The 40906-nt window shown below is 65.7% G+C and carries 40 protein-coding genes and 2 pseudogenes (1 of these 42 only partly in view); 10 read left to right on the forward strand and 32 right to left on the reverse strand.

Features of this window, described 5'->3' with window-relative positions:
- Positions 1-134, reverse strand: partial view of a hypothetical protein gene (locus IPF36_RS11325; RefSeq protein WP_135703503.1) — the beginning only. Its footprint begins 184 nt before the window's first position; only the first 134 of its 318 coding nucleotides appear in the window; its start codon is at positions 132-134; its stop codon lies off the left edge, out of view.
- Positions 135-1165: 1031 nt separating this feature from the next.
- Between IPF36_RS11325 and IPF36_RS11330 the strand changes: the two genes are divergently transcribed.
- Positions 1166-1801 (forward strand): hypothetical protein, encoded by a 636-nt coding sequence (locus tag IPF36_RS11330; RefSeq protein WP_195427983.1) that lies wholly within the window; start codon positions 1166-1168, stop codon positions 1799-1801.
- 57 nt (positions 1802-1858) lie between these two features.
- The gene (locus tag IPF36_RS11335; RefSeq protein WP_368671141.1) at positions 1859-2104 is read left to right on the forward strand and encodes a DUF3916 domain-containing protein; all 246 of its coding nucleotides are present in this window, start codon (positions 1859-1861) and stop codon (positions 2102-2104) included.
- A gap of 719 nt (positions 2105-2823) precedes the next feature.
- Here IPF36_RS11335 and IPF36_RS11340 read toward each other — a convergent pair.
- From IPF36_RS11340 to flgB, 12 genes are all read right to left on the reverse strand, one after another.
- The gene (locus tag IPF36_RS11340; RefSeq protein ID WP_195427984.1) at positions 2824-2964 is read right to left on the reverse strand and encodes a hypothetical protein; all 141 of its coding nucleotides are present in this window, start codon (positions 2962-2964) and stop codon (positions 2824-2826) included.
- A 1254-nt stretch (positions 2965-4218) separates the two neighbouring features.
- Positions 4219-5442, reverse strand: coding sequence for a flagellar hook-associated protein FlgL (gene flgL / locus IPF36_RS11345; RefSeq protein ID WP_133093401.1), 1224 nt, complete (start codon positions 5440-5442; stop codon positions 4219-4221).
- A 41-nt stretch (positions 5443-5483) separates the two neighbouring features.
- The gene (flgK, locus tag IPF36_RS11350) at positions 5484-7406 is read right to left on the reverse strand and encodes a flagellar hook-associated protein FlgK (protein WP_195427985.1); all 1923 of its coding nucleotides are present in this window, start codon (positions 7404-7406) and stop codon (positions 5484-5486) included.
- A 219-nt stretch (positions 7407-7625) separates the two neighbouring features.
- A complete protein-coding gene (gene flgJ / locus IPF36_RS11355; protein ID WP_195427986.1) occupies positions 7626-8681 on the reverse strand; it encodes a flagellar assembly peptidoglycan hydrolase FlgJ in 1056 nt (351 codons plus the stop codon).
- Between the two features lie 2 nt (positions 8682-8683).
- Positions 8684-9853 (reverse strand): flagellar basal body P-ring protein FlgI, encoded by a 1170-nt coding sequence (locus tag IPF36_RS11360; protein WP_133093404.1) that lies wholly within the window; start codon positions 9851-9853, stop codon positions 8684-8686.
- A complete protein-coding gene (gene flgH / locus IPF36_RS11365; protein WP_133093405.1) occupies positions 9837-10535 on the reverse strand; it encodes a flagellar basal body L-ring protein FlgH in 699 nt (232 codons plus the stop codon). Before flgH ends, IPF36_RS11360 begins: the two co-directional genes overlap by 17 nt.
- Positions 10536-10546: 11 nt before the next feature.
- Positions 10547-11332 carry a flagellar basal-body rod protein FlgG gene (gene flgG, locus IPF36_RS11370; RefSeq protein WP_063240993.1) on the reverse strand — a complete coding sequence of 262 codons (786 nt, stop codon included), beginning with the start codon at positions 11330-11332 and terminating at the stop codon, positions 10547-10549.
- Positions 11333-11421: 89 nt separating this feature from the next.
- On the reverse strand, positions 11422-12165 hold the full coding sequence (gene flgF, locus IPF36_RS11375) for a flagellar basal-body rod protein FlgF (RefSeq protein ID WP_195427987.1): 744 nt from the start codon (positions 12163-12165) through the stop codon (positions 11422-11424).
- Between the two features lie 44 nt (positions 12166-12209).
- Positions 12210-13472, reverse strand: coding sequence for a flagellar hook protein FlgE (flgE, locus tag IPF36_RS11380; protein ID WP_195427988.1), 1263 nt, complete (start codon positions 13470-13472; stop codon positions 12210-12212).
- 66 nt (positions 13473-13538) lie between these two features.
- Positions 13539-14210, reverse strand: a complete 672-nt coding sequence (gene flgD, locus IPF36_RS11385; protein WP_135703497.1) for a flagellar hook assembly protein FlgD — start codon at positions 14208-14210, stop codon at positions 13539-13541.
- A gap of 38 nt (positions 14211-14248) precedes the next feature.
- On the reverse strand, positions 14249-14656 hold the full coding sequence (flgC, locus tag IPF36_RS11390; RefSeq protein ID WP_029048751.1) for a flagellar basal body rod protein FlgC: 408 nt from the start codon (positions 14654-14656) through the stop codon (positions 14249-14251).
- 34 nt (positions 14657-14690) lie between these two features.
- Entirely contained in the window at positions 14691-15098 is a 408-nt protein-coding gene (flgB, locus tag IPF36_RS11395; RefSeq protein WP_135703496.1) for a flagellar basal body rod protein FlgB, read from the reverse strand.
- 230 nt (positions 15099-15328) lie between these two features.
- On the opposite strand from flgB, the gene flgA reads away from it, so the two are divergent.
- From flgA to IPF36_RS11410, 3 genes are all read left to right on the forward strand, one after another.
- The gene (gene flgA, locus IPF36_RS11400; protein WP_135703495.1) at positions 15329-16138 is read left to right on the forward strand and encodes a flagellar basal body P-ring formation chaperone FlgA; all 810 of its coding nucleotides are present in this window, start codon (positions 15329-15331) and stop codon (positions 16136-16138) included.
- Positions 16139-16310: 172 nt separating this feature from the next.
- A complete protein-coding gene (gene flgM / locus IPF36_RS11405) occupies positions 16311-16619 on the forward strand; it encodes a flagellar biosynthesis anti-sigma factor FlgM (RefSeq protein ID WP_133093411.1) in 309 nt (102 codons plus the stop codon).
- A 7-nt stretch (positions 16620-16626) separates the two neighbouring features.
- Positions 16627-17085, forward strand: coding sequence for a flagellar protein FlgN (locus tag IPF36_RS11410; RefSeq protein WP_135703494.1), 459 nt, complete (start codon positions 16627-16629; stop codon positions 17083-17085).
- Between the two features lie 96 nt (positions 17086-17181).
- Here the strand turns inward: IPF36_RS11410 and IPF36_RS11415 are convergent, their stop codons facing one another.
- From IPF36_RS11415 to flhB, 6 genes are all read right to left on the reverse strand, one after another.
- Positions 17182-17619: a flagellar protein FlhE gene (locus IPF36_RS11415; protein WP_195427989.1), complete on the reverse strand. Its 438-nt coding sequence runs from the start codon at positions 17617-17619 to the stop codon at positions 17182-17184.
- A complete protein-coding gene (locus IPF36_RS11420; RefSeq protein WP_195427990.1) occupies positions 17619-18335 on the reverse strand; it encodes an RNA polymerase sigma factor FliA in 717 nt (238 codons plus the stop codon). Before IPF36_RS11420 ends, IPF36_RS11415 begins: the two co-directional genes overlap by 1 nt.
- Before the next feature lie 102 nt (positions 18336-18437).
- Positions 18438-19232 (reverse strand): flagellar synthesis regulator MotR, encoded by a 795-nt coding sequence (locus IPF36_RS11425; protein ID WP_195428004.1) that lies wholly within the window; start codon positions 19230-19232, stop codon positions 18438-18440.
- Positions 19233-19243: 11 nt separating this feature from the next.
- Positions 19244-21583, reverse strand: a complete 2340-nt coding sequence (flhF, locus tag IPF36_RS11430) for a flagellar biosynthesis protein FlhF (RefSeq protein ID WP_195427991.1) — start codon at positions 21581-21583, stop codon at positions 19244-19246.
- 23 nt (positions 21584-21606) lie between these two features.
- Positions 21607-23688, reverse strand: a complete 2082-nt coding sequence (flhA, locus tag IPF36_RS11435; protein WP_135703491.1) for a flagellar biosynthesis protein FlhA — start codon at positions 23686-23688, stop codon at positions 21607-21609.
- Entirely contained in the window at positions 23685-24827 is a 1143-nt protein-coding gene (gene flhB, locus IPF36_RS11440) for a flagellar biosynthesis protein FlhB (protein WP_135703490.1), read from the reverse strand. Before flhB ends, flhA begins: the two co-directional genes overlap by 4 nt.
- 376 nt (positions 24828-25203) lie before the next feature.
- On the opposite strand from flhB, the gene IPF36_RS11445 reads away from it, so the two are divergent.
- The 5 genes from IPF36_RS11445 to IPF36_RS11465 all read left to right on the forward strand — a co-directional run bounded on the left by IPF36_RS11445 (position 25204) and on the right by IPF36_RS11465 (position 29321).
- Complete coding sequence (locus IPF36_RS11445; RefSeq protein ID WP_135703489.1) at positions 25204-25659, forward strand: DUF1772 domain-containing protein; 456 nt, start codon at positions 25204-25206, stop codon at positions 25657-25659.
- Between the two features lie 371 nt (positions 25660-26030).
- On the forward strand, positions 26031-26747 hold the full coding sequence (locus IPF36_RS11450) for a hypothetical protein (protein ID WP_135703488.1): 717 nt from the start codon (positions 26031-26033) through the stop codon (positions 26745-26747).
- Between the two features lie 327 nt (positions 26748-27074).
- Positions 27075-28088: a 1-aminocyclopropane-1-carboxylate deaminase gene (locus IPF36_RS11455; protein ID WP_195427992.1), complete on the forward strand. Its 1014-nt coding sequence runs from the start codon at positions 27075-27077 to the stop codon at positions 28086-28088.
- Between the two features lie 275 nt (positions 28089-28363).
- Positions 28364-28843, forward strand: coding sequence for a YbhB/YbcL family Raf kinase inhibitor-like protein (locus IPF36_RS11460; protein WP_135703486.1), 480 nt, complete (start codon positions 28364-28366; stop codon positions 28841-28843).
- Positions 28844-28931: 88 nt separating this feature from the next.
- Positions 28932-29321 carry a cupin domain-containing protein gene (locus tag IPF36_RS11465; RefSeq protein ID WP_135703485.1) on the forward strand — a complete coding sequence of 130 codons (390 nt, stop codon included), beginning with the start codon at positions 28932-28934 and terminating at the stop codon, positions 29319-29321.
- Positions 29322-29774: 453 nt separating this feature from the next.
- Here IPF36_RS11465 and cheZ read toward each other — a convergent pair whose 3' ends face one another.
- The 13 genes and pseudogenes from cheZ to IPF36_RS11530 all read right to left on the reverse strand — a co-directional run.
- Complete coding sequence (cheZ, locus tag IPF36_RS11470; protein WP_135703484.1) at positions 29775-30410, reverse strand: protein phosphatase CheZ; 636 nt, start codon at positions 30408-30410, stop codon at positions 29775-29777.
- An 18-nt stretch (positions 30411-30428) separates the two neighbouring features.
- Positions 30429-30815, reverse strand: coding sequence for a chemotaxis response regulator CheY (gene cheY, locus IPF36_RS11475; RefSeq protein WP_133095417.1), 387 nt, complete (start codon positions 30813-30815; stop codon positions 30429-30431).
- A 68-nt stretch (positions 30816-30883) separates the two neighbouring features.
- Complete coding sequence (locus IPF36_RS11480; RefSeq protein WP_135703483.1) at positions 30884-31957, reverse strand: chemotaxis response regulator protein-glutamate methylesterase; 1074 nt, start codon at positions 31955-31957, stop codon at positions 30884-30886.
- Positions 31958-31978: 21 nt separating this feature from the next.
- The gene (gene cheD / locus IPF36_RS11485) at positions 31979-32650 is read right to left on the reverse strand and encodes a chemoreceptor glutamine deamidase CheD (protein WP_133095419.1); all 672 of its coding nucleotides are present in this window, start codon (positions 32648-32650) and stop codon (positions 31979-31981) included.
- A complete protein-coding gene (locus tag IPF36_RS11490) occupies positions 32650-33573 on the reverse strand; it encodes a CheR family methyltransferase (RefSeq protein ID WP_195427993.1) in 924 nt (307 codons plus the stop codon). Before IPF36_RS11490 ends, cheD begins: the two co-directional genes overlap by 1 nt.
- A gap of 37 nt (positions 33574-33610) precedes the next feature.
- Positions 33611-34105 (reverse strand): chemotaxis protein CheW, encoded by a 495-nt coding sequence (locus tag IPF36_RS11495; protein ID WP_133095420.1) that lies wholly within the window; start codon positions 34103-34105, stop codon positions 33611-33613.
- 35 nt (positions 34106-34140) lie between these two features.
- Positions 34141-36168, reverse strand: a complete 2028-nt coding sequence (cheA, locus tag IPF36_RS11500) for a chemotaxis protein CheA (protein WP_195427994.1) — start codon at positions 36166-36168, stop codon at positions 34141-34143.
- Positions 36169-36242: 74 nt separating this feature from the next.
- On the reverse strand, positions 36243-37220 hold the full coding sequence (gene motB / locus IPF36_RS11505) for a flagellar motor protein MotB (protein WP_133095422.1): 978 nt from the start codon (positions 37218-37220) through the stop codon (positions 36243-36245).
- A 24-nt stretch (positions 37221-37244) separates the two neighbouring features.
- The gene (motA, locus tag IPF36_RS11510; protein WP_063241017.1) at positions 37245-38108 is read right to left on the reverse strand and encodes a flagellar motor stator protein MotA; all 864 of its coding nucleotides are present in this window, start codon (positions 38106-38108) and stop codon (positions 37245-37247) included.
- Between the two features lie 119 nt (positions 38109-38227).
- Positions 38228-38833 carry a flagellar transcriptional regulator FlhC gene (flhC, locus tag IPF36_RS11515; RefSeq protein WP_133095423.1) on the reverse strand — a complete coding sequence of 202 codons (606 nt, stop codon included), beginning with the start codon at positions 38831-38833 and terminating at the stop codon, positions 38228-38230.
- Positions 38830-39147 (reverse strand): flagellar transcriptional regulator FlhD, encoded by a 318-nt coding sequence (gene flhD / locus IPF36_RS11520; RefSeq protein ID WP_022537455.1) that lies wholly within the window; start codon positions 39145-39147, stop codon positions 38830-38832. The genes flhC and flhD overlap by 4 nt, the downstream gene beginning before the upstream one ends.
- A 482-nt stretch (positions 39148-39629) precedes the next feature.
- Positions 39630-40363: pseudogene (locus IPF36_RS11525) on the reverse strand (DUF4088 family protein).
- A gap of 58 nt (positions 40364-40421) precedes the next feature.
- Positions 40422-40906: pseudogene (locus IPF36_RS11530) on the reverse strand (methyl-accepting chemotaxis protein); the annotation flags it as partial.

Here is a 40906-nt window from a genome sequence, read left to right on the forward strand (position 1 = left end):
ATCCCGCGTAGTTCCGGGGTATCCCATGGCTTGCCAAGCCTCGTTTTTCTGTTCTGATAGTGGCGAACCTCCGAGTCTTGCTCGGCGGTAAGTGGCAGGCCTCGGAACGTCGGGCCTGTGTCAGGGTGGATCATGGTGCGCCTCCCTATCGGTCGGCTTACGTTGAATGAAGAGGTATCACCTTGCGGTGATATCGCGACTTGCCAGGCACTTGCCCGGCTTACGACTTCCTCTTGGCGAGACCGTCGGTCCGGACCCGCGACTGAACCGTGCTGAACGGAGTTGTCGGTGCGAAAGGCTTCTTGGGTTGCTTTAGCTTTTTCGCTTCGCGGTTGCCGCGTAGTGGGCTTTTTGCCATGAGAACTCCTATTGTGTTGCTTGCCGGTTGGCAATCCCAGCATACGCGCTTAATGTTTGGCAAAGGGAATTATTTCGTCCAACTTCGTATGGCTCCAAGGCGTGAGAGTCCCTGTCCCTCGCATCGCGACTGAACCCTTCCGCCTCGCGCCCCAGCGCGGACGCGAGCGATACGCAGCCCATTTTCCCGTGATTGGAACAAGCGTGCGTGCCGCCCAATTTCCTGACGCCGCTGTATCCACCAGCACCGGCGGCGCCACGTAGATGAAGTCTGCCTTGCCAAGACGTCCGTCGGCCCTGGCGCTTGACGTCATTGGCTTCGGTACGATGGGGCGTAACGCCTGCGTCTCCGCACTCGCTGATCTCCGGCCCATTGAAGTACCCACGATCGGCAGAGGTTTGCAGTTTGTTCCAGCCCGAGGCCTCACCCACGACCTTCGCCACCGTGCCCAGTGACGCATGGTCGCTGCCGATGTTCATGACCTCGTGCGCGACAATCGGGAGACGCTAGGCATCAACGCCCCACTGAACGTTGTATCCAACGATAGCAGTTCCCTTGACTTGTGAGCTCATCGAGCGCGCCTGGGAACCCGTGAGTGATAGCTGCGAGAACATGCGGTTAGTGGACAGGGCTACGCCACATCCGCGGCGCGGCTTTCGGAGCTCGCCCATAGGAAATCCGCGTCGCCACCGTGACCATTGTACCGATCCGAGTATTGCCAACGATGTCGGCAACGTGCCGTCGATCCGAGTGTCGCTGCAGCGCTGGGGTATACCAGCCGACGCACTTCGCGCGATGGTGGCTACGTTGAATGCCGCCGACCAGCGTATCGTCTGGTCGGACCACGAGGATGGAGCGCCCGCCGACATGATCGTGCATATGGTCAACGTCGAGGGCCTTGCCGGACCGTCGTTGCAGGCCTCGTGGAATCTTATGGGCCCCGTCGATGCATTGCGCACCGCTCGCGAACAAGGCGTCCCGGCGATCGCACTGGCCACGGGCGAAGCTCGACACCTGCCAATGATCCGCGCGGGACACTGGATCACGTCGGGTTCGCGCAATCTCGTGGCAGCGGCGCGCGTCCTTGCAGGCGCGGCCATCCTGGATGCAAGCGAGACTGATGCAAACGCCATATCGAAACGGCTTTCAGCGCTGGCGTCACAGAACGCTCTAGCACGTCTGCATCGCGTCGTTGCCGCATCTCCCGAGATTCGGGCGTCCAGTGTCCGGATGATGATGGACGACGCGTGGCGTGCTTATGCAGCCCCGTCAATTGTCAGGATCGGCGTCGCGCCGGGTGTCGAGCTGGAGCTTCCGCCAGGCAGTACGAGAACGCGAATACTGCGTTCCCAGCCCGCTGAGACCGAAGCCGACGTGCTGCTCGCCTACCCCTGGCCAAATCTATCCAATTCGTTGGAACCGGACGTACTCGCGTCGTCATAGGCGACCAGCGCGCGTCGCAGACGTCCAGCAATATCGGCACGCAGGGCGGCGGGCGAAATCACCTCGACGGCAGCGACAACACTCTTGGCCCTTAAGCCCGCTAGCAGCAGCTTGGCCCGCGTGACCTGTGCCATTTGCCTTCCAGACATGTTCGCGAGCGAGGTATGCATCCATCTCGACGAGGACTTCTTCCACGCTCACGTTGGGGAGAGCACCAGCATTTTTGGCGAACGGAAGTCTATAAGCTTCATCTTGAGGCATCTTGCGATACCTCCCCCTTTCTCTCGCCACAATACTGAATGACCACTGGTGAGACACGCCCGCTCTTGCCTAGGGATCGGTCATTCGTAGCCTCGTGTCTGGATGACCGAGAAGGGTCGGCACCTGCCTTTGGCACGAAGAAGAAAGGCAACGCATTCAGACGCCGGCTATCATCTCTTGCTCGCAGACTGGCGACACCATCAGGCGCTGGTCCGGCCATGGGCCCGCCTCTGTCGAGTGCCGAGCGCCCGGGAGCCGATCAGCGACAAGCGCAGTTCTGGCGATAGGTATCCGTCCGAGCCCGGCCATTCTCGGCCGTCCACCCTTGCAGCAACCACCGGTTGAATCCGCAGTCGATCAGAGACAGCCGTGGCCGGCGCTCGGGTAGCCGGCAGAAACCAACTTCTGCCATTTCCGCTAGCGCTTCGATGGCGGAAGCATTGGCCAATACAGCCCCTTGCAGGGGATCCTGAGGGGAGGATCGGACTACAAGCGATGCCTGCTCATCGATTGTCTGCAGCGAAGCCTGTAGGTATCGCTTCACAACCGACAGCCTCAGGCCAGCATCAAGGCATAACATCCGTTCCGTCAAACGTCCGAAGTTGTGACGAATATCGACGGAAGAGGCGTTATGACCGAGTTTCCTCTGCACGCCGAGCTTGATGCGGACGAAGCAAGCAATGCGGCAGGGCCGGTCAGATTGACCGGTTAAGGCCTCACATGGTGACGGAGCGGCGCCAAGGCTAATTGTAGAGCGTCAACTACTTTGCCCGATCAAGCGCTGGCAGCAGATCTTTTCGGCCTCGCAACTTGGCCAAGTCCTTCATTCTTTGTTCGTTCTCGAACATCGCATCCAACAAGATAGCGTTTGCCTCAGATTTCGTTTCGAGAAAGTCGATCATCGCGTGCTCCTGATTCATTTTGCGCATCTCCCTAAACTTCATTGAACGGATCTCTTGCCCACTATCGAACCGACCAAGCTGGTTACCTTCCCCCTTTCGCGGCTATCTCTTTGCCGAGCGCGACGGCGCCCTCCGCGCTCAAGGCGCGGGTCGCTCGGCGAGACCCACGCGCCAGCACAGATGGGATAAGGCGCTAGGGCAGCGTTATCGCTTTCTCCGGCGACGGCCAAGGCCGGATCTGAAATCAGACCTGCGGGCAGCCGACCGGCGTTCGCAAGCGTGGCCGCGATCCAAATCTCAATCACATCGTCGCGATCATCGACGATCGATTGCTGAATGTACTCGACGCGCTGATGCAAGCGCCTCGCGCGTCTGCGCCAGGTGCGTCGTCGATTGTGTGTGGAGGCTAGGCTGATCGCGGGAGCTTCCATGCATAACTGATTGAGCGCCCTTTTGACGGTTCTTCTGACCGCTGAATCATCGGCTACCTCCGTGTCCGCGTTATGCACTCGCGAAAGGCTGGTAGTGGAATTTCTCAGCATTAGTCAAGACAAGCGTTATCCTGATCGCTGACAACTTGGTCTTCTCGGACCGGTGTTGATGCCGTTGCCGCTGCTACAGCAGCCCCGCCACTGCTACCCAAGTACCCGTTCAAGACGAACTTGCGCTTCAGTCTCGTCATAGTTGGCGGTTGCGCCGGATGGCACGGCTCCATGGTGCCATCCCGACTCACAAAGGCATAATGAAGCGCATTGTCGCCACTATGCTCGTAGGACCACAGCTCACTCACAGGCTGGCTCCCACGCGGTAGCACAATCTCAATGGCAAGTCGCTCTAGCGTCTGAATCGGTAGCTGGTCGAGCTCTTCAAGCAGGGCACCGACCGAACGTATCAGCACCGAAGTGGGAATTCCGTCCAACGTATCGCTTGCGTTGTGCATCAGGAACGATGCGGTTTCATGCGTAATGCCTACAGCCCCCCATGCACCCTCGCGCAAGTAGCCTATATTTGGGGGCGGACGCTGGCGAACTGCCTGAAGAATGGTTACTTGGGTCTTTGCGCGAGGTCTGGAGCCAAATGGACGGACAGATCTCTCGCACGCGGGTACCTCGCGCTCGGCCAAAGTCTGGAAAATCCTTGTCTGGCGCAGCTTCCAGGGTAGCGACGCCAAATTTTCCAAACTTCAGTGAAGGTCTTTCCAGACTTTGTTTCCGTCGCACACTGGCTTTGCTTATTCTGCGCGGATTTCTTGCATCACAAATATTTAAACAAATTCATTCCTTGAATCTGCATAAACGATTGCTGCGCCCCCTGCAGCGCAGTCTGCCGCTGGTAGTACTCGGTAATCGCCGCCGCATAATCCAGGTCCTGCAGCCCCGACAGCGTCTGCGAGTACGTCAGGTCGCGGTTCGTGCCGACATCGTCCAGCGCATCCAGTTCCTGCATCCGCGAACCCACCGAGGCGCGCACCGTCAGCACGTTATCCAGCGAGTTGGAAAACTGGCGCGTCGCCGTGGACAGCACGTTGCTCAGGTTGGCCTGATCGCCCGGAGTGGTAGTCGGCTTGCGCAGCGTGTCGATCACGTTCTGCAGATTGGCGAACATGTCAGTGCCGGCTTCCCTGGCAGGTTGCATGGTCAGGGTATCGCCGTCCTTCGGCTCGCCGCTGACGTTGAAGGTCACGCCGCCGATCTCGATGCGCGCCGGTGCGTTGTAGGCAGTCGGGCCGGCCAGCGCGGGCGCGGCGGGATCGGCCATGTCGGTGATGGTGTATTCCATCTGGCCGCCGGCGTTGGCCTGGAACGTAACCTGCAGCGACTTGCCATACAGCGGGTCGCTGGGATCGGTGATCGAGACCGTGCCGAAGGTGGCGCTGCCGGTGTTGGCGCTATTGCCCTTGACGACATAACCGGCACCGCCGGTGACGCTCATGAACACGTCGCGGCCGTTGTCGCCCGCGGGCATCTGGCGCGCGACGTCGACCTGCAGCAGTTGCTGGCCGGTGTCGCCGATGTAGACGCCGGCGCCGCTGGCTTGCGAAAACGGCGCCGTACCGGAGCGGGTGCCGCCGAACAGGTACTGGCCGTTGCCGTCATCGGAGTTGGCCAGGCCGACCAGCTGGTTGTACAGGCCTTCCAGCGCGGTGGCGAGCGAGCCGCGGTCGGCGTCGCTCATGGTGCCGTTGCCGGCCTGCACCAGCAGCGTCTGGATGTTCTGCGTGACGGTAGTCAACGATTGCAGCGCGTTTTCTTCCGCGGCCAGCGCGATATTCGCCTGGCTGCGCGACGTCGCGTACTGGCCGTTGACCGCCTGGGCCTGGCTGACGCCAAGGGCGCGGGTGGCCGCGACCGGGTCATCCGACGGCGTGAGAATACGGCGGCCGGTGCCGAGCTGCTGCTGGATATGCAGCAGCGAGCCCTGCTGCAGGTTCATCGACGCCAGGCCTTGCTGATACAGGGTAGAGCTTGCAACACGCATGATGGATTGCCTATTCGGATACGTTGACTTGCCGGCTGGCCTTACCGGATGCCGATGAGGGTGTCGAACAGCGAGCCGGCCGTCTGGATCACGCGGGCGTTGGCCTGGTATAGCTGCTGGAAGCGCAGCATCGACACGGTTTCCTCGTCCATGTTGACGCCCGACACCGACTGCTGGGCGGCCTTGATCTGCGTGGTGATGCTGTCCTGCGATGCCGAGGCGATCTTGACTGACTTGGCGCGCGTGCCGACGTCGTTGACCAGCTGCGCGTAGGCATCGCTGAAGCTGGATACGCCGCCGATGGTCTTGGCGTTCTGCAGCTTGGCCAGGTTCAGCATGTTGCCGTTGTCCTTGACGCCACCGGCGTTGCCGCCGAGCGTGAAGGAATCGTCTACCTTGGGCGTGCCGCCAAAGCTGAAGGTCAGGCCGCCGATGTTGTAGTCGGTATTGCTGCCATTAGGCACGCCCGTGGGCTGCGGCGTCAGGTTCGTGCCTGCCGCATCCTTGAACACGTAACCGGCCGCGGTATAGACGGCGGTGATCTTGCCCGCCAGCGGCGTGAAGCCCGGCGCAACGTTGCTCAGGCTGGCAGTGGCGCTGCCCTTGTTGCCGGGAGCGGCATCGGCCCGCGCCGGCGAGGCTGCGGCGATCCTGGCGGGATCGCTGATCGCCATGTCGAAGCCGGCCGCGGCATTGCGCGTCGGCTGGATCACGAACGAATCGTTGGTGCCCATTGCCGCATCGATCGTCACGCTGAAGCCATCGGCACTGAAGGTCAGCGGATAGGTGGGCGCGGGCGTGCCCGGCACTGGCGTGGCCACCTGCGCGTTGTCGGACAGGCGCGTCAGCGTGTAGCTGGTGCCGTCGAACTGCAGCTTGTAGTCGCTGGTGGTCAGTGCCGAGGCGTCGTCGATGGTGGCCGTGGCCACGGTGCTGATGGCAGTGTTCCTGTCGTTGGGCAGCACCGTGGCATTGCCCAGCTTGAACATGTCGGTGCCGATGTCGCCGTTCAGGTCCATGCCCAGCTTGTGCTGTTCGTTGAAGCTCTGGCCGATCGCCAGCGACAGCCGGCCGATCGCGCTTTGCGCGGCATCGAGGGTCTCGGTGCGGAACTGCAGCAGGCCGCCCAGGGAGCCGCCGGTGATCGCGCCCGGCTGGCTTTCATAGACGCTGCCGTTCGGCAGGGAATAGGCGACCACGGTACGGCCCGGGTCGGCAGCGGAAGTCACTGCCTTCAGGTCGTACGACTCGTTGCCCATCACCAGCGGCTGGCCGTTGCCGACGAAGACGTTGTAGGTGCCACCGTCCTGCACCACTACCTTGGCGCCGACGAGCTTGTTCAGCTCGGCCACCGCCTGGTCGCGCTGGTCGAGCAGGTCGTTGGGCGGCTGGCCGCCGGACGCGGCCTTCATCCGCGTGATTTCCTGGTTCAGGTTGGCGATCTGCGTGGTGTAGGCATTGACGTGCGTGACCGCGGTGCCGATCTGCTCGTTGACGCCCGACTGCAGTTGCTTGAAGTAGTTGCTGGCGGAGCGGACCTGGCCGACCAGGGCCTGGCCGGCGGAGAGCATGCCCTGGCGCGCGGCGGGGTCGGCCGGCGTGTCGGCCACTGCCTGCACCGCGGCAAAGAATTTCTGCATCAGCGGCGCCAGGCCGCCCTTCTGGTCGGCGAGCAGGTTGTCGATCTGGGCGATCTGGTCGGAATAGGTCGCCAGCGAGGCGCTGGCCGAGGTGGCGCCACGCAGCTGGCCGGTCAGGAACTCGTCATAGACGCGGATCACGGTGGTGGTGTTGGAGCCATAGCCGTAGAAGCCCTGGCTGGTGTACTGGCCGCCGGCCGATGCCACGATGGTGTTCTGGCGCGAATAGCCTTCGGTCGCCGAGTTGGCAAAGTTGTGGCTGGTCGTCGTCAGCGCGTTCTGCGCGGTGTTCAGGCCGGAAAGACCAATACTGAAGAGAGACATTGTGCTCTGACCCCGGATTCGTTGGGCTGCCCGCGGCGTGGCGCGGCGGTGGTGGATGGGGGTGTTATCGGCCGATTTGAGGTAGGACTTTAGGCTGACGTGCGGGGATAGCGCGCGACCTTGAGGTCCATATGCCGCGCAACTTGCGGCGGTTTGCTCCCCTCTCCCACTTCGCGGGAGAGGGAAGCCTCGTTCCGGCGGTCAGCCACGGCCTGCGCGTTAAACCGCCACCTTTTTCATGATCTTCACCAGCTTGTGCCCGTACGCAGGATCCGTCGCATACCCCGCACGCTGCAACCCATGCGCCGCCTCCTCCGCCGACCCCGCGCTCACCACGCCGGCATAGCGCGGATTATTGGTCAGCAGCCGCGCGTAGTCCGCGCAGGCCTCGTCATACGATCCATACGCGCGGAACTTCGCCTTTACCTTCTGCGGCTGGCCGTCGACGTACTCGGTGGTGGTGATCTCGGCCACGCGGCCCTTCCAGCTCGATCCGGCCTTGATACCGAACACGTTGAAGGTGGTCGAGCCATCGGCATGCAGGATTTCGCGCTGGCCCCAGCCCGACTCGAGCGCCGCCTGGCCGACGATCAGCCGTGCCGGCACGCCCGAGGCACGGGATGCGGCTTCGGCCGGCGCCGCCATGCGCGCGACAAAGGCGCTGACGTGGGCGGGCGCATCGGCAGGCAGCGGGCCGAGCACTTCGCCGCCCTGGCCGTCCTGCCCGTCCTGGCTTCGGTCGCCGTAGAACTGCGACTGGTACTGGCGCAAGCCCGCGGTTGGGTTCCAGTTCTGTCCCAGCACCACCGTGCCGACAGCAGGCAGGTCCGCGGCTTCATTGCCGCCGGCGGAGGCCGCGCCGCGGCTGTCGAGCAATCGAGCCATCTCGGCATCGGCGGCACGGCCGGACTCGGCCGCCGTCATCGCATTCATGCCCGCGGGCATCGGCGTGCCCGCGGCGCGCGCCAGCTGGCGCACCATCACTTCGGCCAGCCCGATGCCGCGCGACGACATCTGCTGCGCGAGCTGCTGGTCCATCATCGACATATAGAGCTTGCTCTGCTCGTTGTCGAAGAGTCCATCCTGCGGCGTGGCATTGCGCATGCTCTTGAGCACCATCTGCGTGAACACCGCCTCGAACTGTTTGGCGGCCGCCTGCAGGGTGGCCGCGTCGGCACCGTTGCGCGCGCTGTGCTTGAGCGCCTCGAAGCCCTGCGTGTCGAGCGCGAAGCGCTGCGTCAGGTCCGCGGCCTGCGGTGGCATGGACGCGCTCATGATCAGATCACTTCCAGTTCCGCACGCAGCGCACCGGCGGCGCGCATCGCTTCCAGGATGGTCTGCAGGTCGGCCGGGGTCGCGCCCAGCGCGTTCAGGCCCTTGACCACGGCCGCCAGCGAGGCGCCCGCCCTGACCACCTGCAGCGAGCCGCCCTGCTGCCTCATGTCGATCTGGGACACCGGCGCCACCACGGTCCGGCCCTCGCTGAATGGCGCGGGCTGGCTGATCACCGGCTGCGTGTTGATCACCACCGACAGGTTGCCGTGCGCGACCGCGCAGTCTTCCACCGTCACCGCCTGGTTCATCACGATCGAACCGGTGCGGGCGTTCAGGATGACCTTGGCCGCGGCCTTGGCGGGGGTCACGTCGATATTCTCGATGCGGGCCAGGAAGCCCACGCGCGCGCTCGGCGCGGCGGGAGCGCGCACCTGCACGGTGCGGCCGTCGAGCGCCGCGGCGACGCCGCCGCCCATGGAACGGTTGATGGCTTCGACCACGCGCTCGGCGGTGCCGAAATCGGTTTCCTTCAGCTCCAGGTTGAGCACGCCGCCGTCCGGCTGGAACGGCGCGACCGCGCGCTCGACGATAGCGCCGTTGGCGATACGGCCCACCGCAAGCTGGTTGATTTGCACCTTGCTGCCGTTGGCCGACGCGCCCGCGCCGCCCACCAGCATGTTGCCCTGCGCGATGGCGTAGACCTGCCCGTCGGCGCCCTTGAGCGGCGTCATCAGCAGCGTGCCGCCGCGCAGGCTCTTGGCATTGCCCATCGACGACACCACCACGTCAAGCTGGCTGCCCGGCTGCGCAAACGCGGGCAACGTGGCCGTGACCATCACCGCGGCCACGTTCTTGAGCTGCATGTTCTTGCCGGCCGGCAGCGTGATCCCCAGCTGCGAGAGCATGTTGGTCAGGCTCTGCGTGGTGAACGGCGTCTGCATGGTCTGGTCGCCGGTGTTGTCCAGGCCGACCACCAGGCCGTAGCCCACCAGCGGGTTGTCGCGCACGCCCTGGAAAGTGGCCAGGTTCTTCAGGCGCTCGGCCTTGGCAGCGGTGGCGAAGGCGCCGAAGGCCACGCCCAGCGCCAGGCTGATCACGCTCACGCGCAGCAGGCGTGACAGGAAATAGGCGAGCATGGAAGCGGACATGGCGCGGTCAGAACGGTAAGACATTGAGGAAGAAGCGCTGCAGCCAGCCCATGTTCTGCGCTTCGTCGATCACGCCCTTGGCGGTGTACTCGATGCGCGCGTCGGCCACCTGCGTGGACAGCACGGCGTTGTCGCCGGTGACGGTGCGCGGGTTGACCACGCCCGAGAAGCGGATGAACTCGGCGCCCTGGTTGATCGCCATCTGTTTTTCGCCGGAGACCACCAGGTTGCCGTTCTGCAAGACTTCCAGCACGGTGACGGTGATAGTGCCGTTGAAGGTGTTGGCCGCGCTGGCGCCGCCGCTGGCCTTCATGTTGTTGCCGCCATTGATGTCGGCGTTCTGGCTGGCGCCGAACAGCCCGCCCAGTGCGCGCGGCACGGCATCGAACGTCAGCGTGGTGCTGCCGCTACGGCTGGTATTGGTGCCGGAGTTCTTGCTGGCGTTGACGTTCTCGGTGATGACGATGGTCAGGATGTCGCCCACGTTGCGCGGGCGGCGGTCCTCGAACAGCGGGTTGCCGGCATACGACGACTGGTAGATCGATCCGGAAGCCGGCCCGACCGGGCGCGGCTCGGCGCGCGCGGTGGTGGGCAGTTGCACCAGCGGCTCGCGCGGCACCAGCGCACAGCCGCTCGTGGCCAGCATTGCCACGCCGGCCAGGCAAACCAGCGCATGCGCGCCCAGGCGGGAAAGCAAGGTGGCCATGTCCACAACTCTCAACCCATCTGCGCCAGGCGCTGCAGCATCTGGTCTGAAGTCTGCACTGCCTTGCTGTTGATCTCGTACGCGCGCTGGGTCTGGATCATGCTGACCAGCTCTTCCACCACGTTGACGTTGGACGCTTCCACGTAGTTCTGCTGCAGCACGCCGGCGCCGTTCAGGCCCGGCACGGTGGTATTGGGCGCGCCCGAAGCATCGGTCTGCACATACAGGTTTTCGCCCATGCTTTCCAGGCCGGCCGGGTTCATGAAGGTGGCCAGCTGCAGCTGGCCGACCTGCACATTGGCGCTCGAGCCCGGCTGCGTCACCGACACCGTGCCGTCGCGCGCCACCGTCAGCGACAGCGTGTTGGCCGGGATGGTGATGGCGGGCTGGATCACGAAGCCGCTGGACGTCACCAGCTGGCCGTTCTGGTCCACCTGGAACGAGCCGTCGCGGGTGTAGGCAGTGGTGCCGTCGGGCAGCGCTACCTGGAAGAAGCCCTGGCCGATGATGGCCACGTCCTTGTTGTTGCCGGTCTGCTGCGGATTGCCCTGTGTGTGAATGCGCTCGGTCGCGACCGGGCGCACGCCGGTGCCCAGCTGCATGCCCGAGGGCAGCGTGGTCTGGTCCGACGACAGCGCGCCGGGCTGGCGGATGGTCTGGTACATCAGTTCCTCGAACACCGCGCGGCCGCGCTTGAAGCCGTTGGTCGACACGTTGGCCAGGTTGTTCGAGATCACGTCCATCTGCGTCTGCTGCGCATCGAGGCCGGTCTTGGCAATCCAGAGAGAGCGGATCATGGTGGTCCTTGCTGGGAGTCTTGTAGCTGGTAGCTGGAGCGAGGGGCGTGCAATCGGCGCGCCGCGCTCGGTTCTGTTTTGCCGCCGCGTCAGTTGGTCGACAGCAGCTGGTTGGCGCGCTGCTCGTTGCCGTCCGCGCCCTGGATCATCTTCATCTGCATCTCGAAGCGGCGCGCATTGGCGATCATCTCGACCATGGCTTCGGTCGGGTTGACGTTGCTGCCCTCGAGCGCGCCGGAAATCACGCGCACGGTGGGGTCGGCTTCCAGCGGCTGCGCGCCGGGGCGCAGGCGGAACAGGCCATCGTCGCCGCGCGCGATGGCGTCGTTGGGCGGGTTGACCACGCGCAGCTTGCCTACCTGGGCCAGGCCAGCCGATGCTTCGCCCGGGCCGCGCGCGGTGATGGTGCCATCCGTGCCGATGGTGACCTGCGAGCCCGGCGGCACCGCCAGCGGGCCGCCGTCGCCCATCACCGGCAGGCCGGACAGGGTCTGCACCTGGCCGTCCTGCGCGACCTGCAGCGCGCCGGCACGGGTATAGGCCTCGGAGCCATCAGGCGCCTGCACCACCAGCCAGCCGTTGCCCTGCAGCGCCACGTCGAGATTGCGGCCGGTGTAGGTCAACGGACCGGCGCGCATGTCGGCGCCGGGCGTCGAGGCCAGCGTGAAGGCGCGCGTGCCGGCCTCGGCACCGACCACGGGCACCGCGCGGTACAGGTTGACCTGCGCGCGGAACCCGGGCGTCGACACGTTGGCCAGATTGTTCGATACCGCCGCCTGCTGGTCGAGTATCTGCTTGGCGCCCGACAGGGCGGTATAGATCATACGGTCCATCGACTTGCCTCAGCTGGTTTGCTCTTCACGCGACGCGTCGTGCCTTACATGTTCACCAGCGACTGCATGACCTGGTTCTGCGTCTCGATGGTCTTGGCGTTGGCCTGGTAGTTGCGCTGGGCGATGATCAGGTTGACCAACTCGGCGGAGAGGTCGACGTTGGACGCTTCATTGGCGTTCGACATCAGCTGGCCGCGCGCGCCGCCCGGCGTGCCGATGACCGGCTGGCCGGAGGCGCCGGTGGCTGCCCACGTATTGCCGCCCTCGGCGCGCAGGCCTTCGGCGTTGCCGAAGCTGGCCAGCACCACGGTGCCGAGTTCCTGGGTCTGCTCGTTCGAGTAGCTGCCGCGGATGGTGCCGTCGGCTTCGATCGAGAAGCCGAGCAGGCTGCCCGAGGCATAGCCATTCTGTTGGGGCGGCTTGGCGTCGTGGTCGGAGCCAAATTGCGTCGTGCCGGCCAGGTCTACCTTCATCGACATGGCGCCGGCGCCGTTTGCCGCCGGCGAGGTCAATGCGAACGAGGCGGGGTTGGTGGAGACCAGTTTGCCGGCACTGTCGAACGCCAGCGTGACCGTCTGGCCGGCGGGGGTGGGCGGCGTCGTGGCGGCATCGCCGATTCCAAGCCGGTTGCCGGCCTCGTCGGTCACGTTCAGCACCCAATCGGTGCCGCCGGGCACCGTCGGCGCCCCTCCCATCTCCTTGCCGAAATAGGCAACCACCTGCCTGGCATTGCCGAGCGAGTCGTACACCGTCATGCTGGTGCTGTAGTTGTACATCGACGAGTCAGGCAGGTTGCCGGGCGTGCTGGCGAACGCGGTCGTCGGCACGGTGCTGCGCGAATCGAGGTTGTACTGCGCCGTGATGTCGGTGGTTTCCTGGGGCGGCATCTGCGCATTGGATACCACCAGCGGCTGCGGCGTGGCGCCGCCGCCGGCCGCGGCTGCCGGATAGCCGGTCAGCTGCAGGCCCTGCGCGTTGACGATGCGGCCGTCATCCGTGCGCAGGAACTGCCCATTGCGCGAGAAATGCACCGATCCATCCGTCCCGACCAGCCGGTAGAAGCCGCTGCCATTGGTGATGGCCACATCCAGCGATCGCCCGGAGGCCTCGATATTGCCCTGCTTGAACGACTGGACCACCGAGTTCACCGTGGTGCCCAGGCCGATCTTGCTGCCGGCGTAGACATCGGCGAACTGCGTGCTCGATTGCTTGTAGCCGACCGTGTTGGCATTGGCAATGTTGTTGCCGATTACATCCAGATTGGCTGCCGCGGCGTTGATGCCGCTTACCCCTTGACCGAAACCCATGGATATCTTCCTTTTGACTTGGCTGTCGTTGATGCCGGTGCGCGCAGCATGCGCCAGCGCCTGCGATTAGAGAATGCGCCGCACCTCGTCGACGTTCGCTGCCTGGCCGTCGGCCAGGTTGACCAGCACGCCGGACGCGTCACCGCTGATGCTCTGTACCTTGCCGTAGACCAGCGCCACCGGCTGCACCGAGGTGCCGTTGGCTGTGGCGTTGACGCGGAAGGTGTATTCGCCGTCCGCGACCGCGACACCGGCATCGTTCTTCCCGTCCCACGCCACGTCGTGCACGCCCGAGGTCTGGCCCTTCATGTCGATGGTGCGCACCACGTTGCCCTTGTCGTCGAGCACGTCGACCGTGACGGCGTCCGCCGTGGACGGCAGGTCGACGCCGAACCTGGAGGGCACACCGCCTTCGACCGACACCTGCTTGCCCGGCACCATCACCGTGCGGCCGATCAGCGCGGCGGAGTCCATCGCGCGGCTGGCGCTGACCTGGTTCAGCAGCTGCGACAGGGTCGCATTCATGGTCTGCATGCCGCTGACGGTGGAGATCTGCGCCAGCTGCGAGGTCAGCTGCGAGTTGTCCAGCGGCTTGAGCGGGTCCTGGTTGTTGAGCTGGGTCACCAGCATCTTCAGGAAGTTGTTCTGCAGGTCGGCGGCGCTGGCGCTGCTGTTCTTCAGAGCATCGTTGATGTTGGTGGTACTGCTGTTGCTGTTGACCGAAGAAGTGGTTGTCATGTCGCGCGGTTCCTCTTTCCTTAGCTCGTCGAGGGCCGTTACTGGCCGATCGTCAGCGTCTTGAGCATCATGTTCTTGGCGGAGTTGAGCACCTCGACATTGGCCTGGTACGAGCGCGAGGCCGAGATCATGTTGACCATCTCTTCCACCGGGTTGACGTTGGGCATGACCACGTAGCCCTGCGCGTTCGCCATCGGATGCGTGGGGTTGTGGACCATGCGCGGCGGCGAAGGGTCTTCGCTGATGCCGGCCACCTGTACCCCGCCGACGTCGCTCTGGCCGGGCGTGGGCGCCATGCCGAACACGACCTGCTTGGCACGGTAGGCCTGCCCGTCCGGGCTGACCACGCTGTCGGCGTTGGCCAGGTTGGACGCGGTCACGTTCATGCGCTGCGACTGCGCCGCCATGGCCGAGCCCGCGACGTCGAAGATGTTCATTGCCGGCATGCGCTCCCTCCTTGCTGCTGGATCTGTTGCTCGCTTATTGCTGGATCGCCGCCAGCATGGTCTTGATCTTCGAGTTCATCACCGTCAGGCCCGACTCGAAATGCACCGCGTTGTCGGCGAAGGCCACGCGCTCGGCATCCATTTCAACGGTGTTGCCGTCGACGCTGGACTGCAGCGGAATGCGGTAGGCCAGATCGAACGCCTCGCGGGTCGGCGCCTGCGCGGGCAGGTGGCGGACCTGGGTGGTCGACAGCGACATGCCTTCGTTGCGATGGCCGCGTTCCACGGACTGCGCCAGCGTGCTGGCGAAATCGAAGTCGCGGGCCTTGTAGCCCGGGGTATCGGCGTGCGCGATGTTGGAGGCAATCACCGATTGCCGCTGGTTGCGCAGGCTCAGCGCTTCCTGCTGGAAGCGTAGCGACGCGTCGAGTCTGTCGATCATGCTGGCATCTCCCTGGACGACCTTCTTCAGGGGTGCCATCTTAGGCGGGGGCCGGTGGCGCCAATCGGATGAATAAGGACGGGAAATCCTTGCATTTCGGCACGCCCTCGCGCGAGGCGCTGCCTACAATCGGAACCCGATGACTGATGTAGACGGGGCGCGCCGCCGGTCACGGGGCAGCGCGCCGGGCATGCCAGCGCAGGCCCCGCCGTCCTTGCCGGGAAGACCAGATGAACCCCAATCGCCGCTCCCTCCGACGCACCCTCGGCCGCTATTCCCGCCGCAACGGCCCGCGCAAGGCGCAGACCCTGCTGGCGGCAGGCCTGCTGTGCCTTGCCGGGGCCGCCGGCGCTGCGCCGGCGCAGGTCACTCCGGTCGCCATGCAGGCACCGGCGGCCGGCCAGCACGCGGCCGCTGCAAGCCCCTTCACCGAGGATCCCGCACGCGCTGCCGTGGAGCGCTTCCTGCTGCAGCAGACCGCCGGCCTGCCCGGCAAGGTCAGCGTGCAGGTGGCTCCGCCGTCGGGCGGCCGCGCGCCGGAGTGCGCATCGCCCGACCCATTTCTGCCCGCCGGCGCCTCGCCGTGGGGGCGGGTCTCGGTCGGCGTGCGCTGTGGCGGCGAGCGGCCGTGGGTGCGCTATATGCAGGCGCGCGTATCGGTGCTGACCGACTATTACGTCGCGTCGCGCGCCCTGGGTCCGGGCGAACCGGTCAGCCAGGCCGATATCGAAGTGCGCCAGGGCGACCTTGCCACCTTGCCGCGCGCGGTCATCACCGACCCGGCCCAGCTCGCCGGCGCCGTCGCCGCCAACCGCATCGCCGCCGGCTCGCCCATGCGCAGCGACCTGCTGCGCAAGGCCATCGCGGTGCGCCAGGGACAGACCGTCACGGTGTCGGTCGAGGGTGAGGCGTTCCAGATCTCCAGCGAGGGCAAGGTGCTGGCCGACGCCGCCACCGGCAATACCGTGCAGGTCCGCCTGCGCAACGGCCAGGTGGTCAACGGGTTGGTGCGCAGCGGTGATACCGTCGTGCTGCAATAAGCACTTCGAGTCTGCCGATCGTGGCTGGCAGCCGGATTCCGATGGCACCGCGGCATGCGAAAATGCCGCCGGTCCAGCCTTGCGGGCGATATGGGACGCACCCCTGGGGCACGTTCCCTAAAGATTTCCCCGCCACGGCCGTAATGCCATAGGAAACCAGCAAGGAACGCCCGTGAAGATCAACCATTCCACCTCGTCCCGGCCCGCCGACGCGCCCGCAGGCGACGCCGCCGCCCGGCCCCAGGCCGCACCGGCCAGCGCCGCCCCGCCGTCCTCCGGGCTGAGCGTCAGTCCGCTGGCCGCACAGGTGCGCGAGATCAGCAGCCGCCTGGCGCAGGAAACCGACGACGATATCGATACCGCCAAGGTCGAAGAAATCCGCCAGGCCATCGCCGAAGGCCGGATCAAGATCGACCCGGGCAAGATTGCCGATGGCCTGCTCGCCAGCTTGCGCGAGCTAGGCCAGGCCGACCCTCAATAGCCAAATCATGAGCCAAAGCCTGATCCAGTCCCTGCAGCGTGAAACCGAAGGTGTTGAAGCTTTCGGGCAACTTCTTGCGCAAGAGCGAGATGCCATCAAGCGCGGGGATTTCACTGCGCTCAGCGAGTTGCTGACGCGCAAGGTGGAAGTGGGTCAGGGGCTGTCGCGGCAGGTCCGGGCGCGGGAAGCGCAGATGCAGGCGCTGGGCCTGCGTGCTGGCGCGGACGGGCAATTGCTTGGCCGGCTCGATGCCGGCGTGGCGGAGGCCTGGCGCAAGCTGATCTTTGCTGCGCGGGTGACGCGGGATGGCAATGCGCTGAATGGCGCGGTCATCAAGGCACATCTCGATTTCACGCAGCAGGCGATTCAGGCGCTGCGGCAGCATAGTGGCGGGGATGCCGGGTTGTATGGGAAGGATGGGAAGGCGGCGACCGGGGTTGGGGGGGTGAGCCTGGCGGCAGGCTGATTTGGGTTTTGCGTTGCGGACCGGCATCGGCTTTTTGTTGCGTGCCTTGCGGATAGGTCCCCATCTGGTGGCCAGCCAGGCACCTAGAACAGATGCCTACCGAAAGCCCACAACCACCTCATTACTCCGCCCCTGCAAAACCGGCACCAGACTCCCCTGCCCCGGCACCCGAAACGCAAACACAAACCCCTTGGTAGCATCATCGCCGGAGAACGCGGACGTTAGCCCCTCGGCCTGGGGCAACATCACACACCGCTGCGCATTGCACAAATATGCCTGCAACTCGGCCGGCGGCGTCTGCGCAAAGCTGTAACGCCACCGCACCGTCGTAATCACCCCTTCAGCCTGCGGCAACACCCCCACAGGCTGAATCGGCGCCGACACCGCCCGCTGCCCCCGCCCATGCAACGCCGGCCCATTGACCGACCCGGTCCACGCATGCCGTGTCCCACCTTCGATCGCCGCCCAGGCACAAGCCGACGCAGCGAGCAGCACGACGCCGGCGCCGCGGGCAAGCAGGCCACCAACACCCATCACAACAACCCACGCAACTGGTTCCGCAACCGCGTAATCGCCTGCCCCCGGATCTGGCACACGCGCGACTCGGTCACATCCAGCACCGCCCCGATCTCCCGCAGGTTCAGCTCCTGGTCATAGCACAGCGACAGCACCAGCTTCTCGCGCTCGGGCAGCCGGTCGATGGCGCGGATCAGCGCTTGGCGCATGCCGCTTTCCATCAGCACCGTCAGCGGATTGCCGTCGTCGCTGCCGCCAAGATGGCGGTCGAGGAAATCCTCTTCCCCGGAGCGCTCGAAATCCTCGTAATGCAGCAGCTGGCAGCCATAGACCTCGTTGAGCAGGACCTGGTATTCGCCCAGCGGCATCTCCATCGCCTCGGCCACCTCGGAATCGAGCGGCGTGCGTCCGAGCTTCTGCTCGAGCGAGCGCTGGGTGCGTTCGATGCGCCGCGTGAACTGGCGCAGGCTGCGCGACTGCCAGTCGTTAGCGCGCACCTCGTCGAGCATGGCGCCGCGGATGCGCTGGCTGGCGTAGGTCTCGAAGCGCGCGCCGTGGGTGTCTTCATAGCGCTTGGCGGCGTCGAGCAGGCCGATCATGCCGGCCTGGATCAGGTCGTCGATCTGCACGCTGGCAGGCAGCTTGGCGGCCAGCTGCAAGGCGATGCGACGCACCAGCTGTGCGTGCGCCTTGACCACATCGGCCTGGTCGAGCTTTCCCTGGATCGTATACATGGTGCAATTCTCGTGAATGCTGGATTGCTGGACGGGCACGCCACGCGGCGCGCCGGCTGGCTCAGGGTCTGGTTCGTTGGTAAGGCATGGCTCGGGTGGCGCTCACGCCGGCACCGGCGTCGCGGCAGGGGCCGGCGCCTCGGCGCGCAGCGGCCAGCCGCCGATGCTGCCGGCGGTGCGTCGCAGCGCGCTGGTCGCGGGTGCTGCCGGGAAGGCCTCGACCACGCAGCGGCCAAGCTGCACGCCGCGCGCCACCAGCGGGTCGGCCGGCAGCCAGCCGGCGCGCAGCACTTCCACGCCGAGGTACTGGCTGGCGGTACGCGCCAGGTTGCGCAGGATCGCCTGCACGGCGGCTTCGGTGGCGGCCATGTTGACCACCAGGTAGAAGCGGCGCCAGGCATACAGGTGATGCAGGCGCTTGATGCAGGCATAGGCGGCGGTGATCGACGCCAGCTCCGGGCGCATCACGATCACCACGTTGTGCGCGCCGCCGGCAAAGGGCGACAGCGCGCCGTCGGCATCGGCGGTGGCATCGACCAGCACGCTGCGAAAGGCCGACAGCGCCGCGGCGGGCACGTCGAGCCCCGCGCGTTGGCGGCCGGCCGGCAGCACCGATACCGCGCCGCCGGTGCCGACGCCCGCCGCGGCTTCCAGCGGCAGGCGTCCTTCCTGCACGTCGGCGAGCGTGCCGGCCGGGGTCGCGCCGGCGAGCCTGGTCGCGCGCGCCGTGGCCGGGTCTTCGTCGAGCAGCAGTACGCGCTCGCCCTGCATCGCAAGCGCGTGCGAAAGGCCCAGCGCCACCGTGGTGGCGCCGGCACCGCGTTCGCTGGCGACCACGGCGATGCGGCGCGTGGTGCGCGGCGCCAGCATGCGCCGCAGGCTTTCCGCCTGGTCCATGGCGAGCGTGCTCACTGCAGGGCTCCCATGACATCGGCCGCTTCCGCGACAGCGGGTGCCGCCGCGGCGCGGCCGGAGTAATTCTCCAGCACGTCGAGCAGCGCCAGCATGCGGCCCATGCCTTCATTGAGCACGGTGCCCGGCACCGCCGTGCCGGCTCGCACGGTGCGCCCGGCCAGGCGTGCCAGGAACGCCGGCGCGGTCGCGGTTGGCGCGTGTTCGAGGCACAGCACCGACAGGCCAAGCTGCAGCGCCGCGAGCGCGGCACTGGCGGCGTGGCCGGCTTCGGCATCCTGCGCGAAGTGGTCGATGGCATGGCGCAGCGTGCGCAGGCGCGTTTCGGCCGTATCCGACCATGGCGCCCAGTGCGCCACCTGTGCTGCATCCGGCGCCAGCGCCGGGTCGCACAGCAGATAACGGGTATCGAGCAGCTCGCCGCTGGCGCGGTCGACCAGGCGCACCACCACCAGGCAGGCATCGATGCCGCCTTCGGGAGCGCCCTTGCCACGCGCGGGGCTGTCGGGCACGCGCACGTCGGCGGTGGCCAGCCAGCGCACCGCGTCGCGCTCGCGCACGATGGCGTCGCCGATGGCGTGGAAGGTCAGCGTATCGGCGAGTGCATCGAGCTTCCAGGCGGCGCCTGCGCCCACCACGCGCACGGTCTTGCGCGCGCCCGCGATCCAGCGTTCGCCGGCCTGCTGCCAGCGCGCCAGCGTGGCGGCGGACGGCATCGCGTCGACCACGTTGACCACCCTGCGCGCAGCGCTCATGGCGGCGCGCAGGTTGGCGGCCTCGGCGTCGGCCTCGCCCAGCGGCTGGCCGGCGCGGCCAGCGGCGGTGACGGTGGCGGCCAGCGGCGTGCCGTCGCGGTCGCCCAGCCACAGCGTGTGCTGCAGCGGCTGCGGCGTGCGGCGGCCGGGCACGCTGACCGGCAGCGTGGCCGCCAGCGCCAGCACGTACTGGTCGCAGGCACGGTTGACGTCGCGGCAGACCGCTTCGCGCACCTGCTGCGCCATCGCGCGCAGCGCGGTATCGCCCGCGGTGCGCTGCTGCCACAGCGAGCGCGCCAGGTCGAAGCCCAGGCCCGCGCCGTTGAGTTCCGCGACACACTGGCCCAGCGCATCGGCGCTGTCGGTGAGCGAGCGCAGCACGTCTTCGGCGCCGCCCTTCCCGCCCTTCCCGGACTGATCGTCCGCTGCCGCGTGGCGGCGGCGCGCGACGTCGGCATCGTTAAAGACCGAGCCGCGGCGCGGTGTCAGGAAAGCGCGTTCGACCAGCGCGGCGCTGCTGGCCAGCTCCAGGTGCTCGGGCACGCGCTGGCCGGTCGAGGCGTAGAACACCGGCAGCCGATGGCGGATCACCACATCGAGCACCGAGCCCAGGTGGGTAGCTTCATCCAGCTTGCTGATGATGCAGCCGTCGATGCCGCCATCGTCGGGCGCGGCGTCGTGTCGGTAGGCATGCACGACTTCATTGAGCGTGTCGCCGTGGCTGGCGCCGTTGAGCAGCAGCACGCGCTGCACCGGCGCGGGCACGCCGGCGAGCATGGCGATCTGCTCCGACAGGCTGCGGTCGCGCTGGCTCATGCCGACGGTGTCGATGATGACCAGGTGCTTGTCCTTCATTGCCGCCAGCGCGAAGCGCAGGTCGGCGGCGTCCTTCACCGCATGCACCGGCACGCCGAGGATGTCGCCATAGATGCGCAGCTGTTCATGCGCGCCGATACGGAAGCTGTCGGTGGTCAGCAACGCCAGCTTGTCGGCGCCGTGGCGCAGCACGAACCGCGCCGCCAGCTTGGCGGTGGTGGTGGTCTTGCCCACGCCGGTGGGCCCGATCAGCGCCAGCACGCCGCCCTGTGCGAACAGCTGGTCTTCGTCGCCCAGCACCGGCACCTTGCTGGCCAGCTCCTTGCGGATCCAGGTCATCGCGGCCGGACGGTCGTAGCCCAGCGGCAGGCGTGCCAGCAGCGTGCGCGCCAGCTGGCCGGAGAAGCCGGCCCCCACCATCCATTCGAACAGCGATTCGCGCAGCGGGTCGCTGGCGGCAACGCCGTGGCCCGCCGCGGTGGGCGCATTGCCGATGCCGGCAAGCTGGCGCTCCAGCATCGCGCGCATCGACTGCAGCTCGCCGCGCAGGTCGCCAATGGCTGCAGGCTCCGCCGCCGGCGCGGGCGGCACATAGGCCTGCGCGCTGGCCGATACGCTGCCCAGGTCGGCATCGCGCATCGCGACGATCTCGACACCGCCCTCTACGGTACGGTTGGACAGCACCACGGCATCGGGGCCCATGGCTTCGCGCACCTGGCGCATGGCTTCACGGCCGTTGGCGGCGACAAATTTAGCTACGCTCATCGTTGGCTCTGTCGGGTGATCGCTCACGCGCCGATCATGGCGGTGATGCGGATATTGCGGTTGTCAGGCACTTCGGCATGCGACAGCACCCGCAGCTGCGGCAGCGTGCGGCGCAGGAAGCGCGCCATCAGCGGGCGCAGCTGCGACGGCACCAGCAGCACCGGGTCCAGCCCCATCTGCTCCTGGCGCGTGACCGCGCCCTGGGTCTGCTGCAGCAGCGCATCGGCCAGGCCTGGCTCGATGCCGCCGCCGTTGGTCAGCGCCTGCGACAGCACCCGCTCGAGGCCGGCGTCGAGGCCGATCACCTGCAGGTCGGCGTTGTTGGGGAACAGCTGCTGCGTGATGGCGCGGCCCATGGCCACGCGCACCATCGCGGTCAGTTCGTTCGGATCGCTGATCTTGGGCGCATGCTCGGCCACCACGTCGAGGATGGTGCGCATGTCGCGGATCGCCACGCCTTCGTCGAGCAGGTTCTGCAGGATCTTCTGCAGCGCCGTCAGCGAGATGGTCTTGGGCACCAGGTCTTCGGTCAGCTTGGGCGCGTCCCTGGCGATGCGGTCCAGCAGCGCCTGCACTTCCTGGCGGCCGAGCAGCTCGGCCGCATGCATGTGGATCAGGTGATTCAGGTGCGTGGCGACCACGGTGCTGGCATCGACCACGGTGTAGCCGTAGGACTGCGCCTGCTCCTTGATGCCCGCGTCGATCCATACCGCCGGCAGGCCGAAGGCGGGATCGCGCGTGGCCGCGCCCGGCAGCGTGCCGCTGACCTGGCCCGGGTTGATCGCCATCCATTGCCCCGGCATGGCTTCGCCGCGGCCGATCTCGACGCCCTTGAGCGTGATGCGGTAGGCGTTGGGCTTGAGTTCCAGGTTGTCGCGGATATGCACCACCGGCACCAGGAAGCCGATTTCCTGCGCCACCTTCTTGCGGATGCTCTTGATGCGGCCGAGCAGTTCGCCGTCCTGCGCGCGGTCGACCAGCGTGATCAGGCGATAGCCCACTTCCATGCCAAGCGGGTCGACCAGCGAGACGTCGTCCCAGCTGGCTTCGGTCGACTCCTGCGCGACAGCGGGCGCGCGTTCCTCGCGCTGCCTGACCTGCTGCTGCGTCGCCGCCTTGCGCGACAGGTAGCGGCCCATCCAGACCAGCGCGCCGGACAGCAGCAGGAAGGCGAAATGCGGCATGCCCGGGATGATGCCCATCAGCCCCATGATGCCGGCGGTCAGGTACAACACGCGCGGGTTGGAGAACAGCTGCCCGGTCAGCTGTTCGCCGACATCCTGCTCATTGGCCACGCGCGACACGATCACGCCGGCCGCGGTGGAGATCACCAGCGCCGGGATCTGCGCGACCAGGCCGTCGCCGATGGTCAGCAGCGTGTAGTTGTGCACTGCGGTGCCGAAGTCCAGGTCGTGCTGCACCATGCCCACCACCATGCCCGCGGCGACGTTGATGAACATGATGATCAGGCCCGCCACGGCGTCACCGCGCACGAACTTGCTGGCACCGTCCATGGCGCCGTAGAAGTCGGATTCCTGCGCCACTTCGGCGCGGCGCTTCTTGGCCGCCGCTTCGTCGATCAGGCCGGCGTTGAGGTCGGCATCGATCGACATCTGCTTGCCGGGCATCGAGTCCAGCATGAAGCGCGCGCCCACCTCGGCAATCCGGCCCGCGCCCTTGGTGATGACCATGAAGTTGATCACAACCAGGATTGCGAACACCACGATGCCGACCGCGAAGTTGCCGCCCACCAGGAAGTGGCCGAACGCTTCCACCACTTTGCCGGCGGCGTCCGGGCCGGTATGGCCTTCGAGCAGCACCACGCGGGTGGAGGCGACATTCAGCGACAGGCGCAGCAGCGTGGTAAACAGCAGCACCGCGGGGAACGCGGCAAAGTCCAGCGGCTTCTGCGTGTACATGCTGACCAGCAGCACCATGATCGCCAGCGCGATATTGAAGGTGAACAGCAGATCCAGCACGAAGGCCGGCAGCGGCAGGATCATCATCCCCAGGATCATGATGATCAGCAGCGGCCCAGTGAAGGCCTTCATCTGGCCGGCCGAGCGCAGGCCAGGCAGGTTCAGCAATGAGCTCAGAGCATTCATTCGCGGCTTTCCGGTACGGCGAGTTCATCAGGCACCAGCAGGTCCGACGGCGCCTGCGGCTGCGGGCCCTGCGAGTAGTGCCAGTGCTTCAGTTGGTAGACCCAGGCCAGCACTTCGGCCACGGCGGTATAGAGTCCGGCGGGAATCTCGTGGCCCAGCTCCACGTGGCGGTGCAGCGCGCGCGCCAGCGGCGGCGCCGACATCAGCGGCACGCGGTGCTCGGCGGCCAGCGCGCGGATGCGCGCGGCGACTTCGCCGGTGCCCTTGGCCACCACGCGCGGCGCGCCCATGCGGCCCTCTTCATAGCGCAGCGCCACGGCGAAGTGCGTGGGGTTGGTCACCACCACGTCGGCCTTGGGCACCTCGGTCATCATGCGGCGGCGGGCCATGGCGCGCTGCTGCTGGCGGATGCGGTTCTTGATATGCGGATCGCCCTCGCTCTCCTTGAATTCCTGCTTGACCTCTTCCTTGGTCATGCGCAGCTTCTTGAAGAACTCCCAGTACTGCCAGGGCACGTCGATGGCCGCCACCACCAGCAGCGACAGCGACACCACCAGGCAGCAGTACAGCACCAGGTCGACCATGTGCAGCAGCGCTTCCTGGACCGGTGCGTTCATCAGCGCGATCGCCTCAGGCAGGCGCTGCCACAGCACCCAGGCGCCGACCGCGCCGACCAGCAGCGACTTGGCCACCGCCTTGAGCAACTCCACCAGGGAATGCGCGGAGAACAGGCGGCCCAATCCGGCCATCGGCGACATGCGCGAGAACTGCGGCGCGAACGACTTGGCCGAGAACACCCAGCCGCCCAGCATCAGCGGCGCGGCCAGTGCGGCAACGCCGAACAGCAGCAGCAGCGGCAGGAAGGCGAGCAGGCTGTCCCACACCATCAGCACGAAGCGCGACAGCATGCGCGAGGTATCAAAGGCGGTTTCCCGCTCGAAGCGCAGCGCGCCCTGCATGACCTGGTTGAGGCTGCGGCCCATGTGGCCGCCCAGCGTCCACAGGCCGAGGACGCCGGCGATCAGCATGATGAACGTGGCCAGCTCGCGCGAACGCACCACCTGCCCCTCCTCGCGCGCCTTTTCCAGGCGCCGGGGTGAGGCGGGTTCGGTTTTCTCGAGATCGCTTTCTTCGGACATCCACGCTCCGTGCGAAGCGGCAGGCCGCTATTCGTCAGCACGGATTATCGAAGCGTGGGGGGCTTCCCATTCATGGGAAAAGGCGGGGGATTTGGGTGTTGTTTGGGAAATCGGGGGACTTGGGGGATTAACGGCGGGGGGTTGGGAGACTTTAGGGAAATCTGGAGTGGCCGTCGACCGGCGAGTGCCTTGAAACAAGCCACCGCCCGTCGTGGACGCACTCCTGTGGGTGAGCGCTGTGCTTGTCCATCAGGCATCGTCAGCGAACCTGCCAGTCGCGCGCAAAACGCCGGAAGCCTTCCAATGCCTTACGAACTCCCTGTGGGGCCTCTCGGGTTCTTCACCATAATTGGAGGTAGGCTTCACGGAGGGTGTGATGAACCACGCACTGCAAATGATTGCCGCGTTCGCTGCGATGCTCTTCGCCGGGGCCGCCTTGTATATCAACGTGGTTGAGCATCCCGCAAGAATGGTGCTTGAGACAAGGTCCGCGGCACAGCAGTGGGCGCCCAGCTATAAGCGCGCCACGCTCATGCAGGCTCCATTGGCGCTGGTCAGCTTACTGAGCGGAGTGATGGCATGGCTTTTGGGCGCCAGTATCTGGTGGTTTGCTGCCGCGCTACTGATCGGATCTGTCGTGCCGTACACCTTGCTCGTCGTAATGCCCATCAACCACAAGATTCTCGAGCCGGATCGCGATCTATCGTCGGTGGAGACCCGGGAACTCTTGCAGAAATGGGCCAGGCTGCATGGAGTGCGCACAGCATTGAGTCTTGTCGCGTCCGCCATCGATGTGTGGCAGTTGGGTGGAGTTGGAAATGGAGTCACTTGAACTGAAGATCCCGCCAGCCGGTGAATGACATGACGACCCTGAGTTCGCCCATCGCGGCGTCCGGATGAGGGCATACGCCTGACAGCTTCCGGCTTGTATCTCGAACGAAACAGATTGCACCGATTTCACCAGCGCCTCGAATCTATATGTCTGCCATAACATAATAAAAACAACACATCCGGCAGTGTTGGCATCTTTGTTGCGGCTTATTTGGGGTGACGGGCTCGCGCGCCAAGCCTGCCGAACAGCAGGGCATTTTGCATGGGTTGCGGGTATGGAAAGATTGCGGTTTGCGCCATGCCCTACCCGTTCCGCCGGGTCGCATGCCAAGACAGGTTTCGAATCCGGGGCACTTCGGCCAGGAGACTGCGATGTCCGGGAGATTCCTTCTTGTGCTTGCAATTTCATTCTTTCTCGGCGGCTGCGGCGGCGACGACAACGACAGCAACGAAGCAGCCACCACGCCGGTGCAGCCTCTGACGGTGCCGCTCAGCACAGCCATGGCAAGTCTGGCGGCGAATGGACTGACCGCAAGTTTCTCGATTTCCGGCACGGTAGAGAATGTGCCGGTATCAGGCTCCGGAACCCTGACCGCAACCCCTTTCGTTGCGACCTCTCTGAATAACACTTCGGTATTGAGGACCACTGAAACCGTCAGCGGCACGGTTGTCGCAAATGGTAATTCGATGCCGTTCTCGAACACCAGGACCATCTCCCGCAATACCGTTACCTATGCCGTGATGGTGATCGACGAGGGGGATGCCTTTGTGGTGTTCGCCGACTATACGATTCCACCGACAGTGAAGGCCGGCGACTCGGGACCTCTGGCAAGCGCCACGATTTACTCGGACAGCACACAGGCCACGAAGGTGGGAACACTTACCGAGTCCTATAGCGTTGCCGCCGATACCGGAAGCAGCCTGCTCTTGACCTTGCTCGACAAGGTGTTCGACAACAGCAATGCCCGCATCGCCGAGGATGAGACCATATTCCGCATCGACACCAGCGGCAACATCAGCTTTGTTTCGTCCAGATCCACGATGTTCAATATCAATGGGCAATCGCTGGGCACGCTGGTGTTCCAGTAGGGTAGTCAGGAGCAGGCCTATAGGCCAATCATGCGAGGCCACTGATACCTGGCCTTCTAGAATCTAACGACTCGAACGACAAAAGCGCCGGCGATCGCCTTCTCGTCCGACCGGAATCGGGCCATAAGGCGCCGTTCGACGGCGCCGAAGCAGCTCGTTCGAATGTGATGTTTGCACCTCAACATTCCGTCCAGAGCGAGGGCGCATTTGAATACCGATTCGACCCTGGCGAGGCGCCCAGGTGAATGCGCGCCACGCTCCAATGTCTCGGCCTTTTGGACCTAATCTAGAGTCAATCTTTCCCCGTTCCTCGACAGGGAGCCCGCCATGGCACTTGATCTCGAGCATCGCTTCGGCCACATCTCGCTTGGCTTCTTCCCATCGCCGATTCATCGGCTCAATCGCCTGTCCGATGTGCTCGGCATTTCGGTGTGGGCAAAGCGCGACGATGTGTCGTCCGGGCTCGCGTTTGGCGGCAACAAGATTCGCAAGCTCGAGTGGCTCGCCGCTGACGCAGTGAAGAAAGGCGCCGACACGCTCGTTTCCATCGGAAACATTCAGTCGAATCACACGCGCCAGGTTGCGGCCGTCGCGGCGGTGCTCGGCATGCGCTGCCGGCTGGTGCAGGAGGAGTGGACACACTGGGACGATCCGGTCTACGACAAGGTCGGCAATATCCTGCTGTCGCGGCTGATGGGCGCCGAGACGCTGCTGGAGGGCGAGGGCTACTCGACCGAGGTGAAGGAGACCTGGTCGCGCGCCCTCGAGCAGGTGCGCCGGGAAGGCGGCAAGCCTTATGCGATTCCGGCGGGTGCATCCGACCATCCCCTTGGTGGCCTTGGCTATGCGAACTTCACCGAGGAACTTGCGCGCCAGGAACAGGAAATGGGCATGTTCTTCGACACCGTGATTACCGCGACCTGCACCGGCTCGACACAGGGCGGCATGGTCGCTGGGTTCAAGGCGCAGGACAGGCCGCGCCGCCTGATTGGCATCGATACCGCTTGCAACGAGGCGATGACCCGCCGCGCCGTGACAAAGAGCGCGCGGCAGACTGCGGAACTGATCGGCATCCGCAAGCCGATCGACGACGCCGACGTGATCGTCGATCCGCGTTTCGCGGGCCCGGACTATGGCCTGCCCGACGATCGGACGATCGATGCGATCCGCACGGCAGCGCGGCTTGAGGCGATGCTCACCGATCCGGTGTACGAGGGCAAATCCATGGCGGGCCTGATCGCGATGGCGCAGGCGGGTGAGATTCCGAAGGGAACGAACGTGCTGTACGTGCATCTGGGCGGCGCGCCCGCACTCAACGCGTATCACAAGGCGTTCGCATGATCGGCTTGCACAAGATCGTGTGAGTCTGATAGCAAGCGCTTGCCAGGCCTGCACGTATCAGATGTCCCAAGACAGGGGAATCCGCGCGCGAATGTCAGCCGCCGGCTTCGGAAAGCTGCACGGTCCCTTGTACAGGGATTGAATCCGGGCTAAGTTGGAACAGCCGTCATGCGCCGGCGGAGGCAGATATGGTGCGATTGGCACTTCTACCGAGGTGGCTGGCCTTAGCGGCCATGCTGTTCGGACCAACGCTACTTGCCCAGCAGAGGCCATCGATGCCGCTCATACTGACATCCCCCGCGTTTGCCCAAGGCGGGGAGATCCCCACCGTGCACACGTGCGAAGGCACCGATGTGTCACCGCCACTGGCTTGGTCTGGGTTGCCACCCTCCACTGCCAGCCTGGTCCTGATTGTCGACGACCCGGATGCCCCGGACCCGGCGTCACCGCAAATGACATGGGTCCATTGGGTCGTGTACAACCTGCCGCCGAAGGCCGGCTCGCTTGCGCAGGGCATGAGCCGGCATAGCTTGCCGCCGGGCGCTCGCGAAGGTTTGAACGACTGGCACCGTGCCGATTACGGCGGGCCGTGTCCTCCAATTGGCCGGCACCGGTATTTCCACAAGCTATATGCCCTGGACGTCGTGCTGCCGGATCTCGGCAAGCCCGACAAGGCGGCGCTGGAACAGGCGATGCGGGGGCACATACTGGCCCATGCCGAACTGATCGGGACCTACCAGAAGCAGGGGCGCTGACGTAGTAACAGCCTGCCAGCATGAATGTCGGCGGGGACCAGACGGGGCAGTCATCTATGGAAAAGATAAATAATTTCGAGGAGAAATCATGCACTACAAGAATCTGGTCATTTTGAGCATCGTGGCGCTGATGACAGGTAGCGCGCTGGCGCAGGGTTCGGGACTGACTCGCACCGTGGTCGGCCGGGCCGATGTATCCGTACCGGGTCGCGAAGCCGTGGTCGCGCGCGTGGAGGTGGCGCCAGGCACCTATGCGGGGCGGCATACGCATCCTGGAGACGAGATCAGCTACGTCATGGACGGCGAGGTGCAACTCCTGATCGACGGCCAGTCGCCGCGCACCATTAAGGCCGGAGAGTCGTTCGTGGTGCCGGCCGGCGTGGTGCATGACGCCCACAACAATGGTGGCACGGCGGCGCGGGTGGTGGGCGTGTACGTGGTCGAGAAAGGGAAGCCGCTGGCATCGCCGGCGCCGTGAGTGATGTGTCGGTCGGTGCGGGTTGGCACATCAGAAGAGGGCGCCAAGGCCTTTGACTTCCCTCAGAGGAACCATAAAGCCGCGGGAGTTCTCGTACTGATCGGCAAGAAAGGAAGGTTGGCACCGCGGGCATTCGTTCGGGGCCCCAAACAGCACCGACCTACAGGTTGAGTCCCGCTACCCCGCTGCTAATCGGGGTGGGCAGGCGCAAGGCAGGGTTAGCAGACCGGTGAGGAGGAGCCGGCGAGCCCGAGGGCTCCCCCGCCATGGCCCGCGCATGGAAGAGGCGTGCGCAGACACGGCGGATGTAAGGATACCGCCAGAAGGCGGTCGGCCAACTTTCTCACTCAGGCTGCTAAACCCGGTCGCCACGGCGCAACGACGAACCCAACGGGAACTGGGGCAGCAAGCGCGGGTATGGGCAAACTCTTAAAGGCGCGCCCAAACGAAACGTCAGAAGCCCAAACTAGCCAGCAGATCATCCACCTGCGACTGGTCCGACACCACATCGGCCTTGCCCTCCGGATTCACCTGCGGTCCGTTGAGCAGCGTCGACGGCGCCTGCGCTTCCACGCGGCGCTCGGACGGGACATTGTCGATCAGCACCTGCAGCAGTTCCTGCTCCAGCGTTCGGATCATGTCCATCATCTTCTTGATCACCTGCCCGGTCAGGTCCTGGAAGTCCTGCGCCATCATGATGTCGAGCAGGTGGCTGTTGGTGGCGCGGGCCTGGCCCGGCACCTCGGACAGGAAGGCGCGCGTGTCGAGCACCAGCGAGCGGGCGTCGGCCAACTCCACCGGCTTCTCGAACCACGCCTCCCAGCGCTTGTCCAGGGTCTCGGCCTGCTGCTCGATGCCGGACTGGATCGGCTGCGCCAGTTCGACCGCGTTCAGCGTGCGCTCGGCGGCCTGCTCGGTCATCGCCGCGATGTAGTTGAGCCGGTCGCGCGCGTCGGGAATGGCCTGCGCGGCGCGCTCGATCTCCTTGTCCAGGCCGAGCTCGCGCATATTGTCGCGCAGCATCCGCGTCAGGTTGCCGATGCGCAGGATCAGTTGCTCGGCCGAATCGTTGCTCAGCGTCGGAGTCATGGCAAAGGCTCCTCTTGATCAACCGGCGAGCTTCTCGAAGATCTTGGTGATCTTCTCGTCCAGCGTGGCGGCCGTGAACGGCTTGACCACATAGCCGTTGGCGCCGGCCTGGGCCGCGGCGATGATGTTTTCCTTCTTGGCCTCGGCCGTCACCATCAGCACCGGCATCTTGCCGATGTTCGCGTCGGCGCGGATCGCCTGCAGCATCGACAGGCCGTCCATGTTGGGCATGTTCCAGTCCGAGATCACGAACTGGAAGCTGCCGTCCCGGGCCTTCTCCAGGCCGGCGGCGCCGTCCTCGGCTTCCTCGACGTTGACGAATCCCAGCTCCTTGAGCAGGTTGCGGATGATCCGGCGCATGGTCGGGAAATCGTCCACGACCAGGATCTTGATGTTCTTGTCCACTTTGAGGGCTCCAGGTAAATGCAGTTATGGCTTGTTGGTCCGGCTTTGTTGTCGGCTTGCCGGCTCGACTAGACCCGTTGCGCGCGCGTGCCGTACGTGGCCAGGCGCGCCATCACGCGCTGGGTCATCGCCGGCAAGGGCACGATTTCATGCACGCCGCCGGTGGCGATCGCCTCCTTCGGCATGCCAAACACGATGCAGGTGTGCTCGTCCTGCGCCAGGTTATAGGCGCCGGCCTCGCGCATGCGCAGCATGCCGCGCGCGCCGTCCTTGCCCATGCCGGTCAGGATCACGCCGATCACGTTCTTGCCGCCATGCTCGGCGGCGGAATCGAACAGCACGTCGACCGAGGGCCGGTGGCGGTTGACCGGCGCTTCCTGCGACAGGTGCGCGACATAGTTGGCGCCGCTGCGCGCCAGGCGCAGGTGCGAGTCGCCCGGCGCGATGTACGCATGGCCCGGCAGCACGCGTTCGCCGTGCTCGGCTTCCTTCACGGTGACCCGGCACAGCCCGTCCAGGCGCTGCGCGAACGAGCGCGTGAAGCCGGCCGGCATATGCTGCACGATCATCACCGCGGGGCTGTCGGGCGGCAGCGGCATCAGGAATTCCTTGATCGCCTCGGTGCCGCCGGTGGAGGCGCCAAGGATGATCAGCTTCTCGGTCGACAGTAGCGGGCTGCGCAGAATCGGCGCGGGGGCAGCGACGCCTGCCGCGGGTTGCGCGGCCGCACGCACCCGCGCGCGCGATGCGGCACGCAGCTTGTCGGCAATGGTGTCGGTGTATTCGATCAGCCCGTCGCGGATACCGAGCTTGGGCTTGGTGACGAAATCCACTGCGCCCAGTTCCAGCGCGCGCATGGTGATTTCCGAGCCGCGCTCGGTCAGCGACGACACCATCAGCACCGGCATCGGCCGCAGCCGCATCAGGCGCTCAAGGAAATCCAGCCCGTCCATGCGCGGCATTTCGACGTCCAGCGTCAGCACGTCCGGGTTCAGGCGCTTGATCAGGTCGCGCGCCACCAGCGGGTCGGGCGCGGTGCCAACCACTTCCATGTCGGGCTGGCTGTTGATGATCTCCGTCATCAGGCTGCGGATCAGCGCGGAATCGTCCACGCAGAGCACCTTGATCTTGGCGGCAGTCATAGGAATTCGTGCTCGGTTGGGTCAGGGAAGCTGGCGCGTGGGAGACTGCCGCGCAAACAGTTCGGGGGTGCGCTCCGGCGCGCGCGCCGGGGTCCTGGCCGAGGTGGCGATGGCCCGTGCCAGCGCGCGTTCGTCGCGCGCCACCGAGACCTCGTCGTCCTGCCGCGTCAGGCGGCGCACCAGCGCCAGCCCGCCGATCGGGAAATAGCTGACGCGGCGCGCATGCGGGCCGCGCAGGTCCTGCGCCGCCACACGGATCTCTTCGGCCTTGAGGTAGCGCAGCACGAAATCCGCGTTGCGGTCGCCGATGTTCAGCGTGGTCATGTTGGCCAGCACCGCACCGCCGCCGAAGACCTTGGCCTCCAGCCGCTCGCGCCGCGCGCCCATCTTGAGCAGCTCGTTGATCAGCACCTCGAGCGCGTAGCTGCCGTAGCGCATCGATGGCGACAGCATGCGGTCGGCGCCAGCGCCGCCACCTTCGTCGTCGGGCAGCATGAAGTGGTTCATGCCGCCGACGCCGGCGACCTCGTCGCGGATGCACGCGGCCACGCACGACCCCAGCACGGTGGTCAGCACCACGTCCTCGCGCGTCACGTAGTACTCGTTGGGCAGCAGCTTGACCGCCTGCTTGCCGAACTCGCGGTCGAAGTAGGTGCGCGTGGCCAGCGCCTCGGGCAGATAGGGCGTGCGCATCAGGCCCTTCCCGCCCTGGCGGCATCGGGCGCCAGTTCGTAGACAGTCTGCCCGCGCAGCTGGAATGCGCGCGTGACGTAGGAAAAGTTCTCCGAATGGCCGGCGAAGAGCAGGCCGTGCGGCTTGAGCAGCGGCACGAAGCGCTCCAGGATGCGGCCCTGCGTCGGCTTGTCGAAATAGATCATCACGTTGCGGCAGAAGATCGCATCGAACTGCTCGCGGATGCCCCAGTCGGGCGCGAGCAGGTTGAGCGGATCGAACGTGATGGTGGCGGCCAGCTCGGGCTTGACCTTGACCGAGCCCGCGCGCGGGCCGGTGCCCTTCAGGAAGAAGCGCTTGAGCCGTTCGGGCGACAGCCGTGCGACCTGGTCGGCCGAATACACACCGCTGCGGGCCTTGGCCAGCACCTGCGTGTCGATGTCGGTGGCCAGCACGGTGGCGGCGCGGTCGCCCAGCGCCTCGGCCAGTGTGATGGCGATCGAGTACGGTTCCTCGCCGGTGGACGCCGCGGAGCACCACACGCTGTACGGGCGCCCTATTTTCTTCGCGTGCTCGGCCAGCAGCGGGAAATGGTGCGATTCGCGGAAGAACGAAGTCAGGTTGGTCGTCAGCGAGTTGGTAAAGAACTCCCACTCGGGCGAGCGGTCATCCGCTTCCAGGATCGCCAGGTACGAGGCAAAGTCGGCCAGCTGCAGCGTGCGCAGGCGGCGCGCCAGGCGGCTGTAGACCATTTCGCGCTTGTGGCTGCCCAGCGAAATGCCCGCGCGCTTGTGGATCAGCGCGCGGATCTTCTCGAAGTCGCGCTCGGTCAGCAGGAAGTCGCGCATCTCGTCGCGCCGCGGGTTGGCGACCGGCGCGGCGACTGCGCCCGCCAGGCCCTGGAGGCTGGCGGGAGCGCTGGCGGCAGTGCGGAACGGCGTCATGGCTGGCGTGGCGTTTCAGGTTGCGGCGGCGCCGGGTTCAGGCCAGCTCGGCCTCGACCAGCGCCATCTCGGGGCTGGTCATCAGCTTCTCGATATCGATCAGCACCAGCATGCGGCCGTCGACGGTACCCAGCCCGGTCAGGTGCTCGGTCGAGATCGACACGCCGAACTCCGGCGCCGGCTTGATCGCCTCGCCGGTCAGCGTCAGCACGTCCGACACGCCATCGACCACGATGCCGACCACGCGGCTGGCCACGTTGAGGATGATGACCACCGTCTGGTGGTCGTAGCGCACGTTGCCCAGGCGGAACTTCAGGCGCAGGTCGACGATCGGCACGATCACGCCGCGCAGGTTGGTCACGCCCTTGATGAATTCGGGCGCGCTGGCGATGCGCGTGACGGTCTCGTAGCTGCGGATCTCTTGCACCTTGAGGATGTCGATGCCGTATTCCTCCGAGCCCAGCGTGAAGACCAGGAACTCCTGGCCCGAAGCGTCGCTTCCGGGGGTATCGATGTGTCCGATGCCGGCCATGATGTGTTTTCTCTTCCTGTAGTGGGTCGGGGGGATCAGGCCAACGACGAGGCCAGCGCCGGCTCCTGCCGGCGCACGCCGGTGCGCTGCAGCGCGCCGACATCGACGATCAGCGCCACGCTGCCGTCGCCGAGGATGGTCGCCGCCGAAATGCACGGCACCTTGCGGTAGTTGGTTTCCAGGTTCTTCAGCACCACCTGGTGCTGGCCGATCAGCTGGTCTACCAGCAGCGCGAAGCGCTTGCCTTCGGCCTGCAGGATCACGGCGATGCCCTGCGTCGGCTCCTGCAGCGCGCCGGCGACGTTGAAGACGCGGTGCATTTCCAGCAGCGGCAGGTATTCGCCGCGCACGTGCATGACGCGGTCAGAGTTGGCGGCGGTATGCACGTCCTCTGCCTTGGGCTGCAGCGATTCCATCACGCAGTTCAGCGGCAGGATGAAGGTCTCGTCGCCGACCTTGACCGACATGCCGTCCAGGATCGCAAGCGTCAGCGGCAGCACGATGCGGATGGTGGTGCCCAGGCCCGGGCGCGAGCTGATCTGCACATGGCCGCCCATCTCCTGGATGTTGCGCTTGACCACGTCCATGCCCACGCCGCGGCCGGAGACGTCGGTGACGACTTCGGCGGTGGAGAAGCCAGGTGCGAAGATCAGCTGCCAGACTTCCTCGTCGCTGATGTTCTCGGACACCGGCAGGCCGTTCTGGATCGCCTTGGCCAGGATGCGCTCGCGGTTCAGGCCGCCGCCGTCGTCGCTCACTTCGATCACGATATTGCCGCCGTGGTGCTGCGCGGACAGCACCAGCTGGCCGGTCGGCTCCTTGCCGGCGGCGACGCGCTTGTCGGGCGTTTCGATGCCGTGGTCCAGGCTGTTGCGCACCAGGTGCGTGAGCGGGTCGATGATGCGTTCGATCAGGCTCTTGTCGAGCTCGGTGGCCTTGCCGAAGGTGACCAGGTCGATCTGCTTGCCGAGCTTGCTGGCCAGGTCGCGCACCAGGCGCGGGAAGCGCGAGAACACATAGTCCATCGGCATCATGCGGATCGACATCACCGCTTCCTGCAGGTCGCGCGCGTTGCGTTCGAGCTGGCCCATTCCGGAAAACAGGCGGTCAAACAGCACCGGGTCGAGCGACGACGCGGTCTGCGCCAGCATCGACTGGGTGATCACCAGTTCGCCCACCAGGTTGATGATCTGGTCGACCTTCTCGGTCGGCACGCGGATCGAGCCTTCGCCGTGCGCGGCGGCCGGGGCCGGCCTGGCTTTTTCCTTCTCCTTCTCTTTCTCGCGTGCGGCGGGAGCAGGCACTGCCGGGGCGGCCGCGGCCGGAGCCGGCGCGGGCACTGCCGCAGGTGCCGGTGCCGGTGCCGGCGTGGGTGCGTCGGTCGCGGGCTCGATCACGATCTGGTCCATGTCGATCACGAAGCAGCACACCGCGATGATGTCGTCGGCGCTGCACTGGGTGTTGAGCCACACCACCAGTTCGCCGTTGACCTCCTGCTGCCCGGTGATCTCGCCGAGGTTGGCGAGTTCTTCGCGCAGCAGCGCCTGGTCGTTGGCCGAGACCTTGATCAGCCGGATCTTCAGCGCGCCGCCGGCAACAGGAGTCGCTACCGGTGCGGCAGCGGGTGCAGGGGCCGGCGCGGCCGCGGGTGCGCCCGCCTCGCCGGCGGCTTCCTGCGCGAGCTGCTGCAGCACGGCGCAGATGCGCGCCAGCGTTTGCGGATCGGGTTCGGTGCCGTTGCGGTAGGCGTTGAGCTGGTCTTGCAACACGTCCTTGGTTTCCAGAAAGGTGTCGATGATGGTCCTGGTCAACGCCAGTTCCCGCCGGCGCGTGCGGTCCAGCAGGTTCTCGAAGATGTGGGTGGTCTCGGTCAGCGCCGCGAAGCCGAAGGTGGCGGCTCCGCCCTTGATCGAATGCGCTGCGCGGAAGATCGCGTTCAGATGCTCTGCATCGGGAGACTCGATGTCCAGGCCGAGCAGCAGCTGCTCCATTTCCACGAGCAGTTCTTCCGCTTCTTCGAAGAAGGTCTGGTAAAACTGTGTGATATCGATATCGACAGACATGGCGTCCTGACTCACTAGGTTACTGCGCTAGGCGCGGGCGCCGCTGGTGCGGCCGCGACTGGTGGTTTGCTGTGTCATGGCTTGCGGCCCTGCGCTTCCGGGGCGGCCGCTGCCGCCGGCGCGGAGGCAGCGGCCAAACCGGCCTGCATCTCCTGCGCCGCCTTGCCGGCCTGCGCCGACACCGAAACCTCGGCGGCGCTGGCGTTCTCGGCCTCGAAGCGCGCCTGCGCCTTCTGGTTGAGCACCACAATGCTGATGCGGCGGTTCACCGGTGCGAGCAGGTCGCCCTTGTCCAGCGGCATGGTCGCGGCCAGGCCCAGCACGCGCAGCACCTTGCCCTCCTGCATGCCGCCCGCGATCAGTTCGCGGCGCGAGGCATTAGCGCGGTCGCTGGACAGCTCCCAGTTGCTGTAGGTGCGCTCGCCGTTGGAATAGTTGGCCGCGTCGGTATGGCCGGACAGGCTGACCTTGTTCGGCAGCTCGTTCAGCACCGGGCCGATCTCGCGCAGGATGGTGCGCATATAGCTTTCGACGGCGGCGCTGCCGGTGCGGAACATCGGACGGTTCTGCGTATCGAGGATCTGGATGCGCAGGCCTTCGCTGGTGATATCGAGCAGCAGCTGCGGACGGAACTGGCGCAGCATCGGGTTGTTCTCGATGATCTGCTCCAGGCGCTGCTTGAGCGCGCGCAGGCGCTGCCCTTCCTGCAGTTCGTTGCGGCGCTGCTCCTCGCTCGGCTCGTTGTCGCGCGCGCGCATGATCTCGCCGTCCTTGCGCATGACGTCCATGCCGCCGCCCGGAATCACGCTGGGCGACTGGCTGCTTTTCTCGCCGCCGACGACAGCCACCTTGAGCGGCATGCGGAAATATTCCGCGATGCCTTCCAGCGTCTTCTTGTTGGCGCTGGACAGCAGCCACAGCACCAGGAACAGCGCCATCATCGCCGTCATAAAGTCGGCATAGGCGATCTTCCAGCTGTGGTTGCCGTGCGGCCTGGCGTGCGATTTCGCCCGGCGGACGATGATCGGACGCATGTCATGTGCGCTGCTCATGGGGTGCCTCCTGCCTTGCCGTGCTCAGTTCAGGCTCTTGACTTCGCGCACGTGGTCGTCGAGCTCGAGGAACGACGGCCGCACCGTGGAGTACAGCACCTTGCGGCCGAATTCCACCGCGACCAGCGGGGCGTAGCCGTTCAGGGAGGCGAGCAGCACCACCTTGATGCACTCGTAGACCTTGACGTTCTCGGACACCTGCAGCTCGATGCGCGCGGCCAGCGGCGAGATAAAGCCGTAGGCCAGCAGAATGCCCAGGAAGGTGCCGACCATGGCGTGCGCGATCAGCGCGCCCAGCTCGGCCGGCGGCAGGTCGGCAGAACCCAGCGCATGCACCACGCCCATCACCGCGGCGACGATGCCGAAGGCGGGCAGCGCATCGCCGACGCGCGACAGCGCATGGGCGGGAATCTCGGCCTCGTGGCGGAAGGTCTCGATCTCGTGGTCCATCAGGGCCTCGATCTCGAAGGCGTTCATGTTGCCGTTGACCATCATGCGCAGGTAGTCGGTGAGGAATTCCATCACCACCGGATCCGACAGGATGCGCGGGTACTGGCTGAAGACGCTGCTGGAAGCGGGATCCGCGATTTCCTTTTCCAGGAACAGGATGCCCTCGCGTCGTGCCTTGGACAGCAGCACGTAGAGCAGCGACATGACGTCCAGGTACAGCTCCTTCTTGTACTTGGAGCCCTTGAACAGGCCCGGCAGGGCGCGGGCGGTGGCCTTGATGGCCTTGGTGGTGTTGGTGGCGATGAAGGCACCGAAGGCGGCGCCCCCGATGATGACGAATTCCGCCGGTTGATATAGCGCGCCCATGTGGCCGCCGGTCATGGCGTAACCGCCAAGCACCGCGACAACCACGACGACATAGCCAAGAACTACTAGCACGATGGGATCCCCGTCAAAAAACGCGCGTCAATCACGCACAATGGCCCGCGCACGGGCGAACGGGGAGTGGTCCGTCCGCCAGCGCTGCAAGCTTGCCGGCCGACGGACCTCAACCAGGATCAGGCGTTGGTCTGCACGGCGGCTGCGTCTTTCGAGAGCTTTTTCACTTTCCCTGCGCGCGAGGGCGGACGGCACAGGCTGCACACGAAGTTCGCGTGCGGCTCATACGCGTGCGTGACGAACTGTCCGCCGCAACACGTGCAGCCGGACAGCTGCAGCATATTGCTCTCGAAGAACCGTACTAACGTCCAGGCACGCGTGAAACTTAAGACAATTTCGCCGCCCAGCAGCGATACGTGCTCGAGGTACAGGCGATAGGCCGCCACCACGGCTCGGATGCCCACGGTCTCGCCTTCCTGCACCATGAACTGGTAGGCAGAGAAGAACAGCGACGAGTGGATATTCGGCAGCCAGGTGGTGAACCAGTCCGTCGAGAAGGGCAGCATGCCCTTGGGAGGCGAGACCCCGCGCAGTTCCTTGTACAGGCGGATGAGCCGGTCGCGCGACAGCGTGGTCTCGGCTTCAAGCACCTGCAGGCGCGCACCCAGGCCGATCAGCTCGATGGCGAGCTGGGTCTGGTTGGCATCCTGGAGAACGCTCTTGCGGGCGGCTGTGGAGGTGGCCGTGAAACTCCGGTTCGGCTCGGCCTTCAGCAGCGCGGTCAATTGAGTGACTCCACAGGCTGGCGAGCAAGCAGGATCGCGGCGTGGATCTGCTGCATGTCATGGCTCTTGGCCGTGTGGGTGAGAGTGGACAGAAGCGCATGGTCGTCGAAGCGGAACCTGCACAGCACCATGTTGGATGCCGCGAGCTTGACGAGTTGCGCCGAAGTCAGCTTGCCGAGGATATCCGCGATTTCCTTGCTGACCCCGAGCCGAAACATGGCTTCGACCTGGTTTTCGCGCACGAGTCGTTGCGCGAGCAGCAGATAGGCGAGGTTAACCTCCCTGATCTCCTGGAGAACTTCACTGCTTTCCAATTTTTCCCCGCTACCAAAAACCCACCGTTGCCGCTTGTCCGGCGCTTACCGGGCCCGAGGGCTCCGGCGACCAGATCGTTGATTTGCGGCTGGGCGGGTACAACGTACGACCTAAAGAAACTGCGCCCTTGTCACACTGTTATCAGCCCCGTTACAAGTGTTACAGAGTGTAAGTGAGACTGGTACGTTTATATCGGCAATCTGCCCGCAATGCCAATCCCTACTTACGCGGGGGGGTTGCAAATGTCGCACGAAACATACATGAGGCCTGCGGATTTTGTAACATTTCACAGTCCCGTAGCTTGATTTCGATCAACGCTGTAACGCAATCGTCATAAGAACCAAACGCGCGAAACGCCGTCCCGGTGCCTGCTGGATTCCTCTATTGACGAAGTGCGTGCGGGGTGCTCATTGCGCACGTGGCTTGCCCTGCCCTGTCCGAAAACGGCATGTCCAAAATCCGCGGCACGGCACGCGCGCGTTCAACCGCCGAACATGCGCCGCAGCCACGCCGCCAGGCGCGCAAAGACATCGTCGGGCGCGTCGCGGAACAACGCGGGGCGCGAGCGCTCCACCTGCTCGAGCACGCGCGCGGCTTCTTCCGGCTGCACCGAGCCATATTCGAGCGCCAGTCCCAGCATGCCGCGCAGTTCGCCGACGCGCGCACGGCCCGTGGCCTCGTTGTCGTCGGTCTGCAGCGCGTACATCAGGTCATAGGCACGCTGGCGCAGGCTTTCGGCCAGCCGCCATGCCGGTGTGCGCATGCGCTCCTCGAGCGCGCGCACGTCTTCGGCCGAGGCCGCGACCTGGGTCGCAAGCGCTTCGGTGAAGGCGGCGTCAGCCCCGCATTCGGCCAGCACCTTCGCGGCCATTCGCGCGCATGCGCAAGGCGCTGCGCCGCGTTCCAGTCCGGCTGCACCGCGAGGCCAAAGCCGAAACGCTGCGCGTCGCGCATCAGCGCCGCCAGCGCGTTGGGCAGTTGCTTGTCGAACACGCGCCGGGCCCAGCCGTACTCGCCGCCGGACAACAGCCGGTTCACGGCGCGCTCGGTCAGCGGGCCATCGTGCTGCAGCAGCCTGGCGCGCAGGAAGTCGTTGAACTCGGGCGGCAGGAACTCGCGGTCCAGGCCGGTCGAGACGCCGATGAACTGGTCGAATTCCTTGCGCAGCCTGGCCGCGTCATCAGGCGGCAGGGCCAGGGTGATCTCGCTCGTCATAGCATTGCCATCCCGGGCCGCGCCACGGCCCGTGGTTCCGGTAGAAGGCGCCGGTGGATCAGAACGCGCTCCAGTCGCCGTTGTCGGCGCCGGCCAGCGCGGGGCGCGGCGCGCGTGCGGTGGTGACCGAATGCACTGGCTGTTTCTGCTCCATCGGCTCGGCGGGGCGCGAGGCATCGGCTTCAGCGGATGCCGCCGCGTTTGCCGCAACCGGAGCGGCCGCACGCTTGTGGATGGCCGGCGTGCGCACCTTCCCCGCCGCCTTGCCTGGCACCGCAGCGGAAACTGGCTTCGTGGCAGGCAGCGAGAACGATGCCTGCGCATCCTCCGCCGCCAGGCGGAACATCGCCACCGCGCCCTGCAGGCGGCCGGCCTGCTCTTCCAGCGCGCCGGCAGCGGCCGCGGCCTGCTCGACCAGTGCCGCGTTCTGCTGCGTCACCTCGTCCATCTGCGCCACGGCCTGGTTGACCTGTTCGATGCCTGAGCTCTGCTCGGCCGAGGCCGCGCTGATCTCGCCCATGATGTCGGTCACGCGCTTCACCG

The organism is Cupriavidus sp. IK-TO18, from assembly GCF_015549295.1.
Classification (GTDB): Bacteria; Pseudomonadota; Gammaproteobacteria; order Burkholderiales; family Burkholderiaceae; genus Cupriavidus; species Cupriavidus oxalaticus_A.

Coding starts and splice junctions, on each gene's coding strand:
- IPF36_RS11340 (WP_195427984.1), bottom strand. CDS start 2,964: ATGATCGACTTTCTCGAAACGAAATCTGAGGCAAACGCTATCTTGTTG.
- flgL (WP_133093401.1), bottom strand. CDS start 5,442: ATGCGTGTTGCAAGCTCTACCCTGTATCAGCAAGGCCTGGCGTCGATG.
- flgK (WP_195427985.1), bottom strand. CDS start 7,406: ATGTCTCTCTTCAGTATTGGTCTTTCCGGCCTGAACACCGCGCAGAAC.
- flgJ (WP_195427986.1), bottom strand. CDS start 8,681: ATGAGCGCGTCCATGCCACCGCAGGCCGCGGACCTGACGCAGCGCTTC.
- IPF36_RS11360 (WP_133093404.1), bottom strand. CDS start 9,853: ATGTCTTACCGTTCTGACCGCGCCATGTCCGCTTCCATGCTCGCCTAT.
- flgH (WP_133093405.1), bottom strand. CDS start 10,535: ATGGCCACCTTGCTTTCCCGCCTGGGCGCGCATGCGCTGGTTTGCCTG.
- flgG (WP_063240993.1), bottom strand. CDS start 11,332: ATGATCCGCTCTCTCTGGATTGCCAAGACCGGCCTCGATGCGCAGCAG.
- flgF (WP_195427987.1), bottom strand. CDS start 12,165: ATGGACCGTATGATCTATACCGCCCTGTCGGGCGCCAAGCAGATACTC.
- flgE (WP_195427988.1), bottom strand. CDS start 13,472: ATGGGTTTCGGTCAAGGGGTAAGCGGCATCAACGCCGCGGCAGCCAAT.
- flgD (WP_135703497.1), bottom strand. CDS start 14,210: ATGACAACCACTTCTTCGGTCAACAGCAACAGCAGTACCACCAACATC.
- flgC (WP_029048751.1), bottom strand. CDS start 14,656: ATGCCGGCAATGAACATCTTCGACGTCGCGGGCTCGGCCATGGCGGCG.
- flgB (WP_135703496.1), bottom strand. CDS start 15,098: ATGATCGACAGACTCGACGCGTCGCTACGCTTCCAGCAGGAAGCGCTG.
- flgA (WP_135703495.1), top strand. CDS start 15,329: ATGAACCCCAATCGCCGCTCCCTCCGACGCACCCTCGGCCGCTATTCC.
- IPF36_RS11410 (WP_135703494.1), top strand. CDS start 16,627: ATGAGCCAAAGCCTGATCCAGTCCCTGCAGCGTGAAACCGAAGGTGTT.
- IPF36_RS11415 (WP_195427989.1), bottom strand. CDS start 17,619: ATGGGTGTTGGTGGCCTGCTTGCCCGCGGCGCCGGCGTCGTGCTGCTC.
- IPF36_RS11420 (WP_195427990.1), bottom strand. CDS start 18,335: ATGTATACGATCCAGGGAAAGCTCGACCAGGCCGATGTGGTCAAGGCG.
- IPF36_RS11425 (WP_195428004.1), bottom strand. CDS start 19,232: ATGGACCAGGCGGAAAGCCTGCGGCGCATGCTGGCGCCGCGCACCACG.
- flhF (WP_195427991.1), bottom strand. CDS start 21,583: ATGAGCGTAGCTAAATTTGTCGCCGCCAACGGCCGTGAAGCCATGCGC.
- flhA (WP_135703491.1), bottom strand. CDS start 23,688: ATGAATGCTCTGAGCTCATTGCTGAACCTGCCTGGCCTGCGCTCGGCC.
- flhB (WP_135703490.1), bottom strand. CDS start 24,827: ATGTCCGAAGAAAGCGATCTCGAGAAAACCGAACCCGCCTCACCCCGG.
- IPF36_RS11445 (WP_135703489.1), top strand. CDS start 25,204: ATGAACCACGCACTGCAAATGATTGCCGCGTTCGCTGCGATGCTCTTC.
- IPF36_RS11450 (WP_135703488.1), top strand. CDS start 26,031: ATGTCCGGGAGATTCCTTCTTGTGCTTGCAATTTCATTCTTTCTCGGC.
- IPF36_RS11455 (WP_195427992.1), top strand. CDS start 27,075: ATGGCACTTGATCTCGAGCATCGCTTCGGCCACATCTCGCTTGGCTTC.
- IPF36_RS11460 (WP_135703486.1), top strand. CDS start 28,364: ATGCCGCTCATACTGACATCCCCCGCGTTTGCCCAAGGCGGGGAGATC.
- IPF36_RS11465 (WP_135703485.1), top strand. CDS start 28,932: ATGCACTACAAGAATCTGGTCATTTTGAGCATCGTGGCGCTGATGACA.
- cheZ (WP_135703484.1), bottom strand. CDS start 30,410: ATGACTCCGACGCTGAGCAACGATTCGGCCGAGCAACTGATCCTGCGC.
- IPF36_RS11480 (WP_135703483.1), bottom strand. CDS start 31,957: ATGACTGCCGCCAAGATCAAGGTGCTCTGCGTGGACGATTCCGCGCTG.
- cheD (WP_133095419.1), bottom strand. CDS start 32,650: ATGCGCACGCCCTATCTGCCCGAGGCGCTGGCCACGCGCACCTACTTC.
- IPF36_RS11490 (WP_195427993.1), bottom strand. CDS start 33,573: ATGACGCCGTTCCGCACTGCCGCCAGCGCTCCCGCCAGCCTCCAGGGC.
- IPF36_RS11495 (WP_133095420.1), bottom strand. CDS start 34,105: ATGGCCGGCATCGGACACATCGATACCCCCGGAAGCGACGCTTCGGGC.
- cheA (WP_195427994.1), bottom strand. CDS start 36,168: ATGTCTGTCGATATCGATATCACACAGTTTTACCAGACCTTCTTCGAA.
- motB (WP_133095422.1), bottom strand. CDS start 37,220: ATGAGCAGCGCACATGACATGCGTCCGATCATCGTCCGCCGGGCGAAA.